The organism is Anaerocolumna jejuensis DSM 15929, from assembly GCF_900142215.1.
Taxonomy (GTDB): domain Bacteria; phylum Bacillota; class Clostridia; order Lachnospirales; family Lachnospiraceae; genus Anaerocolumna; species Anaerocolumna jejuensis.
Genome location: NZ_FRAC01000027.1, coordinates 1 through 57,671 on the forward strand (window position 1 = coordinate 1; position 57,671 = coordinate 57,671).

General features: G+C 41.1%; 49 protein-coding genes and 1 other annotated feature (1 of these 50 running past the window's edge). Of the genes, 10 read left to right on the forward strand and 39 right to left on the reverse strand.

The features are described from left to right. Positions 1 to 324: 324 nt before the first annotated feature. The 3 genes from BUB77_RS22050 to BUB77_RS22060 are packed head-to-tail and all read right to left on the reverse strand — an operon-like array spanning position 325 to position 3,404. Positions 325 to 1,485 carry a GNAT family N-acetyltransferase gene (locus BUB77_RS22050; RefSeq protein WP_073279180.1) on the reverse strand — a complete coding sequence of 387 codons (1,161 nt, stop codon included), beginning with the start codon at positions 1,483 to 1,485 and terminating at the stop codon, positions 325 to 327. Positions 1,486 to 1,544: 59 nt separating this feature from the next. Further along, entirely contained in the window at positions 1,545 to 2,357 is an 813-nt protein-coding gene (locus tag BUB77_RS22055; protein WP_073279181.1) for a sugar phosphate isomerase/epimerase family protein, read from the reverse strand. Between the two features lie 30 nt (positions 2,358 to 2,387). Next, positions 2,388 to 3,404, reverse strand: a complete 1,017-nt coding sequence (locus BUB77_RS22060) for a Gfo/Idh/MocA family protein (RefSeq protein ID WP_073279182.1) — start codon at positions 3,402 to 3,404, stop codon at positions 2,388 to 2,390. Between the two features lie 539 nt (positions 3,405 to 3,943). Here BUB77_RS22060 and BUB77_RS22065 point away from each other — a divergent pair. Continuing rightward, on the forward strand, positions 3,944 to 5,155 hold the full coding sequence (locus tag BUB77_RS22065; protein ID WP_084124589.1) for an ROK family protein: 1,212 nt from the start codon (positions 3,944 to 3,946) through the stop codon (positions 5,153 to 5,155). 46 nt (positions 5,156 to 5,201) lie between these two features. On the opposite strand, the gene BUB77_RS22070 is transcribed toward BUB77_RS22065, so the two are convergent. The 7 genes from BUB77_RS22070 to BUB77_RS22100 all read right to left on the reverse strand — a co-directional run bounded on the left by BUB77_RS22070 (position 5,202) and on the right by BUB77_RS22100 (position 17,414). After that, complete coding sequence (locus BUB77_RS22070) at positions 5,202 to 6,167, reverse strand: AraC family transcriptional regulator (RefSeq protein ID WP_084124591.1); 966 nt, start codon at positions 6,165 to 6,167, stop codon at positions 5,202 to 5,204. A 40-nt stretch (positions 6,168 to 6,207) separates the two neighbouring features. Next, positions 6,208 to 7,893, reverse strand: coding sequence for a glycoside hydrolase family 66 protein (locus BUB77_RS22075; RefSeq protein ID WP_084124593.1), 1,686 nt, complete (start codon positions 7,891 to 7,893; stop codon positions 6,208 to 6,210). A gap of 7 nt (positions 7,894 to 7,900) precedes the next feature. Further along, a complete protein-coding gene (locus BUB77_RS22080) occupies positions 7,901 to 8,782 on the reverse strand; it encodes a carbohydrate ABC transporter permease (protein ID WP_073279183.1) in 882 nt (293 codons plus the stop codon). A gap of 3 nt (positions 8,783 to 8,785) precedes the next feature. Further along, complete coding sequence (locus BUB77_RS22085; RefSeq protein ID WP_073279184.1) at positions 8,786 to 9,712, reverse strand: carbohydrate ABC transporter permease; 927 nt, start codon at positions 9,710 to 9,712, stop codon at positions 8,786 to 8,788. Between the two features lie 213 nt (positions 9,713 to 9,925). Next, complete coding sequence (locus BUB77_RS22090; RefSeq protein WP_073279185.1) at positions 9,926 to 11,242, reverse strand: extracellular solute-binding protein; 1,317 nt, start codon at positions 11,240 to 11,242, stop codon at positions 9,926 to 9,928. A gap of 356 nt (positions 11,243 to 11,598) precedes the next feature. Beyond that, complete coding sequence (locus tag BUB77_RS22095; protein ID WP_073279186.1) at positions 11,599 to 14,733, reverse strand: CBM35 domain-containing protein; 3,135 nt, start codon at positions 14,731 to 14,733, stop codon at positions 11,599 to 11,601. A 50-nt stretch (positions 14,734 to 14,783) separates the two neighbouring features. Continuing rightward, entirely contained in the window at positions 14,784 to 17,414 is a 2,631-nt protein-coding gene (locus BUB77_RS22100) for a glycoside hydrolase family 66 protein (RefSeq protein ID WP_073279187.1), read from the reverse strand. 520 nt (positions 17,415 to 17,934) lie between these two features. On the opposite strand from BUB77_RS22100, the gene BUB77_RS22105 reads away from it, so the two are divergent. Continuing rightward, positions 17,935 to 18,492: a prolyl-tRNA synthetase associated domain-containing protein gene (locus tag BUB77_RS22105; RefSeq protein ID WP_073279188.1), complete on the forward strand. Its 558-nt coding sequence runs from the start codon at positions 17,935 to 17,937 to the stop codon at positions 18,490 to 18,492. A 132-nt stretch (positions 18,493 to 18,624) separates the two neighbouring features. Next, positions 18,625 to 19,071: a YaiI/YqxD family protein gene (locus BUB77_RS22110; RefSeq protein WP_073279189.1), complete on the forward strand. Its 447-nt coding sequence runs from the start codon at positions 18,625 to 18,627 to the stop codon at positions 19,069 to 19,071. Between the two features lie 22 nt (positions 19,072 to 19,093). Here BUB77_RS22110 and BUB77_RS22115 read toward each other — a convergent pair whose 3' ends face one another. Together BUB77_RS22115 and BUB77_RS22120 are read right to left on the reverse strand one after the other, a co-directional pair. Further along, positions 19,094 to 19,720 (reverse strand): ECF transporter S component, encoded by a 627-nt coding sequence (locus tag BUB77_RS22115; protein WP_073279190.1) that lies wholly within the window; start codon positions 19,718 to 19,720, stop codon positions 19,094 to 19,096. 189 nt (positions 19,721 to 19,909) lie between these two features. After that, positions 19,910 to 20,209 carry a hypothetical protein gene (locus tag BUB77_RS22120; protein WP_073279191.1) on the reverse strand — a complete coding sequence of 100 codons (300 nt, stop codon included), beginning with the start codon at positions 20,207 to 20,209 and terminating at the stop codon, positions 19,910 to 19,912. A gap of 416 nt (positions 20,210 to 20,625) precedes the next feature. Here BUB77_RS22120 and BUB77_RS22125 point away from each other — a divergent pair, with 416 nt between their 5' ends. The 3 genes from BUB77_RS22125 to dcd all read left to right on the forward strand — a co-directional run bounded on the left by BUB77_RS22125 (position 20,626) and on the right by dcd (position 22,741). After that, entirely contained in the window at positions 20,626 to 21,498 is an 873-nt protein-coding gene (locus BUB77_RS22125; protein WP_073279192.1) for a serine hydrolase domain-containing protein, read from the forward strand. 78 nt (positions 21,499 to 21,576) lie between these two features. Further along, a complete protein-coding gene (gene rfbC / locus BUB77_RS22130) occupies positions 21,577 to 22,125 on the forward strand; it encodes a dTDP-4-dehydrorhamnose 3,5-epimerase (RefSeq protein WP_084124604.1) in 549 nt (182 codons plus the stop codon). 97 nt (positions 22,126 to 22,222) lie between these two features. Further along, positions 22,223 to 22,741 (forward strand): dCTP deaminase, encoded by a 519-nt coding sequence (dcd, locus tag BUB77_RS22135; RefSeq protein ID WP_073279193.1) that lies wholly within the window; start codon positions 22,223 to 22,225, stop codon positions 22,739 to 22,741. A 316-nt stretch (positions 22,742 to 23,057) separates the two neighbouring features. On the opposite strand, the gene BUB77_RS22140 is transcribed toward dcd, so the two are convergent. The 4 genes from BUB77_RS22140 to BUB77_RS22155 form a co-directional block, all read right to left on the reverse strand. Then, positions 23,058 to 23,723 carry a zf-HC2 domain-containing protein gene (locus tag BUB77_RS22140; protein ID WP_073279194.1) on the reverse strand — a complete coding sequence of 222 codons (666 nt, stop codon included), beginning with the start codon at positions 23,721 to 23,723 and terminating at the stop codon, positions 23,058 to 23,060. After that, positions 23,723 to 24,193, reverse strand: a complete 471-nt coding sequence (locus tag BUB77_RS22145) for an RNA polymerase sigma factor (RefSeq protein WP_073279256.1) — start codon at positions 24,191 to 24,193, stop codon at positions 23,723 to 23,725. The genes BUB77_RS22140 and BUB77_RS22145 overlap by 1 nt, the downstream gene beginning before the upstream one ends. A 76-nt stretch (positions 24,194 to 24,269) precedes the next feature. Continuing rightward, positions 24,270 to 24,827 carry a hypothetical protein gene (locus tag BUB77_RS22150; protein WP_073279195.1) on the reverse strand — a complete coding sequence of 186 codons (558 nt, stop codon included), beginning with the start codon at positions 24,825 to 24,827 and terminating at the stop codon, positions 24,270 to 24,272. A gap of 215 nt (positions 24,828 to 25,042) precedes the next feature. Continuing rightward, positions 25,043 to 25,594, reverse strand: coding sequence for a TetR/AcrR family transcriptional regulator (locus BUB77_RS22155; RefSeq protein WP_073279196.1), 552 nt, complete (start codon positions 25,592 to 25,594; stop codon positions 25,043 to 25,045). A 209-nt stretch (positions 25,595 to 25,803) separates the two neighbouring features. On the opposite strand from BUB77_RS22155, the gene BUB77_RS22160 reads away from it, so the two are divergent. Then, positions 25,804 to 26,562 (forward strand): EFR1 family ferrodoxin, encoded by a 759-nt coding sequence (locus BUB77_RS22160; RefSeq protein ID WP_073279197.1) that lies wholly within the window; start codon positions 25,804 to 25,806, stop codon positions 26,560 to 26,562. Between the two features lie 135 nt (positions 26,563 to 26,697). Here BUB77_RS22160 and BUB77_RS22165 read toward each other — a convergent pair whose 3' ends face one another. Then, positions 26,698 to 28,659, reverse strand: a complete 1,962-nt coding sequence (locus BUB77_RS22165; protein ID WP_073279198.1) for an adenine deaminase — start codon at positions 28,657 to 28,659, stop codon at positions 26,698 to 26,700. A gap of 251 nt (positions 28,660 to 28,910) precedes the next feature. Beyond that, complete coding sequence (locus BUB77_RS22170) at positions 28,911 to 31,349, reverse strand: glycoside hydrolase family 94 protein (protein WP_073279199.1); 2,439 nt, start codon at positions 31,347 to 31,349, stop codon at positions 28,911 to 28,913. A 380-nt stretch (positions 31,350 to 31,729) separates the two neighbouring features. On the opposite strand from BUB77_RS22170, the gene BUB77_RS22175 reads away from it, so the two are divergent. Beyond that, positions 31,730 to 32,458: a protein kinase family protein gene (locus tag BUB77_RS22175; protein WP_073279200.1), complete on the forward strand. Its 729-nt coding sequence runs from the start codon at positions 31,730 to 31,732 to the stop codon at positions 32,456 to 32,458. A 102-nt stretch (positions 32,459 to 32,560) separates the two neighbouring features. Here BUB77_RS22175 and asd read toward each other — a convergent pair whose 3' ends face one another. From asd to argF, 8 genes are all read right to left on the reverse strand, one after another. After that, positions 32,561 to 33,646 carry an aspartate-semialdehyde dehydrogenase gene (gene asd, locus BUB77_RS22180; RefSeq protein WP_073279201.1) on the reverse strand — a complete coding sequence of 362 codons (1,086 nt, stop codon included), beginning with the start codon at positions 33,644 to 33,646 and terminating at the stop codon, positions 32,561 to 32,563. A 297-nt stretch (positions 33,647 to 33,943) separates the two neighbouring features. After that, positions 33,944 to 34,930 carry a tRNA dihydrouridine synthase DusB gene (gene dusB, locus BUB77_RS22185; RefSeq protein ID WP_073279257.1) on the reverse strand — a complete coding sequence of 329 codons (987 nt, stop codon included), beginning with the start codon at positions 34,928 to 34,930 and terminating at the stop codon, positions 33,944 to 33,946. A gap of 181 nt (positions 34,931 to 35,111) precedes the next feature. Further along, positions 35,112 to 35,882, reverse strand: coding sequence for a type III pantothenate kinase (locus BUB77_RS22190; protein WP_073279202.1), 771 nt, complete (start codon positions 35,880 to 35,882; stop codon positions 35,112 to 35,114). Between the two features lie 47 nt (positions 35,883 to 35,929). Further along, a complete protein-coding gene (locus BUB77_RS22195; protein ID WP_073279203.1) occupies positions 35,930 to 36,265 on the reverse strand; it encodes a DUF6145 family protein in 336 nt (111 codons plus the stop codon). Between the two features lie 14 nt (positions 36,266 to 36,279). Continuing rightward, the gene (locus tag BUB77_RS22200; protein WP_073279204.1) at positions 36,280 to 36,966 is read right to left on the reverse strand and encodes a LiaF domain-containing protein; all 687 of its coding nucleotides are present in this window, start codon (positions 36,964 to 36,966) and stop codon (positions 36,280 to 36,282) included. 435 nt (positions 36,967 to 37,401) lie between these two features. After that, complete coding sequence (locus tag BUB77_RS22205) at positions 37,402 to 38,274, reverse strand: biotin--[acetyl-CoA-carboxylase] ligase (RefSeq protein WP_073279205.1); 873 nt, start codon at positions 38,272 to 38,274, stop codon at positions 37,402 to 37,404. Between the two features lie 204 nt (positions 38,275 to 38,478). Further along, positions 38,479 to 38,766 (reverse strand): DUF6637 family protein, encoded by a 288-nt coding sequence (locus tag BUB77_RS22210; RefSeq protein WP_073279206.1) that lies wholly within the window; start codon positions 38,764 to 38,766, stop codon positions 38,479 to 38,481. A 591-nt stretch (positions 38,767 to 39,357) separates the two neighbouring features. Continuing rightward, positions 39,358 to 40,296 carry an ornithine carbamoyltransferase gene (gene argF, locus BUB77_RS22215; RefSeq protein ID WP_073279207.1) on the reverse strand — a complete coding sequence of 313 codons (939 nt, stop codon included), beginning with the start codon at positions 40,294 to 40,296 and terminating at the stop codon, positions 39,358 to 39,360. Between the two features lie 487 nt (positions 40,297 to 40,783). On the opposite strand from argF, the gene BUB77_RS22220 reads away from it, so the two are divergent. Next, positions 40,784 to 41,323, forward strand: a complete 540-nt coding sequence (locus tag BUB77_RS22220; RefSeq protein WP_073279208.1) for a hypothetical protein — start codon at positions 40,784 to 40,786, stop codon at positions 41,321 to 41,323. 86 nt (positions 41,324 to 41,409) lie between these two features. Then, positions 41,410 to 42,006, forward strand: a complete 597-nt coding sequence (locus BUB77_RS22225; RefSeq protein WP_073279209.1) for a TetR/AcrR family transcriptional regulator — start codon at positions 41,410 to 41,412, stop codon at positions 42,004 to 42,006. 69 nt (positions 42,007 to 42,075) lie between these two features. Here the strand turns inward: BUB77_RS22225 and BUB77_RS22230 are convergent, their stop codons facing one another. The 13 genes from BUB77_RS22230 to BUB77_RS22295 form a co-directional block, all read right to left on the reverse strand. Continuing rightward, positions 42,076 to 43,266 (reverse strand): patatin-like phospholipase family protein, encoded by a 1,191-nt coding sequence (locus tag BUB77_RS22230; protein ID WP_073279210.1) that lies wholly within the window; start codon positions 43,264 to 43,266, stop codon positions 42,076 to 42,078. Positions 43,267 to 43,459: 193 nt separating this feature from the next. Beyond that, entirely contained in the window at positions 43,460 to 45,331 is a 1,872-nt protein-coding gene (locus tag BUB77_RS22235) for an LTA synthase family protein (protein WP_073279211.1), read from the reverse strand. Positions 45,332 to 45,458: 127 nt separating this feature from the next. Then, positions 45,459 to 46,208, reverse strand: a complete 750-nt coding sequence (locus BUB77_RS22240) for a ThuA domain-containing protein (RefSeq protein WP_073279212.1) — start codon at positions 46,206 to 46,208, stop codon at positions 45,459 to 45,461. A 282-nt stretch (positions 46,209 to 46,490) separates the two neighbouring features. Then, the gene (locus BUB77_RS22245; RefSeq protein ID WP_073279213.1) at positions 46,491 to 47,411 is read right to left on the reverse strand and encodes an SPFH domain-containing protein; all 921 of its coding nucleotides are present in this window, start codon (positions 47,409 to 47,411) and stop codon (positions 46,491 to 46,493) included. A 1-nt stretch (position 47,412) separates the two neighbouring features. Then, complete coding sequence (locus BUB77_RS22250; RefSeq protein ID WP_073279214.1) at positions 47,413 to 47,853, reverse strand: NfeD family protein; 441 nt, start codon at positions 47,851 to 47,853, stop codon at positions 47,413 to 47,415. A 192-nt stretch (positions 47,854 to 48,045) separates the two neighbouring features. After that, positions 48,046 to 48,831 carry a TrmH family RNA methyltransferase gene (locus tag BUB77_RS22255; RefSeq protein ID WP_073279215.1) on the reverse strand — a complete coding sequence of 262 codons (786 nt, stop codon included), beginning with the start codon at positions 48,829 to 48,831 and terminating at the stop codon, positions 48,046 to 48,048. Between the two features lie 196 nt (positions 48,832 to 49,027). Continuing rightward, positions 49,028 to 50,614, reverse strand: a complete 1,587-nt coding sequence (gene metG / locus BUB77_RS22260) for a methionine--tRNA ligase (protein ID WP_073279216.1) — start codon at positions 50,612 to 50,614, stop codon at positions 49,028 to 49,030. Positions 50,615 to 50,724: 110 nt separating this feature from the next. Next, positions 50,725 to 50,988 (reverse strand) — a binding site (T-box leader). A 498-nt stretch (positions 50,989 to 51,486) separates the two neighbouring features. Further along, a complete protein-coding gene (locus BUB77_RS22270) occupies positions 51,487 to 51,960 on the reverse strand; it encodes a hypothetical protein (RefSeq protein ID WP_073279218.1) in 474 nt (157 codons plus the stop codon). 857 nt (positions 51,961 to 52,817) lie between these two features. Then, complete coding sequence (locus BUB77_RS22275; RefSeq protein WP_073279219.1) at positions 52,818 to 53,396, reverse strand: hypothetical protein; 579 nt, start codon at positions 53,394 to 53,396, stop codon at positions 52,818 to 52,820. 269 nt (positions 53,397 to 53,665) lie between these two features. Then, positions 53,666 to 54,571: a hypothetical protein gene (locus BUB77_RS22280; RefSeq protein WP_073279220.1), complete on the reverse strand. Its 906-nt coding sequence runs from the start codon at positions 54,569 to 54,571 to the stop codon at positions 53,666 to 53,668. A 541-nt stretch (positions 54,572 to 55,112) separates the two neighbouring features. After that, complete coding sequence (prfA, locus tag BUB77_RS22285; protein WP_073279221.1) at positions 55,113 to 56,189, reverse strand: peptide chain release factor 1; 1,077 nt, start codon at positions 56,187 to 56,189, stop codon at positions 55,113 to 55,115. 50 nt (positions 56,190 to 56,239) lie between these two features. Next, positions 56,240 to 57,106, reverse strand: a complete 867-nt coding sequence (prmC, locus tag BUB77_RS22290) for a peptide chain release factor N(5)-glutamine methyltransferase (RefSeq protein WP_073279222.1) — start codon at positions 57,104 to 57,106, stop codon at positions 56,240 to 56,242. Positions 57,107 to 57,296: 190 nt separating this feature from the next. Then, positions 57,297 to 57,671: the end of a DUF1385 domain-containing protein gene (locus tag BUB77_RS22295; protein ID WP_073279223.1), read on the reverse strand. Its footprint extends 1,200 nt past the window's final position; 375 of the gene's 1,575 nt are visible here — the last part of the coding sequence; its start codon lies beyond the right edge, outside the window; the stop codon is at positions 57,297 to 57,299.

The window sequence follows — 57,671 nt, forward strand, 5'->3', positions numbered from 1 at the left end:
GCTGTGAGCTCAGACAGTGGTATAATTTTACCTAGGAACAGCTGCTGCCCTTTCAGTGTCATTAGGGAACTCCTCAATAGAAAATTACGAAAGGTAAGCCAAAATCATCTGGGGATTGGCAATAAACCCGGGTAAAAACAAACCCCTTGGTCATCGTCCGCTTCCATAAACTTTTTTCTTGAGTTTATCGTGAGGGTACAGCATATGGCTGTCTTATCTCCTATGAAAAAATTTAAAATAAAAAATAACGCCCTCACTTTAGCAAAGTGCAGCGTTATTTTTAATATATTATTACTGGTATGGCAAGACTGTATCCTGATCTATCTAACAGCAGTCATTGGACAGTGCGGTAAGGGGCAGGGGAAACCAGCTCTTAATGCAGTTTCTTTTGTCCCCATTAAGTTTATTACCATACTGTGCTAATTTGTATTCCCCAGGGCATGAAAATAACAGGGCGGTTGCTTCCAGAGCCGTAAAGGTGAGGTCGGATTCTTTTTCTGTTGTCTGTACAAAGGGTGTGTTATCCTTTACGGTAAGCTCCCATACATTTTCACCAATACCAAGGATAACAGAGCCCTCTGCCAGTGTCTCCGTAGCAGCCTTTGCTTCTAAGTACGCCTGAAGAACCGCTTTCCAGTCCAGTATCAGGTAATTCTCACAGGTTATTATCTGAAAGGATTCTGCCATCTGCATAAGAAAATTCATCTTATCTATTTCAAGAGGCCCCGCCTGAAAGCTGTGACTTTCCGCTCCGGTAAAGGAAAAGAGCCCTTTTAATACTTTGGGATAATGCTCTGCATGGTCAAGTAAAAGCTCTGTGACTGCTCCCTCCTGGCTTAAGCATAAATATCCTGCAAATTCTGCGCCTAAAAGTACGGCATAGGGTTTACCCTGCCAGGAGCACAGAATATCATAAAAATCTTCCTTTTCCCGCAGTGCCTTGTTTCCCTGGGCTTCATAAAGAGAGTAAGCCCTATGAAGCAGAGCTTCCTCCGTTAAGGGTACAAGCCTTACGGAGGAGATATCCAATTCCTTATAGCAATGGCGGATATTTGTCTTTGTAACTGTAAATTCCACCTTGGTGCCGGAGGGTTCAAATCCAAAATACTCATACCGCTGCCTTTGCCCTCCCAGGAAAATATATTGGCAGCCCTGGGCCTTAACCTCCTCTATCACATACTTCATAAGCTCTTTCATATAGCCCTTGCTTCTGGCATAGGGATGTACGGATACCATTCCGATACAGCAGGCCTTTATACTACTCTTCCCAACCTGGTATGAAATGGGCATGGCACATACCAATGCCTTGATTTTTCCCGCCTCCGTAATCAGATAGTGGTACTCTGCATAATTTTTCCCATCACCATATAGCTTTGGAAGAATCTTCTTAAAATCATGGGGGCATTCATTCTGACTGAAAACATAATTGATAAAATCAATGATATCCTCATATTCCTCTGCCTTCGCCCTTCTGCAGTCGCTCATATCATTCCTCCTTTTATATTACAATTTATAAACAATTCTTCAGCCTGCAAGCCTTACCTTTACAGCAGCTGCTCCAAAAATACCTTAGCCTTTATAATATCCCTTTTTTGCTCTTCTCCTTCGATTTCCCGTTCAATGGTAATATCTCCGGTATATCCGATTTCCTTCAGCTTTTTGATAAATGCAGGATAATTCACACGTCCCTCTCCCAGAGGCCTTTCTTCTCCCAGGTGGATTCCGTCTGTTGGATAAAGGCCGTCCTTTCCATGGACACCCCTAACATACTTTCCCAGGATATCCAGAGCATCAACCGGATTGGCCTTTCCATACATCAAAAGGTTTGCCGGGTCAAAATTAATTCCGATATTGTCCATCCCAATATCCTCAATTGCACGCCTTAAGGTCACAGGGGTCTCCTGTCCGGTTTCAAAAAGAAAATTCTGCTTATTTTTTCTGCACACCAAAGCCACCTGCTTTACCGCTTCTACTGCCAGCCGATAGTTTTCATCATAAGGATTTTCCGGCAGAAAGCCTGCATGGGTCACGAAATCCCTGACAGAGAGCCTTGCTGCAAATTCAGAGCCATTTATAAGAGCCTCTACGCGCTTTTGCCTGTATTCTTCCGGAACCAGCCCCAGATTACGCTGTCCTTCGTAAAAATCCCAGGTGACAGGTCCCGGCCATCCGCACCAGAAGGCAGTAATATCTATGCCAAGCTTTTCGACTGCCGCATTTATCTCCTCGGCTGTTTCCTCTGTCATCCTTTGCTGGTCCCAGCAGACTAACTGACAGCTGTTCATCCCCATTGCTTTTAACTCTTCCATTTGTGCCGGAAAATCTTCCCTTAGCTGTACCAATACACCGATTCTCATAGCGTTACCTTCCTTTACCCAGCCTTTATTTTAATTGTTGTTAAGTGCCATTTCAAGTTCTTTCAGGCAGAGCCTTACGGAGCCTACTCCCTCGGAAAGGGGCAGTACTTCTATCTCCTTCTTCTCTGTCAGGCAATCAAGGAAATATTTCATTTCCGTATAATAAGGTCCTATCTCCGAAATGTTGATTCCGGCTGTGCTGTCCGTTGCCTGATATTCACTGCTGAGATGGGGAACCTTCACTTCACCGTCCCTATGGTATTCTATTAGCTTATCCTTCCCGTTATTGTTAAATAGTATGGTGGCTTCTTCAAAAACTGCCCGGTAGCCTGCTTCAAAGGGGAATCCCTTGGGATTATCCCAGCTAGCCTCTGCCGATGCTATCACCTCTCCAAAGCGGTATTGTGTGACAATCTGCTCCGGCATGCCTTCTTGATTCTTTCTGGCATTTACCTGGACACTGTCCGGTTCTCCAAGGATGTACCTTAAGAAATCCACATCATGTATATGCAGGTCTAAGACCACAGAACCGCTGCGCTCTAAATCCCTGAACCAATTCTCAAAACCCCAGTCTACCATGCCGCTTAAACGCCACAGGGTAAGCGATTGCAGCTTTCCATAGGCTTTGCTCGTAATTAATTCCTTTAAATAACGGTATTCATCCATCATGCGGACTACCTGGCCTACTAAAACCCTGGCGCCGGTTTCTTCCTGTGCTTTCAGAAGCAGTCTGCAGTCTTCCTCCTTCAGGCATACGGGTTTTTCCAAGAATACATTCAGCCCCTTCTCCATTGCCTGAACGGCATATTTGGTATGTAAATAGGAGGGCAGGCAGATTAATACCATTTCCACTTCCGCCCTTTCAAGAAGCTCCATTCCCTCCTGAAAGGCCACAGCTTCTGTCCATATGGAAAGAGCCTTTTCCCTGGCAGCCTCCCGTACATCTGCAATGGCTGCGACCTCAATTTTATAGTCCGCTGCAAGTGCTTTTAAGGACAGCATATGTGTAACACCCATTCCACCACAACCGATAATTCCTACTCTCATCTTCTCCATTCCCTTTCTTGTTTAATTAGTCCAGTGCCTTTACTAATTAAATAACATAAATGGTGGGGGTTGTCAAGTGATACTGAGAAAGGTTATGGGAACGGACGATGACCAAGGGGAGGCTTTGGAGTTGTGCTGCTCGAGAACCCTTATTCCACTAAAGCAGCAGAAAACGTAACTAGCAGGTAAAACGGTGCCGAACTCGCTGTAGCAGATATGGCTCCGTCAGTTTCCCGCGCTCAGACAGCGGCACCGATTTACCTAGTTACGTTTCCTGCTGCTTAAGTGTCATAAGGAACCTCTCGAGGCACAACTCCAAAACCTCCCCTTGGTCATCTGTGTATATCCATGTTTGCAGTTTCTTTTGATTAGTTTGAAATATATGGTGTACTTTTTAAATGGGTAAAAGTGATGTTTACTGGGCGAAGAAATGATGGCTTGACTTTTTCTTTGGGGAATTTTATAGTAATGTTAATTAAGACTCTGGCGTTTCAGGGCAAAGGCACTTGGAGCAGAGCTGTGGTAGCAGGGAATGGGGAATGTACATGAAAATAAACCAGCAATATATTAAAAATGCCAATATGAAGAGGCTTTATTCAGTACTTAAGAATAATACCGATGGCTCAAGAGCCAGTCTTGCCAGGGAAACCGGCTTAAGTAAGACTACTGTGTCTTCTTTGATTGATGAACTGATACTAAAGGAATTTGTGGCTGATAATGGGGTGGCGGCCAGCGGGATGGTGGGAAGGAATCCAAGCCATTTAAGCCTGACCGGAGACAGGCATTGTGTGGCGGCTATTTACTGGGAGCCTGAATGCATGCGGGGCACTCTTGTCTCTTTAAGCGGCAACGTGATACAAAGACAGAGCCGGACTGTTGGGGATAATTCAATATACAGCAAGGAGCTGTACCAATTGTTTCAGGCTCTGGTGAAAAAGGATAGAACTTCCTGCCAGGTTATTGGATTATGCATTATTATGCCTGCTATGATAGATAAGAAGAACCAAAGGATTCTCTCTACGATACTCTCCTTAGAGAATGATACGAATGATACTTCCGTTATTGAGAATATCCGGAAGGAATTTGGAATGCTTCCCATTGCTTTTTTTAATGATACTGCCTGCCTTGCTTATGCGGAAAAACTCCTAGCCAGGCAGGAGGAGAATACTTTTGCCTATGTCAATCTGGATCAGGGAATCGGTGCTGCCCTGTTTGTGGACGGAAAGATATTAGGAGGTGCCAGCGGCACCAATACCCAGTTCGGGCATTATTCTGTGGATACAAATGGAATCCCCTGTGCCTGCGGTAACCGCGGCTGTCTGGAGGTTATGGTGGGAGAAAGGGCTTTGGAAAGACTCCTTACGGAATGCGGAGGCAGTGAAGCTCTGAAAGTCCAATACTCCCTTGGTTATTCTGATATCGGAAGGGCGGCACTTTCGGGTGACCCTGCCGCTCTGGGCGTTATCCATTATATTGCGGATAACCTGGCGGCAGGCTTGAGCAATCTCATCAGCCTCTTTCGCCCTGAAAGGATTATTCTTGGCGGCTCCGGCAGAAACCTTGGCATACAATTTCTGGAGGAATTGATCCATACCGTCAAAAGCCATGGCTTTCAGAGGATGGTAGAGGAAGTACAGATCAACTACTCTGCTCTGGGAGAGGATGCCTGTTTTACCGGTGCCATGGAATATTATTTTGATAATTGTTTTCGTTTTACAGAGGATATGGAGGGGCGCACCTTTTTAGGTTAAGCAGCCTGTGGACTGCCATAATGGCAGTTTTTTCACTCCTGTTTCATTATGTAGGAGAAACCTCCTGTTTCCTATAATGTACCCAGCTTTGGAATTCCCTATCTTTTTTCATTCTGTGTATGTGTTCAAAATATTCGGTCGGCGTCATACCCGTATACTTTTTAAATTGCTTGGTAAAATAATACCGGTCATCAATTCCTACCAGGTACCCAATATCACCGAAAGGCAGTGAAGTCGTTGCCAAAAGCTCTTTGGCATGTTCAATCCTGAGTGAATTCAGATAGCTGAATATGGTATTTCCCGTCAATTCTGAAAAAATGCGGTTAATATAGTCAAAGTTTACTTCAAACTGTTTTTCAATTAAACTGCTGTTGATTTTTTGTGAATAATTACAGTTCAGATACCGGAGGATTTTTTCTGCAACAGTTTCTGATTTGCGTATATGGGGAGGATTTTGCCCGGTACCGCTGTTCATAAGATGCTCATGGGCGGCTTGAAGCAAAAACAGATGAAATTGTGTGGAGACAATGCGTTTATAATGTTCTTCCCTTTTATTATATATATCTATCGCCTGCTTTAACGTTGTCTGGAATTCCTGATTCGGAAGGGAAAAAAGCTTTGGCAGGCAGGTAAGGGAATCGGTAACATTACCGGAATCCAGATTAAAGCTTGCCAATGAAATCATCCGTTTTTCGGATAAGTCCTGCAAGGCTTTTTTTTCCTCCCCCTGGGAAATATTTTTCAGGGCAGAATGTTTAAAATGAACATAATAATAATCGCACACTGCTCTTTGATAACCTTCATGGGGCAGATTGGGCTCCAATAAGAACATATCACCTTTTTTCAGGGTATACCGCATATTTCCCTCTTTCAAATACATTTCCCCATTTCTTATCACATAAAGAATATATTCATCAATCACACGGTAAAAATGTATCCATGGCTCCGTATACCGGATACGGCCTATAAGACGTACCTGCGGAAGTACGTCAGCATCATAAGAGAACAGCATGGTAACTCCTTTCCGGCTGCTTTTAAACAGGCAATAATTTTCAATCAAGTTCCAGCCAAATTGATTTCCAAAGATTCAGGTACGGAATGTCAATGATCCAATATCTTCCGTTCTTGCGGATTTCCATATGATAGTCAAGGGATTTTGCCCGGCCGCCGTCAGCTTCCGGAGCTGCACCATATACACCGTTTACCTTACGGTCTAAAAGAATGCATATCCGTAAATTGCTTATGAGAGCGGGTCTCAGAGGCTTTGGCTCATTCCAGCGGTTGGAGATGCCAGCCAGATTGATGAGCTGTATTACCAAGCGGTTATCCGCTTCTCTTATTATGGTCCAAACACTACCTGCTTCTCCGTCTGAAGAAAAGTATACACCATCTGCAGCAGAAAATACAATATCCTCATTAATCCCATCGGTGGCTGTCATGGATATATCAAGGGTATTTTCAGTCACGAAAAGCGCACCATAACGGACGGCAAAATCACAATATGCGCGTATTTCCGGCAGAAATTCTTCCCGCATCACAGCATATTTGGCATAATAGCTGTCACAGAGCACGCCTCGATTCTCACCGAAAACCAGATGTCTCCCCCCTGATGCATTGATGACCGCATAGGTTAATAAGAGAGCAGTTTCTGCAGCTTTTTGCTCTTCTATGGTTTCTGCTTTAAGAAAGGGCTTCATATATGCCGCCAGTACCACTGGTTTCTGTGCCAGCTGTTTTGCCTTGTGAATCAAGCTGTATAAGTCGTGATAGGTGTCATGGGGCGGCCATACCTCAATATATACCGCATCCTGGGGTGCGGCAGCAACTTCTTCCACCGGCCAGTTATTTACGGCATTAAATATGACACCGGACTCTGCATCGGCTTCTTTAACAGCCTGGGAGGCATGTTGAATCAGGACCGGGAAGGTTTTCCCAAGAGAAACCGGTTCCTTCTTACTGTTCCAGACATGTTTCGGGAAACCATAGGTGTCCATATGGATTCCCTGAAAACCTAATTGCTTCACCGCATCCGAATACTGCTCCACAATATAATCGCTCCAGGGACTTTCCTTTGAAGTATCCATATAATAAAGCCAATCTGCAAAGCGCATAGGCTGTCCGTCCAGGGTATACACCGCCCATTCCGGGTGCTGGCTGAACAGGGCATCGGTAGCCGCATACACGGCTCCGTAAGCAAAAGGTCGGATTCCATGCTCTTTGCAGGCACTTATTTTCAGCCTTATTACTTTAAGACTTGTTTCACGTCCGAGAGGATCTGTATACTTATCCTCCTCTGCAATAAGTTTATCATGCCGGTACATCCAGTCATAAAACTGGCAGGTATTTAAATGCAGTTTCGCTGCAAATTTTATATCTTCATCCTCTGTATCCTCTGAAGAAAAATCAGACAGAAATCCGTAACGGATATCTTTTCTCCGGTCTGGAGCAACATCAAAAGCAGTGGAAACAAAACCTTCCCCCCAATGCGCCTCCACACCATAATATCCTTCCCCCAGACCGGAGATGGATGCCTTAAAATAAATCGAGCCATCCGCCTCTTCCATCTGTTCCCATACTGGTTCACAGGTGAGCTCTCTGGCCAGCGAAAACAGTTTAAAAACAGGCAGTTTTCTTTCCTCCCCTGGAGGGAGAAGGGTTAGGGTAATGGGTTCTCCCAATAGATACTGCGCCTTTTCTGTCCAGCAGTCAGGCTTTATCATTAATAATTCAGGTGTCATAGTTCTTTCATCCTTTCACGGAGCCTTCCGTAAGGCCCCCAATTACCATTTTCTTTTGAAACAGGATAAACAGGGTTATTATGGGAATCAGCGAAATGATAGATGCTGCAAAGACCCACTCCCATCGAGTTGCATATTGTCCGTTTAACCGCTGTAAAAGCAGCGGCAGTGTAATCATATTTTCTTTCGCTCCTACTAAAACCTTAGCCGTAAAGTATTCTTCCCAGAAACCCTGAATGGCCAGTATGGACATAGTTCCAATAGCAGGCTTGGAAAGTGGCAGCATGATCTTAAAAAATATGGTACCATGGCCTCCGCCGTCCATAATTGCAGATTCTGAAAGGGCATCGGGCATAGAACGGAAGAAATTCCTTAAGAAAAAAGTGTTTCCGCATACACCGGCTGCCACATAAACCAATACCAGTCCAAAACGGGTTCCCACTAATCCTCCTGAAAAACCCGGCAGGCTGATCTTACTCAAGATGATAAACTGAGGGATAATATTTAAAAATCCCGGCATCATCAAAGTAAATAGATAGATATGAAAAATTGTATCCCGCCCGGGAAAAGATATCCTTGCAAAAGCATAAGCCGAAAGGGTGGATACAAATACTGCGGCAAGGGCCGTTACCACAGTATTAATCAGGCTGTTCTTCACTGCCGTCATAAAAACCGGCAGATGGAACACATATTGATATGCGGTAAAGTTAAGCCTGGAGGGAAACAGCTTTGGCGGATAAGGCAGGGCATAGCTGAATTTCTCAAAGGAGTTTGTAATCATGAATAAAAAGGGGATGGAAAAAACAAGCAGGGCAAGAAATAATATTATCCAGAGCAGAATCTGAGCCGGACTTCCCTTTTTAATTTTTACATGAATAATTTTTTTCATTTACTATTCCCCCTTCTCTACGGTGTCAAGCCGAAAAACACGATTTAAAAATACCGTCAATAGAAGGATTGTAGCTGCCGTAATCAGACCAATTGCTGATGCTTCCCCAAAGGCGAACTGGTTAAAGGCACGGTCATAAAGGAGATACTGCAGTACGGAGGTTCTGCCGTTTGGTTTTCCTCCGGTCAACATCATTACCTGAATAAAAACATTAAAGGAACCGATAATCATATTAATCAGGACATAATAAGTAGTGGGTCTTAGGGACGGCATGGTAATATGGAGGAATTTTTTCAAACTGCCTGCCCCGTCAAGACCTGCAGCTTCATATAGTTCAGATGGTATACCCTGTAAGGCTGCTAAATATATCAGCATAGACCACCCGATATTCTTCCAGATACCCATAATCCATATTGCAGCATTTCCCGACCATTCCCGCAATAACCACGGCACATACTCCTTCCTCAGTCCAAGGAAATCCACAAGTATGTAATTGATAAGCCCCCGGTTGGAATTGTTGAACATATAGGTGAATACCAGGCTCACAATTACCCATGAGGTAATGACTGGCAGGTAAAACCCTAATTTAAATAACATTTTCCCCTTCCGCAGATTATTAATCAGATAAGCAAACACCATTCCCCCGAAAATAATACAGGGTGTGGTAACAAAAGCATACAGAAAATTATTCCGGTATGCATACCAAAAACGGGAGGAAGCTTCTGTAAATATAGTAATATAGTTTCTTAAACCAATAAAATTTATATTTCCCTGTACGATCTGATAATCTGACAGTGATATCCAAATGGTAAAGAACATAGGATATATAACAAAAACTGCAACCAATATCAATCCGGGCAGGACAAAGGGCAGGGCAGTAAGCCAATTTTTTACACCTGTTTCCAGATACCTTTTTCTAGTCGTTAACATAGCCTTTCTCCCTTGCTCTATTTTGCATAACCATAAATAACACAGTAAAACCCCCTTTTTATGTCAGAACAGTTCTGCCTCCCAATACAGGAGGCAGCCTCTTCTGCTTTTCTTTAATCATGTAATTTTCACGCTAGCTTTCATTGCATGCTGCGTCTGCTTGCAGATACGGCATTGCCACAAATCAGGGTGTGAAATGTCTTATCTTTCAAACTAATGTCCTTGCCCGCCAATTACCAGCTGTTCATCAATAAGCCCGGCAGCTTTTGTCAGCTCTTCCCTGACATCAGCATGATTTGTAAATATCTCAGTCATAGCATCGCTCCATATCTCCCCAATCTGCGTATGGGAGGGAGAAGGAATCCTTGCCTTAGCCGACTCCATCTGTTTCATATAAACAGACCATACGGGATTACTGGTTATTTCAGCATTATCAACCAGGGATTTCAGCACAGGAAGCTGCCCGCTCTTTAGCATATCCAATTGAATTTCTTCAGAGGTCATAAATTGGGCAAATTCATAAGCTGCCTCCTGGTTTTTACCAGCCTGAAATACTACGATATTCTCTCCTCCTATGGCTGAAGCAGATTTCCCATGATAAGTCGGAATCAAAGCCGGAGTAATCCCTTTCGCTTCCGAATCCTCATAAGATCCAAAGTACCAGGGTCCTTCTAAAAACATAGCATATTCTCCAGTGGATATCCCATCCCAGGCATCCGCCGAGCCATCGATATCACGAATGGTAAATATTTTATCCTTATGCAGGTCGAGCATCGTCTGGATTGCTTTGACACTGGCATCCGAATCCAAATAACCACTGGCCGATGTGAAATTGTCATCCGTCACCATTCCGCCGAATAACCAGAAATATGGCAGTATATCCCAGTCACCTACTCCGGATACATTAAGGAGATACTTACCATTACCGTTCTTCTTCGCGGCACTGATAAATTCCTCCATAGTCTGAGGCGTGCGATCCAGTCCTATGGCTTTTAATGTATTCTTATTTATTACAGCAGCTTTGCAGTTGGTATCCAGAGGAAGACCGTAATAATGACCCTTGTAATAATTAGTGGATAAAGGCGCGGCCAGAAAAGTATCTTTCTGCTTTGCAAAACCTTCCCTGTCATCCATAGATATGATTCCTCCCTGCTGTGCATAGGAAGCTGTATTGACAATATCAATCCTTGCAACATCAGGAGTCTGTCCCGTGCCAAAGGCAGTGACGATCATCTGGTGATATTGGCTGCTGTCCTGACGTACCGGTTCAATATCTATATTCGGGTGTAAAGCCTTCCACTTTGGAATCACTACCTCTTTTAACTGTGCTTCCTCTTTATCCCCATACGTGTGCCAGAAGGTTAAGGTTATATTTCCTTCCGGAAGGGAAGCCTCCTCTGCGGAAGCATTGCTGCTGCCAGTAGGACTGTTTACCGCTCTTTCTGTCTTGCCCTGACATCCTGTAGTTCCAGCTATCGCTACCAGGATGGCGAGTAAGCAGGGAATAAATTTCCCGATTTTTGATTTCATAATAATTTCCTCCAATTAAAATACTGCATGCGTATTGATTACCGGCTCCGATACTGTAATTATAGGAAATAGAGGTCTGAATTCCAATGAATAGCGGAGATTTTCTTTGTATTTTAACTACTTTATCGTTTATTTTATATAAAATATTTAATATTTATATAGCTTTTTATGGCATTTTTACATCATTACACTCACAAATGGCTTCTTTCTCTCATTAAAATGCTATTTCTTCTTTTGCCAGCAAAGTCCGTATATTATAAGCGGCTTACTTCCAATACTCGAAGATAGCAAAATAACACCAGCTCTTTCCTATGGAGAAGAAAGAGCCGATGCTATAACCAGATAAATTATATTAATTATTCGAAATTGCCATAGAACCAAGAATCGCTGCTGCTGGTGAGATTATAGTTGAAATTATGAATATCCTGATCAACATAGTTTCCATTCCTGTAGGTTTCCAATACAACCGTTATATGCCCCCATGCATCGTTGGCAGGTGAGCCGATTTCCGATCTTGGTATTACCACTTCAATCCCGCCTGTCCGGCTATCCCATTGAGGTGCAATCACAGATGAGATTTCTTTGTTTAAGGTCCAGTTACCATTTAATACGGTCAATTTATGATAGCCCTGCTCCGTATTCTTTTTCGTAAACAGATAAGCCATATTCCTTCCAATCTCCGTTCCATTTACCGTTGCAGTCTTTGTTGCCGCTTTATTGATAAAATCCTCCGTATATACTGAGATGCGGAATTTATCTTCTGCCGCTGTATTCGGCAGGGAACCTGACTTATTATTGATTCTGATATAAATATTCTTTTCATCATTGCAGATATACGCTTTGGAAATATCCGTATCCTTGTCTTCAACCGCCGTATCCCCTGCTTGATCTAAATAATAAGGTACATAAGTATATTGGTTCCAGTCTTTTTCTGCACCATTTGTTACAGAAATGGATTTATAGCAGCCTGCATTATTTTCTGATGCATAAACCCTGGTATCATTGAGACCAGAATATTGAAGGCTTGCCAGGATATAGGAGGCTGCGGTAACAGGTTCTGCTGCGGTACTGGCAAGGAGCTGTTCCGTTACATCACTGACTGCCTCTCCAGTTACCATGTAGCCGGCAGCAGTCCTGTCTTTAAACCACTTCAGCATTTCATATGCTTTCTGAGTATTTCCGGTTATTGTCTGAAATACACTGTCCCACATCGTCATTTGCGGCCAGGAAGGGGATGCTTCCAGTGCCTCATTGCCTCCCGGACTCCACTGGGAGGTGTAATAGAAAGTATCTCCGTCATAACGGGCCAGACCATAGATGTCGCTGGCCAAAGTGCTTTCTACTTTATTGATATGGCTGGCTGCCCTTGAGGATAAAGCATCTACTGCCCCTAATGCAAACAGGATATCTGTTGAACTGTCTACCAAAGAATTAATAGTACCACTTGGGGCTTCACTCCTTACAAAGTATTTATTTGCAGCATCCCACAATCCTCCCGCACTTGTATCCTTTCCAATAGCAGTTAAGATTGTGCTTCCGGCTCCGTTATAGTTATCTGCAAGTGCTGTATCTCCTTGAATCTTTGCAAGCATTGCCGCACTCTTTAATCCCATCGCATAGGCCGCCTGGGTATAGGTATAATATTCCGTAGCATTACCTTCCTCCCAGATACTAAAGTCTGCGGGTCCGAATCCTTTTAACTGATCCATGTTGTTCATAATAAAGTTTGCCGTATTTTTAACCTTATTATAAATTCCATTAAGGAAATTCTTATCCTTGGTCAATTGATAGTGCTTATAAACACCGACTAAAAAGAAGCCCATGGAGTCATATTCCGGCTCAACAAAATTGGCATCTGTATTATCCCACAATCCATAACAGGTTTCAAAAGTTCCGTTTGCTGCCTGTCTTGCCGCAAGCCAATTCCAATAGGTCTTTGCCTCTTCGGTAAGCCCTGCCGCATCCAAAGAAAGTGCGGTTACTGCGGAATCTCTTGCCCATACCTTATAACCATAGTTGTAAGGGTTGGTTGTTGCAGGCATGGCTCCGTCGGAATCTGATGAGCCCGGCCGGATAGCATTTTTGATCATTACCAGATTATTTTTATAGGTAGCCAGAAGCCCCTCATCGTTATATGTCGGAATAACCACTTTATTAAACCAGTTTTTATAAATATCTGCGGTATGATGAAACAAATCGTCTCCGCTCTGGGAAGCCGTTTCCCCACATAAATTTTGTAAACCGCTTAAGCTGGGATCCACTGCCATATAAAAATATGCATACTCCGTTGCCCCTGCTTTCACATTGACTTTCTGCTCAAAAGCAATAGTAAGGTCGTTTCCGGTTACATTTGTATTGTTTTTTAAGGTACCGTTATTGTCAAAGGTATACCAGGGAGAGCAGGTTGCACTTGATAAATTACTGTCACCGTCTTTTGCCGCCTGATAATAACTGGGTGTTTGAAAGGCTCCCAGGGCCAGATAAGGCTGTCTGGAACTGCTTCTGTTTACGATCAGCGCTTTTCTTGCAGAATCGTAGCTTGCGGAGATGTCGTTAGAAGAAGTATTTTTTACATGAAGAGAATCCAGTATACTATAAGTTAAATCCTTATTTCCGGTATTCGTAAGGGAATATCTGGCTACCAGTAGGTCCTTTTCCGGTACCATAACATAATCCTTGGAAATCTTCATACCGGGAAGGCTATTCCCGCCATATTCCAGATAATTGGTATTTAGAACACCGTTTTCATCATAATAGGCTTCTGAATTAAAATTATGAGTCTGATCATATTTCACTCCGTTGGTCTCATCTCTGAAAAATCCGGAATAGTCAACAATCTGATTGACCGACCAATCCCCTGAATATCTGAATTCGGCTATTCTGGGTCCATAGGTTCCGCTATTATCATTGTTGCATAATTTGCTTGCCATCCAGATAGCCATGGCATCCTTCCAGTTGGACATGTACAAGCTTCTGACAGAATCCGGCTGATCCGTAACCACCAGGTTATCCAGGTTAATAGAGCCTTCGGAATTGTTCCCCACATATACCTTAACGGTATGGGTTCCGGAGCTGAGGTTAGTGCCCACATCGGCGGTTTTCCATGTATCCCAGCTTCCCGTATTTGCATAATAAGCATTGCTGATATAGGTACCATCCACAGAGATTTCCCTGATACTCGTATTACTGGTATTGTTCGCGTAACGGAAATGCAGGGTATAATGCTTACTTTCCGGAACAGAAATATTGAACTGCACAAAATCTCCCGTCTCACCAAAAGAACCTACAAATCCGGTTCCTGTATACCCTTTATGGTCGGTATCCGTACTGACATTGTGAAGGGTTGCCTCTTCCGCTTCATAAACTGACTTAGTATAATCTGCCGCAAAAACATCTGTCCATGAAAGAGCGCATAAATTCACGGTAAGAGCTAATGCAAGCAATCGGCTGATAAATTTTTGAGATTTCTTTTTCTTACTGTTTATCATCATAGATTCCTCCTTATGATATTAATTCATGTTGTTAAAAAGGTTTTTACTTCTTAATTAACCTTCAGGCTGTCAAGATTAATCCCCTTGCTGTCCGATCCATCATAATAAATACTTACCGTATGGACACCTTTTTTCAAATAGGCACTTAAGGCTGCATTTTCCCAAGTATCCCAGCTGCTTAAATCAGACATTTTCAGGACTCCTGCATAATTGCCGTCGATGTAAACATGCCTTGAAGCTGAATATCCCGTATGGTTGGAATATCTGAAATTCAGGGCATACTGCTTATCCGAAGGTGCAAGAATTTGAAAAGTCACCTCATCGCCCGGTTCTGCAAAGGAATCCAAAAATCCCGTTCCGGTATAGCCTGCATGGTTGGTATTGACGGTTACTCCGGTTTTCACAGCTTTTTCCGCTTCATAAATGTCATCCTTGGGAGCAGCTACACTTCTCCTGATGTAGACCATGTCCCAATATTCCAGGGATGGAAGTGTAAAGGTTACAAATGTTCCGGTGTTATCGCTTCCGGTCTCATAATTAAGTTCCTGGCTGCCGCCCCCGTTGTAATCCGGGGATGCTGTATAAACTCCGGAAATATGTGCATCCGGTGACAGATAGTATTTTACTTCAAGCTTTGTCAGGTTTCCGGGAGCAGCAGAAGGATTTCTCCACTCAGAATCCCTCTCGGCGGTCAGATTAATTAGATGCAGAATATCATACTCCTCCGTCATCCGGGTCATATGCCAGATCGTACCCGGGCTTCCATCTCCGGATATATTCTGCCCGTTTATACTGATATATTGATTTCCCTGATCCGAGTAGGTAATCTCCGGATCGTAAAGCAGGTTCTCATAAGCAGTAATAAATTTGTAATATTCCTTCATCGCCGTTTTCAGATCTCCCGACATCACTTTGCTGGTATTGGGATAATATTCACTTCCAAGCATGGTAACATCATCAAGGCCTGCCCCCAGTTCAATATGGGAAGCTCCGCTGGCAGCAATCGCCGCATCAGCAAGCCGTATGGAACTTTCTTCAAATTCGCCTAATGTCAGGCAGTCCAGATTAATAGCCCCCTTATTGGCCGCATCATAGGAAACTTTTATGGTATGGCTTCCGGAACCCAGATAGGTGTTCATATAAGCATCATGTGCAAAAGTATCCCAATTTCCTTTCGCATGAAATCCAACCTGTCCAATTTTATTTCCATCAAGGTAAATCGTTCTGGTCGCTTCCGCATCCTTATCTCCATATTGAAAAACCAGGGCATAAGTCATGGCTTCTTCCGTATGAATGGTAAATTGGACATAATCTCCCTGCTGGGCAAAGTTCTGTAAAAACCCTCTGCCGGAAAAACCGGGATGATCCGTTGCAACATCCACTCCGTTGTAACTGGCATCCTCTGCTTCGTAGCACCTTCCATAATTCATGTTATAATTCATATAAGCTGCTAACACAGCAGCTTTTCCACCGCTTAATCCTCTAAGCTGCTCTATGTAATTCCGCAGTTGATTATAATTATTGGAAAGCCACCAGATTTCACTGAAGTTAAAATCCGTATCTGCATTTTTAGCAATATCCTCTAATGCCCAGCCATCTACCGTACCATCTACAATGTTAAAATCCAGAAGACCTTTACCGGTATTATTTGTTTGAAGTGCTTTTTTTGCTGTATTTACCAAACTGGAAAATGAATTTTTCAGGTCATAGCTGTTCCCATTATAATCAAAAACATTGTTCCGCTGCCCCATCTGATCCATTTGTATCCCATCGAAATTCATTGTATTCACCACATCGGTATAGGCTTTAGAAATAAAATCCTGCCATAAGGCATTGGTCGGTGCAAACATCCATAAATACCTGCCGTTTCCAAAGTCCACGTCAAACTGGCTTTGATGGCCGGTATCCTTAAACATTCCCCAGGAAGGTGATACCTTATAATCCGTATATCCTTCTCTGGCAGCATAAGACATCATATAAGCCATCGCAGCGGCATTTTTATTATGTACTGCATTTATATAGCCGGTTAAAGTGTCCAAGGAAATGGTACGGTCAAATAAATCCAGCCAGCTTTTGTCCGGATGGGTGCCATCACTTCTTTTGATCGGTACTTCATGCCGCCACATCCAGTCATAAAACTGAAACAGATTGATATGATAATCTTGTGTTAACGTATTAACCTGATCCTCAATTGTATTTTTCTTAATCTCCTCATCAAAGTTCTGTATATAACCGTACCTGGGGAATCTGGATGGCTCGCTGGATACATCAATAGCAGTGGTTTTACTATCACTGTCTTTCGTATAGGCTTGAACCAGATACCCTTTATAATCCTCCATTGGAGGAGTCCATGTAAAGGTTTTAGAAGCTGTAGTTCCGGCAGACAACGATAAGGCAGTATTCTTAGTATCCATTAATTCATCATTATGGAAAATTTTCAAATAAATTTTACCGCTCCATTCTGCGGCAGAAGCATTTTTGATTACTGCTGTAACCGTCACCGTATCGCCTAGACCGTAACAGGCTTTATCTACGTGAACTTCGGTAACATATATGCCGGAAACTTCGGCTGCACCGTCTGCATAAACTTTTTGCAGCAAAGCACTGAAAAACAATGTAAATATCAGCAATATTCCTGTCAGTAAAATATCTCTTTTTCTGACAGATATATATTTATTCATTTAACTTCCCCTTTCTATCACTGCTGCAAACTATGTGATACCCCATAATTAATTATGAATAGAAGCTTTTGGGGACAGACCTTTATATTCTTAACTGTAATTTCAATTTGTTACCTTACCACCTCCCCAAATGGTTTTTCTATGCTATCGTTGTTTTCCCATTCACCCCTCTTTCGTAAAATCAGAACTGCCTCAAGTTTTTTCGTCTCACCTGATTTCAACAAATAAATATGAAAGACAACTGTTTCTGCTACTGAACCACTTTCTGCTTATTCTGGAATAGCATAAGCTTTAAATTTTAACTGCCTTGGTATCATTAGCTTCACCTATTATAACCCACTATTTTCCATTTTTAAATGTAGAAAACAGTCTTTTTTTGTAAATTTTCTACCTTTTTCGGTTCTGTAATAATTTCCCATCCCCCAAAATACGCCGAAGCTATTTGAATCAGCTTCCATTACTTGCTATGAAAAATGAATTGTAGTAATATATGCTTATCGTCTATGGAAGGAGATGCCCTATGACAGATTTATATTTAAACACTAATTTATATACAATCAGGCCAGAGGCAGAAGGAAGGCTAAAGAAGGAACTGAAGGTTTATGACTTATTGGAGTCGTTACATATTCCCTTTACCCGCCTGGACCATGATGTTACGCCTACCATTGAGGCCTGTCATGATATTGATAAGCTCCTTGCCATCAATATCTGCAAGAATTTATTTTTATGCAATGCCCAGAAAACCAGGTTCTATCTCTTAATGATGCCAGGTGATAAAAAGTTTAAGACTTCCGAACTCGGAAAGCAGATTAACAGTCCTAGACTCTCCTTTGCACCGGCTGAATATATGGAGGAATACCTTGACATCACGCCCGGCTCTGTCAGTGTAATGGGCCTGATGAACGATACGGATAACCGGGTAGAGCTGCTGGTAGATGAAGATGTGCTGAAGGAAGAATATTTCGGCTGCCATCCCTGTATCAATACCACAAGCCTTAAGCTTAAGACAACTGACTTAACAGATAAAATCCTTCCCCATATTCATCATACAATGACAGTAGTCAGATTATCCTCCTGATTCAAGACCTTCACAGTAATATTGTCAGAGTCTGAGGGATATAATATTGTAGATATGCCGTAAGGGCAAAGAATACAAGCCATCCGGATAACGGAGGGTACTTTAAAGATTTGCTGTCGGAAAGAGGTTGCTATGAAGATATTAGTAGATGCGGACGCCTGTCCGGTAAAGACTATCATAGAAAATGTGGCGAAAAGCCTTAATATAAGGGTACTTATGGTCATTGATACCAGTCATATACTGGAACCGGGTTATTGTGAGATAATACAGGTAAGTAAAGCTCCTGATGCGGTGGACATTGCTCTTATTAACCGCACGGAGCCGGGCGACATCGTGGTAACACAGGATTATGGCGTTGCCACTATGGCCCTCGGCAAAAAGGCCTTTGCCATCAATCAGAACGGCAGGTATTATACGGAAGATAATATCGACCTTATGCTGTTTGAACGCCATCTTGCCGGAAAACAAAGAAGAGCCGGCAGCCGCACCGGTACCATAAAAAAACGCTCAAAAGAAGACGATCTCCATTTTGAAACTGCCTTTTTACGGCTGTGCAGCCAGGCTCTTTTGAAAGGATAGGTTATAACTAACTTACCTTCTATTATACTCTGCTCTCTCTGGCAGTTCTTTTAACAAAGGCATCCAGTGCCCTTGCAATTGCTGTTCCGATTAAAAAGCAGGTAATTGCTTCTACCAGACCGTTAATTCCTACAAATGCAATCACAAACTGGATTACATTCCCGCCTCCAAGGCTTTCTGCAATGCCCTGGATATAATCACTGCGGTAGAAAAATGCCAGAAGGGCTGTCATAAAGAATAAGGTGTTCATTAAAGGACCGCAGAGGCTTGCCACAGGATACGCTGTTTCCTTTAAGCCTCCCTTTCTCAAGGCCCTAAAAATAAGGCCTGTAAGCCATCCCATCAGAAGGCGGGGTATCAGGCAGACGATAAAGGTAGCTGACGGATTGATGTTAAGAAGGGCCGCCCCAAAAGGACTCAATCCAAAGCACTGGATAAAGCTCGTGATGCCGAATACTCCGCCAAGAAATGCTCCGGCAGCAGGGCCTAACACAATAGCTCCTACCGTAACAGGTATGACAATGAGCGTTATTTCCAGACCAAAGGTTTTAATATATCCGATAGGTGTAAATGCCATTAAAAGAATAATGGCAGTCAGTATTGCCAGTTGGGTTAATTTCTGTATATTTACTCCGGTTTTTGTTCTCATAAGATTTCCTCCTGATTCTCTTATTATTCTTCGTTTTTCTAACAATTATGTTTCCCAGTCCTCTGTTATTGTTTTATTTTTATCTTAACATCCATGAAGCTCACAGTCTTTCCTGCAAAATCAACCTGCCTTCCGATTATTTTCTGCTTTAATTGGCTTTAAAATATCCTTGCTTTTTCATCCTGCTTTTTAACAGCAAAAAACGCTGTCCGCCCTTGGGATTACCGGTAACCTTAAGGCATAACAGCGTTTTCTATTTATGTAACTTTGCTGTTTACGCCAAGGCGCAGCAGCAGAAACTAAAAATTCACTTAATAGCTTTCCTTTAGTTCCCGCCGTACTTATCACCCGGTCAAGACTGTTAAGATTCCTAAAACAATAAACAGAAGTGCCTTCCAATCCTGCCCTTGTTCTACCGCCCCGGCTGCCGGGTACAATGAACGGTTTCAGAATGGAATAACAGGAAAAAGGTGTGACCCTTTCTTCCATGTCAGCTCCTCCTTCTATTTTTGTTCTTTTATTTTATCCGCATTTTATAAAAATAGCAAGTAAAAATATTAATTCGGATATCTAAATTTCAAGTTTATTGAATGTATACTTGGGATATAAAAATACACTCAGCTCCATGAAAGTCGCTTCGTTGCATTTTTATATCCCAAGTATACATAGGCGGAAGCTGAGATTAACTTTTGATACCCGAATCAATAATTAATGAAAAATACAAAATATTTTCGAATAAATCCGATGGTGTTTTATAGCCAATTAATGTATAATGACAGCAATACGAACAGTAAGTAAAGGAAACCTGAGGTACATATGGGTATCAGGCTGAATCATTGCTTTTTCTGCATATTAATAAGATACAATCCTAGATTCATGGATTGAAATTCAGAAAAGAGGTTGCCATGTTTAAAGATTTTATCCAAAAGGTGAAGGAAAATACTTGTCCTGTTTACGGAATAGAAATTTTTTATCAGGGACAAGTTGTGGATAAATATGATTTTGTTCCGGAAATACGCCATCCCATCTATTCTGCAACTAAGGCCTTTACTTCAACGGCGGCAGGTATAGCAGCAGAGGAAGGAAAATTTTCAATAGAGGCTCCTATCTATGATTACATAAAGGATGAGCTTCCGGAGGATATCACAGAGGAGCAGTTAAATACCTTGCGCAGAATCAGCATAAAGAGACTGCTCACCATGTCGGTTCCCGGATATCCCTTCCGACCGGAGGGGGATAACTGGCTGGATTTTTCTTTAGCCTGTCCTGTTCCAATTTCTGAACCGCCGGTTTTTCATTATTCCAATATACCGGCCTATCTGGCCGGCGTCGCTGTGGAAAAGGCTGTTGGCGAACATCTTATAAAATATCTGGATACCCGGTTATTCCAGCCCCTTGGCATTGAAAATCCGGAGTATATGAATTGCCCTTCGGGTCACTTTTACGGTGCCTCCGGCATGTGCCTGACGGTAAATGAATTGAGCAGGCTGGGACAGTTATACCTGCAGAACGGAGTATACGGCCAAACTCAAATCCTTTCGGAAGACTGGGTGAAAGATGCCACTGCAATCCATCAGATGAACCGGGAAGGCGGTTATGGCTATTTTATTTGGAAATACAAAAACGGCTACCGCATCAGCGGCAAATGGGGAAAAAGGTGCTATGTGTTTCCCCAGCAGCAGCTTATGATAACCTATCTGGCAGATACCGGGGAAGGCCCTGATATTGCTTTACTTGCCATGGAGCAGGAGATCCTTCCTGGCTATGGGATATCATAAGGTTAATATGAATAATCCCGGCTATGATTTTAGCCTTATAAATTACATTAAAAAATCTGACCAGCGGAGGAATGGCAAATGTTGAAAATCACACCCACAGACTTACCGGAAGTTATGGTATTAGAATACGAAAAGTATATTGAATCCAGGGGCTTTTCCTATTCAAATTTCTCGCAAAGGGAATTAAAGGAGGCCGGAATACAAACAGACTTTATAGAGGAAAACGTATACTGTCCCAAAACAGCAGGCACACTTTATGGAATTCACTTTCAAAATAATCCCATGGCACAGGCAAAGCTTTTGTATTGCACAAAGGGGCGGGGCCTTGATTATGCCGTGGATTTAAGAAAGGCTTCTAAAACCTATAAACAATGGATCTGCGTGGAATTATCTGCCGAGAACCGAAAACAGCTGTATCTTCCAAAAGGATTCGGCCATACCTTTTTGTCCCTGGAGGATGATACAAATGTTGTAATGAAAATCGACTGTTATTTTAATCCGGAATACAGAAGAGGGATTGCGTGGAATGACCCGGATATCAATATTAAATATCCCATAGATAAGCCCATATTGGCACAGCATGATATAGACGCACCCTTTTTAAAGGACAGTGATTGTAATTTATAATTGTAAAAAGAGGTTATTTAACATCAATGTAAGCATGACATTAAATAATTTTTCTGTAAATGGAATTCTGTGCAGTAAATAAAAAGGAGACGATATCATGATATTATCAGGGAAAGAAATTCTAAAGCAGATAGGAAAAAATATCATCATTGAACCATTCGATAAAGCAAGAATCAACCCCAACAGCTATAACCTGACACTTGCCAATGAGTTATTAGTATATGAAAATGACATTCTGGATATGAAAAAACCAAATCCCACCTCCAGATTGATTATTCCAAAGGAAGGCTTACTTTTAGAGCCCAACCGTTTATACCTGGGGAGGACTAATGAATTTACCAGTACCGATAAATACATACCAATGCTTGAAGGGCGCTCCTCAACGGGCAGATTAGGTTTGTTCATACATATAACCGCCGGCTTCGGTGATATTGGTTTTTCCGGCTATTGGACCCTTGAAATATTTTGCGTACAGCCGGTAAGAATATATCCCGGTGTTGAAATATGCCAGATATATTATCACGATATTACCGGGGACTATGATTTATATAAAAGCGGAAAATATCAGAATAATAACGGAATTCAGCCAAGCTTGATGTATAAGGACTTTGAATAAAAAGTTTCAATTGCTTCCGGTTATGGAGAAACTTCTCAGAAAAGCGGACGAATGGGCGAGACGCAGAATACCGGCAGGATACAGCCTCGTCATGTGTAATCAAAATAATTGTTGTACCTTCTTTATTCAGCAACGGGAACAACCGCATGATTTCTGTGCCAGTATTATGGTCTAATACACCCGTAGGCTCGTCTGCTAAAACCATGTCTGGCTCTTCTGCAATGGTCACTGATATGACTGGTGAAAATAGGTTTCGTTACAAAAAAGGTTAAAAAATAAGCGCGCCATTTTGGCACGCTTAAAAGAAATCCGTAATTTACTTGCTCCAAAGCAGAACGGAACCCTGCGTTTCCTTAGTTAACTCTTCTGCCGATAAGTTTTCTAAACCGTTGTGTTCTCCTGTGAAGTAATAAATATTATCAATTTCCCCCGCCCCTTTTTCTTCGTAGGCCAATACGTATTCGGAAAAAGTTCTTGAATTGGACGCGACCACATCATCCCACAAGGATGTGGAAAGGTAGAAATACACATTGGTTTCGGTCTGTCCGTTTTTATTTACCGTAACAAGGATAGAACTTGCCTGTGTGTAGGTATTCCCCGAAAGACGAGCGATTAAATCGCCGTCTTTTTGTAAAATCTTAATATTATCCTTATATTCAATCACTACTGTTTTGTTTTCCATATATACGAAAGTCCAGAAAGACAGGGATAGAACGATTGCAATAGACAGGACAGCGGTCAACACCCTCTTGCATAAAATTTTCTTTTTGACGGCTTTCAGGGAAGCTGCTTTTCGCACTTCTTCCTCGTTGCTGTTATGTCCAATCTGCAAAGAATCGGATGCCTGCAGGCTCTGATAATAAGCCCGGCAGCTTTCGCATTCATTTAGATGTTCTCTTATCGCGTCAGCACTTTCCGTACTGCACACTCCGTCGTGGTATAGCGGAAGCAGGTCTAATATGATGCTGCATGGATATTTCATTACAGTTCCTCCTTAATCTTTATTTTTGCCCGGTGATAAGTGACGCGGGCCCAGTTTTCTGTTTTTTCAAACAGTGATGCAATCTGTAAAAATGATAGTTCTCCAAAAGTACGCAGCCAGAATACTTCTTTGTAAGGTTCATCTAATGTGTGAAGTATCTTGTGAATAGCAAAGGCGGTGTCGTGATTTACCAAGGCTTGTTCAAAATCGCCGCACGCTTCAAGGTTGTCCGTAGATTGTTCGCTGCGGCGTTGATTTTGAGTTTCCAATGTCAGGAACGTATTTTTTGCGATTTGGCAAAGCCATACGCTTAATTTACATTCGCCTCTAAATTTATCAATATTTTTTAATGCCTTAAAAAAGGCTTCCTGTGTAATTTCCTCGGCTACATTTTTGTCATGGCACAAAGTCAGGACATATTTATAAACAGCCGAATAGTACTCGGAGTATATTGCGTCAAATTCTTTCACTTCACCACCTCGCTTTCTTATAAGACTATCAAGATCTAATTCCGTTACAAACAAAATAAAATATCTTCCGTCCTGTTTATTTCCGCTTGTTTGTGTCTTTCGTTCTTAAAGGCTTCCCAGTGAATAAAACAACCGCTGTTAAGATTGCAATAATAATATCTGAAAGTCTGATTTTATCAAACAGCATGATAGAAACGGTTAACATAACGAGTATGATTCCAATCGCTAATAGATTTGCTACCCATCTGCCCCCCTTGGCATACCATGTGATATATGCAAATATGGGGGAGAAAAAAGAAAACACGCTCCATCCATAGATAAAAGCCCACGAATATGTACTGCCTGTCAACTCGGCTGTAAGATAGTACGTTGCAAGCATACCTATACAAAACAGAAAAGCATTAACACTTGCTCTTTTCGGGGTACTGCTATATACCGCAATTATCGTTCCAAACAGTATCCATACCGACATTTGAGAAAAAATATTTCCGAGATTGTTTGTATGAATATCTAATAGTTTTATTGAAACACCCAAGATTAAGCCAATAATCAATACTCCTATTGAGTGTACTATTTTCTTGCCGATGGGCACATTCTTGTTTACTGCTCTAATTTTATTCAAGTATCGGATCATAGTCTTTTCTCACTTTCACTGTTTGTATATAGGTTGGATTATTCGGGTCAGGCTCTATCTGTTTTCACAGTTTGCTGATATATCCTATAATATTATTGTCATCATCAATAATTAAAACTCTATTTTGCACGGGTTTCCCTCCTGTAAGCTAATTCGAGTTTCCGAATAACGATTTTTATTCCAGCCCGCCATAAGGCGGTTCAAGGTTGCTTGTTTTACTTAATTTGTGCTGCCATATTAAAGATTATTTCGGCCATTTCATTTGCCGATTTGTTTAATCCGGATTTCAGCCAGTGCTGTATCAGACCGACACTTCCATTTAGCACAAATATAAAATAAAACTCCTTTGTAGATGAAGGTGGTGCCAAAGCCATTAATTCGCATTTCTCATATATCATCATAAATAGCTCTTTTTGGAACTGAACATCCCCCCGTTCGCTAAGCAATATCTGAATATACTTGTTATTGTCCGCAATGTATTGCAAAAGCTCCTGGATAATCTTTATGATATTGCTCTTGTCTATTGGGTCGTGAAGGCTGCTGACAGCATTGCCTACCGATAACAGAACATCCGCTTCAATTTTATGAAGAAGGTCATTTGGGTCGGTATAATGCGCATAAAATGTTGTCCTGTTAATATCCGCTTTTACGCAAAGCTCCTTAACGGTTATTTGAGAAATGTTCTTTTGCTCCATTAATTCCATTAGCGCGTCTCGCAAAACCATCTGTGTATATTGAGTTTTTCTGCTCTGTTTTAATTCCTTCATAAGCGACCTCCTAATCTTATCAAATTAATTTATATAATTGCATGCAAAACAGACACATAGGAGTAATTTGTTGCTAACACAACAGATTTAAAACATCTGCAGGTTGCAAAAACGACACCATGATGTTATTGTAATTTTATTATTCCAAATTGTCAAGAGTGCCCTGGGATAAGAGCTTCTAAGTGCCTATTTTGAAAGGAGTGTATTGAATGATTTTATATTTTTCTGCCACAGGTAACAGTCAATATGTTGCAGAGCAAATTGCGAAGGAAACAAAGGATGAAATCGTTTCATTAAACCTATTAATGAAACAAAATAAACAAGATGACCTTATTTCAGATACCAAACCATTTGTATTTGTTTGTCCCACCTATGCATGGAGGTTACCACGGGTAGTGGAGGAATATATAAGAAAAACCACTTTTAAGGGAAGCCGCAAAGTATACTTTGTTTTGACTTACGGAGGAGAAACCGCAAGTGCAAGCATTCATGTGAAAAAACTTTGCCAATATAAAGGCTGGGATTTACTGGGGTATGCACAAGTCATGATGCCGGATAATTACCTTCTCCTGTTTCCTGGTGTTGATAAGGCAACGGCAAAAGAAATAAATAAAAAAGCGGAACCTTTGATCCATCAGATCTTAGTGGATATCCGTAATGGAAATCATTTTTCTGCAATGGATGAAAACGGTGTTGTCAGCCGATTGAAAAGTGGTTTCATAAACGGCATATTTTATAGGTTTTTGGTAAATGCCAAAGGATTTCATATTGAAGAAGCGAAATGTGTTAGTTGTGGCAAATGTGCAGAGCTATGCCCATTGAACAATATTACGTTAACTGATGGTAAGCCCCTATGGGGAAATCACTGTACCCATTGCATGGCTTGTCTTCATAGATGTCCCACAGAAGCAATTGAGTACAAAAAAAAGACGCAGAACAAGCCAAGATATTTTTTTGACAACAAATAGATGGTTTTCTGTTTCCATCTAACAGGAAGGCAGGAAGCCTCTGGCATATACTGTTAAAATCTAAGAAAGAGGACAACGATCGTACATGTTTGTCCTCTTTTTCTTCTATTCCGGCAGCAGTCCGGTAAATGCTCTTTAAAAGTACACAGGCAGGATTTCCTGGGTTTCGGCATCGGCAAGACCCTTGGTGGTAAGCTTAATCTTGGGAATTACCGAGAGGGAGAGAAAAGCCAGGGTCATAAAGGGGTCGATTCCTTCCCTGATGCCAAGCTTATAGGTCTCCTGCTTTAACTTTTCAAGGATTTTATCCACAGCCACAGCACTTTCTTCACTCATTAATCCACCGATGGGAAGAGGTAATTCACCAAGTACCTTTCCAGCCTTTACTACCGCCAGCCCTCCGTTGTTGGCTCTGACACGGTTAGCCGCAAGGCTCATATCCTCCTCTGTGGTCCCTGCTACGATGATGTTATGGGAATCATGGGCAATGCTGGAGGCAACAGCTCCTGCCTGCAAGCCGTACCCTTTCATAAGTCCAATACCGATATGCCCGGTATTTAAGTGCCGTTCTATCACCGCAAGCTTGATAATATCCTCCGGTACCCTGATTCCTGAGAGGTAGTTTTCCTCCTCCTCACAGGGGAGTATCAGTTCCTTAGTTATTAGTTCACCGGGAATAAGCTCCATGATTCTCTTAAAGCGTCCCTCACCCTTAAAATAAAAATCCGAGGGCTTTAATTCCCTGCAATGAATGGACTGGAAGATTTTCTTTCTGTCTTCCGCCAAAAGGCTATCGGTTCCTGAAAGCTTTCCAGAAGAACCTTCTCCTGGACCTCCTTCACCTACTGCTCTTCCGTCCTTTTCAATAAATATTTCGTCCTTTTCGCCAAGCTTTCCTTCCTTTGCAACAAGCTTTCCTTCCTTTTCAACGAGCTTCCCTTCCTTTGCGACAAGCTTTCCTTCCTTTTCAATAAGCTTCCCTTCCTTTGCGACAAGCTTCCCTTCCTTGTAAACCGAATCCACAGTAAAATGAACCAAATCCTTTAATATTACCATATCCGCATAATAGCCCGGTGCGATGGCTCCCCTGTTTTTAAGGCCGAAATACTGAGCGGGGTGCAGGGTTACCATTTGTATTGCCGTAACCGGATTGGCTCCGTATTCCACTGCCTTACGAAGTAAATAATCCAGATGCCCGGTGCGTATCAGGTCTCCCGGATGCCGGTCATCCGTTACTAACATACAGCGGTTTGAATAAGGGGGCTTTAAAAGGTCTTTCAGGCTTTCCATGTTTCTGGCCGCTGTGCCTTCCCTTATCATAATCCACTGGCCTCTTCTGAGCTTTTCAAGGGCCTCTGCTTTTTCACTGCATTCATGGTCCGATTCAATTCCGGCGGTGCAGTAAGCATTGACCTCCTTTCCCTTCAGACCCGGCGCATGCCCATCTGCTATTTTCCCATACCGCCTTGCCAGCTCCAGCTTTTTTATTAATTCCCTGTCCCCTCTCACAATTCCCAAATAGTCCATTACCTCCGCAAGTCCCAGTACTCTTTCCTCACCCATGAATTCCAACAGTTCTTCTGCCTGTATCACTGCTCCGGATTCCTCCAGGGGGGTTGCCGGCACACAGGACGGAAGCATGATGCAGACCGTGACCGGAAGCTCTTCCGACTCCTTTAGCATATACCGGAGACCTGCTTTTCCTGCTACATTGACAATTTCATGGGGATCGGTAATAACGGAAGTAGTACCATGGGGAACTACAGCCTCTGCAAAGGCTTTCGGTGACAGCATGGAGCTTTCAATATGAATATGTCCGTCCAGAAAGCCCGGCGCAATAAATTTATTGCGGCAGTCAATAACCCTTGTCTGAGATTTATCCGGTAATTCTTGCTGTGCATACCGACCGATTCCCACTATCCTTCCCTTATAAACAGCCACATCCCCAAATTCCAGCTCTCCGGTAAATACATTTACAATGCCGGCATCCTTTAAAATCATGTCCGGCTGCTTCTTCCCGGCTGCTGCCTGTATCCTCTCCTGCTGCTGGACCACAGACTGCCTGAATTCCTCCGATTGCAAAAAAGATAATTCCATTCCATCCGCCTCCTTACCGGGACATTCCCTGCTTAATAATTTCTTAGTAATATTATTTGATTTTTAAATACTATATTACTCAAGTTTCCGTAGAATTGTCAAATAAATCTTTATTACTTTGATACAACTGCTGCGCCATTTAATATTCTTATATAAAACAAACCCTTCCGGCAAAGCTGCAAAAAAGCCCGGAAGTCCTTTAACAAAGGCTTCCGGGCTTTTTATATTGTTGTCAGACAGTACTTATATACTTACCCCATAGTAACGGTAACTTCGTGTACCTTTCCGTCACCTGCATAAGGGATTACGGCTGAAGCGGCCTCTTTCCCATCTACCAAAAGGCTCTTAACACCCTTGGATACATGCTCAGGATTCTTAACAGTGATCTTATAGGTATCTCCTCTGAATCTTCTGGTTACCTGATAGGTATCCCAAGCCTTCGGAATAGCCGGGTCAACCAGGATGCCGTCATAATCCGGCTTGATTCCCAGGATATACTGGGTAATGGCTACGAAATTCCAGGAAGCGGTACCGGTTAGCCAGGAATTCTTTGCCTCGCCGAAGCGCTTTGCATCCTTGCCAGCCACCATCTGGGAATATACATAGGGCTCCATACGGTGTATTTCACTGTATTCCTCCGTATAAGCCGGGGCAATTCTGGTGTAGTAATCAAAGGCCTTATCCCCTCTTCCCGCAACTGCTTCCGCGCACATAATCCAGGCATTGTTATGGCAGAAGATTCCGGCATTTTCCTTGTAGCCGGCAGGATAGGTTGATATTTCGCCGTATTCTACATAGTATTTGGTAAAGGCAGGATTATTCAGTACAAGGCCGTATTTGGTTCCAAGCCGCTCCTCTACCGCATCCAGTGCCTGAATGGCCTTGCCGTCAGAAAGCCCCAGACCGCCCATAATGCAGAGTCCCTGGGATTCAATAAATATCTTGCCTTCCTCACATTCCTTGCTTCCGACCTTTTTCCCAAAGTCATCGTAGGCCCTTAAGAACCATTCTCCGTCATAGCCGTGCTCCATAACGGCCTTTTCCATCCTGCTTATTTCTTTTTCTGCCCTTATGCTCTCTTCCACGCTGCCGGATTTCTTCATAAGCTCGGCATATTCTTTACCGATATAGACAAACATTCCCGCTATCATAACGGATTCCGCTACCCTGCCGTCCTTACTGGTACTTGTCTGGAAGGATTCACCAGGTTCCATGGAAAAGCAGTTTAAGTTTAAGCAGTCATTCCAGTCTGCTCTTCCGATAAGCGGCAGTCCGTGAGGCCCCAGATTGTTAATGACATGGTCAAAGGATCTCTTTAAATGTTCTGCTAAAGGAGCAGCCTTGCTTTCATCGTTATCAAAGGGAGTGGATACCTTAAGAATACTGTAATCTCCGGTTTCTTTGACATAAGCGACCACTGCCAGAATGAGCCAGAGAGGGTCATCGTTAAAGTTTCCGCCGATTTCGTCATTTCCCCTCTTGGTAAGAGGCTGATACTGATGGTATGCTCCGCCGTCCTCCAGTTGGGTGGACGCAAGGTCTATAATACGCTCTCTTGCCCTGTCCGGTATCTGATGGAGGAAGCCAAGTAAATCCTGGTTGGAATCACGAAATCCCATTCCCCTTCCGATTCCGGATTCAAAATAGGAAGCACTTCTAGATAAATTAAAGGTTACCATGCACTGATACTGGTTCCAGATATTTACCATACGGTTTAACTTGTCTTCCCCGGAAACCAGTGTATATCTGGAAAGCAGATCATCCCAGTAGTCTGTTAATCTCTTTAACGCTTCGTCTGCTTTCTCTGCCGTTGCGAATTCTTCCAGCATTTTGTGGGCTTTCGTCTTATTGATTACATTTTTGGATTCCCACTTATCCTCCAAAGCATTTTCCACATAGCCTAAAATAAAGACTAATTCCTTTGTCTCGCCGGGCTTTAAGCTTATATCCAGGCTGTGGGAGGCGATGGGTGACCAGCCGTCAGCCACTGAATTTCTGGACTTTCCTTCTAGTACGGCTTCCGGATTATCAAAACCGTTATAGGTTCCAAGGAAGCTCTCCCTGTCGGAGTCAAAGCCTGTGACAGGAGCATTTACGGAAAAGAAGGCATAGTGGTTGCGTCTTTCCTTGTATTCGGTTTTATGATAAATGGTAGAACCCTCTATCTCCACTTCACCGGTATTAAAGTTCCTCTGGAAATTGGTCTGGTCATCCTGGGCATTCCACAGACACCATTCTACAAAAGAAAACAGGGTTATATTCTTATCGGAATCCCCCGTATTTTTAACTACAACTTTATGTACCTCTCCGTTAAAATCAATGGGTACAAAAAAGGTTATTTCTGTCTCAATGTTATTTCTGCTGCCGGTTATTTTCGTATAGCCCATACCATGGCGGCATTCATAGCGGTCCAGCTTCTTTTTTACCGGTGCAAATCCCGGTGACCATACATCCTTGTCATCATAGATATAATAGTAGCGTCCTCCGCCTAAATCCAAAGGCACATTGTTATAACGAAAGCGCGTGATTCGCCTTAACTTCGCGTCCTTGTAAAAGCTGTATCCTCCCCCTGTGTTTGAAATAAGTGAAAAGTAATCCTGTGTTCCAAGGTAATTAATCCAGGGATAGGGGGTAGATTCTGTGGTAATGACATACTCTTTCCTGGCATCATCAAAATATCCGTACTGCATGCTGTACACTCCTTTACATTAATCCTTTTTTAGCAGCGATAGTCACTAAACTTTCGTATCTGCACTACTTTTTTTAAATCATAAATTCATAAACCCACTATACACCCATTATAGCTTATAGAACTGGCTATTGCAACAATTACATTAAGCAATACGGCCTATCCGATGAAACAATTTGCGAAACTTTCGTAAAGGTATGGTAATATGACTTATTATCTCTTGAATGTGAAAATCGCCTGATATCTGCTTAGCCGCCCATTATTTCTATTCATTTTTCACGAATATTTTAGAATTAATTTCTTTTTTTATTGATAAAATTGTGGTAAACTACCCATAGTAATTCTATTAATATATTATCCGGAATGGAGAGATTAGCCATTATGAATGAATATAAAAAAAAAGATTCCACACTGGATGATAACGCTGCCATCTATGTTCCCAGAGAGGAAAAAAGTGAAAAACAGAAGCTAAAGGAGATGAATTTTAAGGAAAAGGTCTCTTACTTTAAGGATTATTACCTTGTAAAGACTATTATCGGACTGGCAGTCCTGGGGTTTGCCACATATTTCATATACACAGTCGTGACTCCTAAGCCCGAAACCCTTCTGGATGCGGCAATTGTCAACTATACTTTCTCCGATGAAACGATAAATAAGGTATCTGAGGACATGAACAAAATGCTGGTAAAGGATCCAAAGAAAGAAAATATCACCATTGATGCCTCCTTTTATCTGGGTAACGGAACTGACACCTCGGAATATACAATGGGAAGCCAGCAGAGACTGCAGACCTACATGTTTTCCGGAGAGATTGATGTTGTTATTGCACCGGAATCCGTCTTTCAGACCTTTGCCACCTCCGGTTATTTAGACAAATTAACTGAAGTCCTTCCTACAGAGTTTATAACCAGCTTTACCGATTCCATCTTTAACTCAACCACCTCGGACAACCCCGTTTCCGGTGCTTATGGAATCTATCTGGACAATACGGCATTATTTAAGGATGTCTCCAATACCTCAGACAGACCTGTCCTTGGAATCCTGGTAAATTCCAAGCATAAGGATAATGGCGTTGAATTTATCAAATATTTATATGATTACAAGAAATAAAGCAGTTGTTTTTTTGTGGGATAAAAAATAAGCTCCATACCTTTCTGACGCGGCCCTGTTATTCAGACAGCGGCGTGTACATTAAAAGTATGGAGCTTATTTTTATTCTTTTGCTGTGATATAGTTCTTTGCCGTCAGAAGCTCTGCAATCAATACTGCTCCTCCTGCGGCTCCTCTTAAGGTATTATGTGAAAGTCCGACAAACTTGTAATCAAATACAATGTCTTCCCTTAAACGTCCCAGAGAGATTCCCATTCCGCCTTCATAATTCCTGTCAAGTTTGGTCTGGGGGCGGTTATCCTCTTCTAAGTACTGAATAAACTGTTTTGGTGCCATAGGAAGGTTTAATTCCTGGGGAATGCCCTTAAAATCCTTCCATGCCTTTAAGATTTCCTCTTTGGCAGGCTTCTTCTCAAAATTCACAAAGATGGCAGCGGTATGTCCGTCTGACACCGGCACTCTGATACATTGGGTTGTGATAACGGGATTTACAGCTTTCTCAAGCTTACCGTCCACTATCTTTCCAAAGATTTTCAGCGGTTCCTGCTCACTCTTTTCCTCTTCTCCGCCGATAAAGGGAATGACATTATCCAGCATTTCCGGCCATTCGGCAAAATTCTTTCCCGCTCCGGATATTGCCTGATAAGTGGTGGCTACTACAAGCTTGGGCCCGAATTCCTTCAGAGCGTAAAGGGCAGGTGTATAGCTTTGAATGGAACAGTTTGGCTTGACAACGATAAAGCCCTTCTCTGTTCCCAAACGTTTTCTTTGATAAGGAATCAGTTCTAAATGCTCAGGGTTTAATTCCGGTATTACCATGGGTACATCAGGAGTCCATCTGTGTGCGCTGTTATTGGAAACTACCGGTGTTTCAGTCCTGGCATATGCTTCTTCAATGACCTTGATTTCTTCCTTGGTCATGTCCACTGCACTGAATACAAAATCGACCTGGCTGCTGACTTCCTTCACATCGTTTACATTCTTTACAATAATATTCTTAACAGCCTCAGGCATTGGAGTAGTCATTTTCCATCTGTCACCGACAGCCTCTTCATAGGTTTTTCCCGAACTTCTGGGACTTGCAGCGATAACAGCTACTTCAAACCATGGATGATTCTCCAATAGTGATACGAAACGCTGGCCTACCATACCGGTACCGCCAAGAATACCAACTCTTAACTTACTCATAAATACCTCTTTCCGGCAATCCACCTTGTACTAACACCTATGCATATCGCATACCTGCGATACAGCCCTAATAAGAAGTGCGGAACATTGGTTCCTGTCTTAGCGTCTGTGAATAACCAATTCTGCCTATTCCATATTTATGCGGCAGATGTAAATGTGTGTGTTCGCGCACCGCGGACATCTGTCGCTCCAATAAATATCTTACTATTTCAATCTATAAAAATCAACCTTTTTCTATTAAATATTCATTTATTGTAAAATCTGTAGAATCTGCTTCCTTTTTTAAGTCGGTCATTGTTACTTATTTTCCATGGTTTCCACCAGATTTTGGTAAGTAAGCAGGAGTTCCTCCAACCCGGCATAGGTTTCTATCTTATTTACATTCTGTCTGAATCTGGCAGCCATGGGATATCCGTACGTGTACCACGCAACATGCTTCCGCATTTCCCGGATACCGATATATTCTCCCTTATATTGCACTGCCAGCCTTCCATGATATAGCATCATGTCAACGGCTTCCCTTATGGAAGGCTTCGGGACCGGTGTATTATTATTCATATATTCCTTGATTTGCTTGAATATCCAGGGATTTCCCTGTGCTCCTCTTGCTATCATAACAGCATCACAGCCTGTCTCCTGCTGTATTCTAAGTGCTTCTTCGGGAGAAGTCACATCACCGTTACCTATTACCGGTATGGATACGGCTTCTTTTACCTTTCTGATAATCTCCCAGTCAGCCTTGCCGCTGTAATACTGCTCCCTGGTCCTTCCGTGGACTGCTATGGCAGCGGCTCCGCTGGCCTCTGCAATCTTTGCCACCTCCACGGCATTTAAATCCGCTTCATTAAAGCCCCTTCTGATTTTAACGGTAACCGGCTTTTTTATAGCCCGTGTCAGGGCATAAACAATCTCTCCGATTAACTTAGGCTCCCTCATAAGAGCAGAGCCCTCTCCGTTATTTACTACCTTGGGGACTGGACAACCCATATTGATATCCAGAATATCAAAATTCCTGGATTCAATTTCCTTGGCGGTCTCACTTAGTATTACCGGATCTCTTCCGAATAATTGCAGAGACACCGGTCTCTCTTCTTCGTTTACACGTAGAAGCTCTTCTGTGTTCTTATTATGGTACTGTATACCCTTGGCACTGACCATTTCGGTATAAATCAAATCGGCTCCCTGTTCCTTGCAGAGTATACGAAAGGGTAAATCCGTTACCCCAGCCATTGGCCCAAGTACCAGATTCCCCCCTATCTCAACGTTCCCTATTTTAAAATTCATTTTAATATTCACACTAACTCCTTGTATTTCACTGATTCATACTAACAGCCATGCCCTCCCAACGCGCCGCAAGATTGGGCCGAGGATTTCGCAGGCTCAATCTTGTGCGTGAAAATTGCCTTTTAATTTTCACACTAACAGCCATTGCATATCACAAACTTCATATCTCCATATAATGCATTTATTTTTTATTTTTATTATAGATAAGTCTGAGCCCCTTCATAGTGAGCTGCGGGTCGTAAATATGGATAGTTTTTGTGGAATCGGCTATTATCTTACCTAAGCCTCCCGTTGCTATAACTTTAATATCTGGTATGTTAGATTCCTCTATAATTTTACTGATAATATATTCAGTCTGTCCGATATACCCATATACCAGTCCTGCCTGCATACTGGATATGGTTTCTGTCGCCAGGATGGACTCCGGCTTTCTAATCTCAATTTCAGGAAGCTTAGCTGTCTCATTCCAAAGTGCATCTGCACAGATTCGTATGCCGGGGCTGGTAATACCGGCAAGGAAAGCTCCATCCTTTGATATCAGGTCATAGGTAGTCGCCGTTCCAAAATCAATGACAATCAAAGGTCCGCCATAGAGGTCATAGGCTGCGACCGCATCCACTACACGGTCAGCACCGACTTCTTTCGGATTGGCAACATTTATCTTGATACCGGTTTTCGTTCCGATTCCAACCTCTATAGGATTTCGTTTCAGATATTTCATAATTCCATTTTTTAAGGAATGCATAATTCCCGGTACCACACTTGCTATGATGACTGCTTCCACCTCAGCGGCTGTAATTCCTCTGTAATTCAACAATTCACATATGGCAAGGCCATATTCATCCGAAGTTCTCGGTTGCTTTGTCGTTATTCGAAAGCTGCCAATTAAATCTTCTTCCTTAAAAACTCCGCAGGTTATGTTGGTATTGCCTACATCTATTACTAATAACATATTAACTCCTTTCCCGCCAGTTAATGCAATAAACTAAAGTTGTCCGATTACTCTGGCATCTCTTCTCCTAAGAAGAATACTTTATAGAATAATTCCAGAGATTCCAAGAGTTCCTCTTTGCTTCTCTGTAATTCCTTTATTTTCAGGACGCTTCCGATTTCATCAAACAGAAGGTCTCCCTCATCGCTGCTTACATTAAATAAAAGATTTCCTTCTTCATCAAATTCCAGAGTCAGTATTCCTCCCACATCCTCCGTAAAAAGAACACATAAAATCTTTAATTCCTCCTTAATGCTCTCCGGCAGACTGTTAAAATCTTCATTCAGATAATATTTCTGCTCGTAGGCACTGCTGGCACATAAAATAATATTTTCCTGATACATAATACTCCTCTTTTCTATCGGATTTCTATTCCTCCCATAATGCATGTCCCACGAATATATACCGTTGCTTTATTCTCTCTCCTGTTTGAAGTACCATTTATTTTACTCTCAACACCGCCCATAATGGGAACACAACTGACAGACACCTCCACGCCGGAAGGCAGGAAGATATCTATGCCTCCCATAAAGCAGTTAACATCAATTACAATATCCCTTGTAATGACAGCATTGCGCAAATCCAGCTCTACGCTTCCCGCAACAGCAGTAATCTCTGCTCCTGTAAATTCCTCCGTACACTGGATATTATGAGAGGAAAAGATACTGGTATAATTTTCTCTGCCCGGACTCGATTCCGCTGATTTCATATTCTCATATTCTGAGCTGCCGTTATTAGAGGTATCTGCCTGAAAGGGTTCCTCATAGTAATTCCCTCTCTGGGTACTTTCCTCATAGTAATCTTCTTTTTCTGCATATTCTCCGGAATTATTTTGGTCAGAATTATCCTCTATGGTATTATCCTTATCCTCTTCTCCATAATTTCCCCGTAAAATAAACCTAATACCAAATAGTATCAGTATAAACGAAAAAATCAGCCCTGAAAAAGCACTTTGTTTTATTATTCCCAGACTGGTGCCAAACCATATAAGCCCAAGTCCTAGAAAAAAGACACCCCACAATGTCTTTGACATATTATTCTTCATATATAAAGCCCCTTTACCTTATAAACTCCCGCATATTTAGTATCAGGGAGTTCTTCCCTATATCATATATAATAATTAAAAATAATTCAAGAAAAAACTTATATTGGAATAACCCTTGCATCTCTTTAAGATAAACACTCTTTGCATAACTTATTTTAATATACCAGGCATTCCTTGTCATTGGAATAAAACCAGGCTTTGCAGGTCTTCTAATTACAAGCCCTGCAAAGCCTGATTTCTGTTTCTACATACGTTTACTCTTTAATAGAACAAGCCAGTGCCTCGACATAAAATTTAAAAATTTATTGGACTGCCCACTAACATTAGGTAAAGCCCAGGTGCTGCTTAATAGTTATTAGCGCTGCCTCTGGTGATGGCTTTGGCATGATGCATTCTGCCGGTAGACTACCGATAAGGTCACGATTGAAATTCACATTATACATATCCTAACACACCTCTTACCGACACTTCTCCGGAAACAATAGTATGAATCTCCTTCTCCACTCCCTCAACCATAAGGGCCCCCTGCTCATTAATTCCAATAGCTCTGCCAAGGTATTCACCTTCTGTGGCCAGTACGCGGACCTGTTTTCCTTTATTAATCAGATATTTTTCGTATTCTTCCTTCAGTAATGATAAATCACCCTGACCTTCAAATTCTTCATAATATCTTTCCAGACTGCTGCAAGTTTCAGCAATCAGCAGATTGCGGTTAATATTGCACCCTTTTTCCAGTGACAGGGAAGTGGCACTTTGTCTTAACTCCTCCGGAAATTCCTTTCTATTGGCATTAATTCCAATACCAATGACTATATTTAACTCTTCATTTGAAAGTCCCATGGCTTCTGTTAATATACCGCATACCTTTTTTCCGTTAATCACAATATCGTTCGGCCATTTAATAAAAGACTCCAGCCCTGTTACCTTTCGTATCGCAGCATTAACAGCCACCGCTGCTACCAGTGTTAGCATGGGGCAGCTATTGACCGGCAGGCTGGGCTTTAGCAAAAAGGACATCCAGATTCCGCCCCTTTTAGGCGAACTCCAGTCTCTTCCCAGTCTTCCCCTTCCCGCCGTCTGCTCCTCCGTTAAAACCAGTACTCCGTGAAGAGAATCCTGTGGTACCATTTGCAAATCTATGTTATATCCTTTTGCAGTTCCTTCCTCTGTTTCTCCTTTTAAGATTCTTTTAGCCTGTGCATTGGTAGAATCAAGCTGTTCATAAAGGAATATTTTTCTTCCCATATATTTGGTTTTCAGTGCTTCTTCCAAAGCCCCTTTGTCTATCTTATCAGAATTTTCTTCCATATTTGTCACTTACTTTCTTACTTATTTATCTTCTTATTTTTTTACTTTCAATTTTTTACTTTCTTTTTTTCTTACTATTTTTTTCTTACATTCTTTTTTCTTACTTTTCAATTTTCTTACTTTCCCATATACCTATTTTCTTGCTTTCTTATTTTCTTACTTTCCTAATTATTAAACAGCTTCTTTTCTAAAGCTGCCCATATACTACAATTGCAAGAAAAGAAAAACTGCTATCAAATACACGAACGCACCAACAGCAAAAAAGCCAATGCTCGCTTTTTTATTATGGTCCCTTACCCGTTTCACTCCGTTTAATACATTAACAGTGCCTGCAAGCAGCAGAACAATTATCATAACAAGATAGTTTTTCGGATGCAGAAAATATACAATGGCAAGTAGTACTAAAAGAATTCCCATTACAACGTTTATAATATCCAGAGCTAACTTTTGTTCCTTTATTATTTTGAACCACTTTTGCATTTTAATAACCATGCCCTTTCCGGTACCTGCAGAATTTGGAACTCTTGCATAAATCTACATGTAAAAATTCATTTTCTATCGGATTTGAAATACATCCCTTACAGCTTATAAATCATTTATTTCTGTCCTATTTATTTATGTAATTATCCAGTTATCGGATAAGCTCTTACTTATTTATCATATAGAAAGGCTATCCCTCCGTCAAGTAGCAATTTTGCTGAGGTAATTTTACGATTTTATCAAAGCAGCCCCTATTCCACACCTTTAACAAAACAAGGCAATGCCGAACTACACGAAGTAATACCGAACTATATGACGCAATACGAAAGACTATGGATAGGACCGTTATCTTTTACACAAAAATAGTCTTATATCAGCATGTCCGGTATTTTAAGTGTTTATATTTAAGGCTGGCTTAATTAGCTTTATTGTTTTAATAAAAGAAACACAAAAAAAGCTCCAAAAGCTTCTTATCCACATAATTGAAATACAATGTGTTATAGAAACCCCTGGAGCATCTTGAGTTATATTGAATATTTCTTATCAATTTTTAGTATTCTTACGCTTCCTAGATATGCTTATCTTTCCGCCTTGTCTTTACCTTTATATATTGCCAAGGGTTGCCACCATAACCGCTTTTATGGTATGCATCCTGTTTTCTGCTTCATCAAATATTACATCTGCATGAGCTTCAAATACGTCCTCTGTCACTTCATAGCCTTTGACCGCCGGCAGGCAATGTAAGAACACGGTATTTTCCTTTCCTATCCTGTTCATAAGCTGTGCATTTACCTGATAGGGCTTTAACAAGCTTATTCTTTCCCCTGCTAATGCTTCTTCTCCCATGGAGCACCAAACATCCGTATACACGGCATCAGCCCCGGTGACATCATCGATATTATCTGTAATGGTAATGGTTCCTCCAGAGAGTTTATTATACTCCCTGCATTCAGCTGCCAGTGTTTCCTCCGTCCATAAGGATTTGGGGGACAATACGGTGAAATGAAGCCCCAATTTAGCACTGCCTATCATAAGGCTGTTTGCCATATTGTTGCGGCCGTCCCCTACATAAACCAGATGAAGCCCTTTTAAGGTGCCAAACTGTTCCTTTAAGGTAAGAAAATCAGCCAGTATCTGTGTGGGATGGTCAAGGTCCGTTAGGCCGTTCCATACGGGTACATCACTGTATTTTGCAAGCTTTTCTACGGTTTCCTGCTTGAAGCCGCGAAATTCTATTCCGTCGAACATTCTTCCTAATACTCTTGCCGTATCCTCAACACTCTCCTTATGCCCTAGCTGGATGTCATCCTTTCCCAGATATTCCGGATGCCCGCCTTCATCAACACAGCCTACGGTAAAGGCACATCTTGTTCTGGTAGATGGCTTTTCAAATATCAGAGCGATATTTTTTCCTTTAAGACTGGTGCCGGTTATTCCTTGTTTTTTCTTTTGCTTTAATTCCTTTGCCAGGTCTATTAAATAATCGATTTCTTCCGGTGCATAATCCTTTAAGGTCAGGAAACTGCGTCCTTTTAAATTCATACTTGTCTCTGCCAACTCCCCCGTCGGTTAAATCCAGGTGGAATATCTGTCATGCATTCTCATTACGCAGGACAGGGCAATCCTCCTTCTTCTATTTTACTGCAATCCATCGTTATGTTTATTTATACATATTACTTTATTTTTATTCATATGTCAAGGAGATTTCTCATACTGGACAATAAGCAATTAAGCGGCCTGGCTTTCTTTATTCCGTCCTCTTAATACTGTGTATCCAGTGCTAATTATTCAGTTCTATTTATTCATTTCTATTTATTCAGTTCTATTTATTCAGTACTACTAATTCAGCGCTATCCATTTAGCACTGTTCATACAAAGCAGAGGCAGTTAATGTGCGATAACACAAAAAACATGCTTGGCTTTTAACCACGCATGATAGGGTCTAATAACGCTTGACATTAAGATACAACTATACTATTATGTTTATATCGCACATCTGTGCCATTAAAAAATGCCAGGGGGAATACCTTTGATAATTACTTTAATCATAGCATGCGAAATCGGATTTTGGGTTTTCGTGCTTTCAGGACTTGTTACACGTTATATCTTTAAACATAAAAAGCTCGGAACATTCCTTTTGCTTTTGACTCCTGTTGTGGATATAGTACTGCTGATTGCTACGGTAATTGACTTGCGCAATGGCGCTGCAGCTAGTTCTTTTCACGGGCTTGCGGCCATTTATATTGGTGTTTCTATATCCTTTGGACGAAAAATGATTCATTGGGCAGATGAACAGTTTGCTTATCATTTTGCCCATGGCCCTGTACCCAGTCAGCCTCCTAAATATGGAATGGAACATGCACGGCATGAACGCAAAGGCTGGTATATTCACATGCGTGCATGGATTATTGGCAGCCTATTACTATATGGAATGGTTTTATTTGTGAATGACAGCGATAAAACGGCAAATTTAGTACAAACAATCCGCTTTTGGGAAATGATACTTTTGATAGATTTTTTCATAAGCTTCAGTTATACATTATGGCCTCGCAAGCAAAAAAACAGCTAATACCAATTTGAAATGAACTATTTTAATTTGTTCGGCTGTGTTATAATTTGAAAGCATATAAAATCAGAATGTTGGTGGTGAAATCAATGCCTAAAATCGTAGATCATGATAGTCAAAAAGAGAAAATTGCTGAAGCTGCATGGAGAGTAATACAAAATGATGGAATGGAACATGCAACAGTACGGAAAATAGCACAAGAATCAGGCTTACCTTCAAGTTCATTACGGCATTATTTCAACAGCCAGGCGCAACTGCTGGAATTTGCATTGAAAATGGTCCTGGATCGAGTTGAAAAGCGGTTTTTAAATATTGATGTGGCAGTGGATAGCCTGTCATTGGAGGAAGCGAAAAATATACTTCTTAATCTGCTTCCCTTTGATTATGAACGGGAATTGGAAATGGAAGTCTGGCTCTCCTTTTCCGTTAAATCCCTTAGTGATCCTTCACTAAAAAAGCTTAGTCATGATATCTATGGATTAATGTATCAGGCTGTTCTGACCATACTTGAATATTTAAATGCAGCTCATCGCTTAAAAGCAAATCTTAATGTTGAATTCGAGGCTCAACGCTTGCATTCACTTATCGATGGATTGTCAATTCACCGGCTGATCTACCCGGACAAAATATCTCCGGAGCAGATTGATTACATTTTAACAAAGCATCTTAAGGAGCTGGCAGAATAGCCATTCAGGAGTTCATTCAAAGATGTCAATTCAATAGTATGAAGTAACGTAAATAGCTGGTTATCTTAATTATACCAAGATAACCAGCTTAATAATTAGAGTGAGAAATAATGAAATTTCATAGCCTTTTTTCTGGCTGCGTTCGTACTGTGTCCGTATACGTTCAATGAATTCCTCTTCGGTATAGATGGCGAATTTGGATATATGCAGAGTCTTGGCTGCCAGTTCCAAAAGGCTGATATATAGCTCTTCATAGGTCCAGTCCTTTTGAAGCCTTAAGCTTGCGGCCAGGTTCTGGCAGATTCCCTCCAGGAAACGCCTTGTATAAACTTCCGGATTACCGTAATCCAGCTTATAATATTCCAGTAATGCCATCTTTACCGCTTCATTTACATGAATAAAACGGTTTATACATTCCTCCTCCGGAAGATGGATATTCAAATAATAAATTTTACCGCTTAAGGATTTCAGACAGCGCAGGCCGTCAAAATATCCCAGGTCAATGTTTCTCTTGCTCTTTTCCGCATTAAATTCCAGAATTCCGCCCAGCTGTATTCTGGGTGATATCTGGGTTATGTGGACATCCTCCGGTATTTTAACGTATTTTTGCAGGCCTATGCCAAAAATACGGACAACCAGGATATTCTTATAGCCCCGGTTTACCAGCATGTCCACTGGTACATTGTTAAACATGCCTCCGTCCAGGTACCGCTGCCCGTTCATCTTTTCATTTTTAAAGGCTGGCAGAAGGGCACTGGCTAAAAGATAATCCTTCAGACTGTCCTCCTCCAGCTCCTGAGCGGTAATTTCCAGTTCCTTCAGCTTATTGACATGAAAGGTACCGAAAACAAATTCAATGGGTGAGTTTTTTATCTTTTCTACGTCTATTTTCTCTTGAAGCAGTGTCTTTAAGGGTGAAATGTCAATTCCTTTGTCCGCCACGACCCGGCTGGTATCCTTGGTAAAGGATTTTAAATCCAGGTTTTTAATATCCTTCTTTATAAGATATTGCATCTGCTGGTCGTTGACATTCATAATATCCGAATAGGTGATATTCTTCCACAGCTCCTCTGCTGCTTCATAGTCACCCATGCACATCAAGGCACCGTTTAAGGCTCCCACGGATACGCCTGATACCCCTTTTACCTTAACGTTACATTCTAAAAGAGCCTTCCAGACACCAATCTGGTAGGCTCCTTTTGCTCCTCCGCCTTCAAGAACAATTCCATATTCCTTATCAAAGTCAAACGCTTTTTTCATACTAGCTCCCATTGCATACTGCTAAGTTTAAAAATGCGTCACATTTTTCAAACTACTCTTAAGCATATCACAAGCCTGCTTGCGATTCTGCTTAAATAGATATTTAAAAATGCGACGCATTTTTCAAATTCATACCATTCCTGCATATAAATAAATAGAGTTACGAAGTTATTCCAAGTATGGCGATTATAATTTATTTGTCTGGGGTACTGCTTGGGGCAGTATCCCTGTGTATATAATTCTTGATTAAATCCTGGTTCAGTATTTCTTCCGAGGTCTTCTTTACCGTTATGGCACGGTTATAATCCTCTTCATACTGGGAGGCATCCAAAGGAGTCTCTGTTTTAATATCCCAGGCCCTGCTGCCGTCAAACACGCCTTCTCTTGAGATTTCAAACATCACATTGTTATGGATAAAGGAACCTCTGAACAGATATGCTGTAAAAGCGGCAAAGCCGTCGGTTGCATTGCATAAATCCTGTCCAAGAATATAGGGCTGGTCAAACTTAAGGCCCATAATATTGGCAATGGTCGGAAGGAAATCTATCTGTCCGCCGGTGGTGTGAATGGTTTCTTTTACTCCACTGCCGGGAACATGAATCATAAGCGGTATACGAAGCATCTCATCATAATCATAGGTTCTTCCAAGATACTTCTCCATCATTTCCTTGTTATTGTCCATATTGAGGTTCAATGCATGATGGTCTCCATAAAGAGCAATTACCGTATTGTCATACAGTCCTTCATTCTTTAATTCCTGAATAAACTGACCGAAAGCCTCATCAAAATAATGTACTGTTTTTAAATAGGAACCGAATTTCGTACCCTCATCCTCCGGCTTTATCTTCAGGGTAACATCCTTATCTTCTATTACAAAGGGATGATGTGAGGTAAGGGTAATAATAAAGCTGAAAAACGGCTTCTTTTGTTTTTCCAGGATATCTGCTGCCTGACGGAACATGGACTTATCAGAAATACCCAGGCCAATGATGTCGCTCTGATCCAGGTCCTCCATACTGTAGAAATTCTGAAAGCCCTGTCCGGGATAAGCCGCTTCACGATTCCAGAATTCTCCCTTGTAGCCGTGTATGGCAAGAGTATCATATCCTTTATCCCTTAACAGCCAGGGAAGCCCATCGAAGGTATTGTTCTGATACAGGGTATAGCATTCCCTGTCAATTACCGGGTAAAGGCTGTTTAAGGTAGAAAACTCAGCATCTACTGTATTTCCTTTTCCAATGGTGGTGTAATAACGGTCAAAATAAACCGTATCCTGCTGAAGGAAAGCATTCAGGTTAGGTGTAATTACCTGTCCATTGTACTGGGCATTGACAACAAAATTCTGCAGGGCTTCCACCTGAATCACAATGAGGTTCTTGCCTTCCCCTATGTTCTTATATTTTGGCCCGCTGACCTGAGGAGTTACCTCTTTTACCGTATCAAGTACTTCCTTCTCCGGCACTTCCTCCGTTACCACACTTTCAGCAATGGCATTATAAATATCATTTACATGGTTTGAGAAAAACTCAACACTGTTTACTTTATCAATTGTTTTGCTTTCAAACGGATTAACGACCAGCAGAATGAATATACTTACAAAGCCTATGGCAATGTATTTAAGCTCCCTCTTATAGCTCCAGGCAGCCCGCTTACTGTTATCCTTTAAAAACTTCTTAAAATAATAATAAATTATCGGGATATCTGCAAACAACAAAAAGCTTGCCGGTATCAGGGTCGCAACAAAACTTTCGGGAACCGCGGCAACATTTTTCGCCTGCCACAATTGTTTTATGGATACCGTCTGGTTATAATAATTATAATACATGGTGTCTGCAAACATAAGGAGGCTTAACAAGCTGTAAATAATCAGGAATGTGATATTCTTCCTTTTTAACCTGCTCCTTATAAAGCTTAAGAATATAAGCCCCAGCGCTGTAACACTGACCAGAATAAAGACAATATCGGAAACATCTACATCAATCAGTTTATAATATACGACCAGTTTGAATGCAAAAAACAATAAAATCATATAGGGAGACTTAAAAATCTCCTTTAACTTTTTCACTTACATCCTCTCCTTAATAAGAACCTTACAAATCATTTACAAACATTAACTCTAATTTATAATAGCTCATTGGGTTTTTTTTATCAAGAAGGGAATTCTTAAGTTTATCTTAACGATTTCAAAATTTTTACTCTTTTTCCTTTATTTTTTCTAAAGGTTCTGAAACGTTAACCGCATATTCCGGCCTTGAATCCCCTCGTTTTACCGGTGCTACATAGTTCGCTGCATTGATAAGCACCTTCTTTATATCTTCATTATAAAAGGTAGGATATTCCTCATGTCCCGGTCTGAAATAGAATATCTTTCCTCTTCCTCTGTTAAATACACAGCCGCTTCTGCATACCTCTCCTCCTTCAAACCAGCTTATAAAAACCAGTTCATCCGGGCTTGGTATTTCGAACTGCTCTCCGTACATTTCTTCCTTGGGCAGTTCTATATATTCTCCGATTCCTTCGGTGATGGGATGACCGGGCTCCACGACCCACAGGCGTTCTTTTTCATCTGCTACTCTCCACTTTAAATTACAGGAGGTTCCCATGAGTTTACGAAAGATTTTGGAGTGGTGTCCTGAATGCAGCACAATGAGTCCCATTCCATTTAAGACTCTGCTTTGAACCTTTTCTACAATTTGGTCATCTACTTCATCATGTGCCATATGTCCCCACCAGAACAAAACATCGGTATTATTTAATACCTCATCCGTTAAACCATGCTGCGGTTCGTCCAGGGTAGCTGTTTTCACTTCATACTTATCATCGCCGTCAAAGTAATCTGCCAGAACCTTGTGTATTCCCTCCGGATATATTTTCCCTATTTTTTCTTCCGCCTTCTCATGACGGTACTCATTCCATACTGTTACACGTATTTTTTCACTCATATTAAACATCCTTTCCCTTGGCTTCATTATTTCCCAAACTCAGGTATTTTAAATCATAATTACCTTATCACCTTTAAAAATCAGCTTTTTATTTCCATATTCCTTACAGCTGCCTTTTCCTGGAATTATAGAATACAACAAAGCTCCGCCTAACTATTAACCTTACTATTCCTGACCCCTGATGTCAATGTCTAATTTAATTATAAAAGATTTTTTCCACATAGAAAATGCCCTGTTCTTATCCACTTAATATAGACAGAACAGGGCATGGTTTACAGCTTATTACTGTTTATCGCTTATTACTTCCGTGATGGATTTGGCAAGACCTGCAATTCCTTGAATCTCGGAAGGTATAATAATCTTTGTAGCTTTACCGTCAGCTGCCTTTTGGAATGCCTCCAGGCTCTTAATCTGAAGCACTGCTGTGCTGGGGCTTGAATCATTTAAGAAGCGGATACCGTCTGCATTTGCCTTCTGGACAGTAAGAGTAGCTTCTGCCTGGCCTTCTGCTTCTCTTATGGTTGCTTCCTTTACGGCTTCTGCATGAAGGATAGCTGCTGCTTTCTCTGCTTCTGCTTCCAGAATAGCAGACTGTTTCTTACCTTCTGCCACAAGAATCTGGGAAGTTTTTTCACCTTCCGCACGGAGGATGGCTTCTCTTCGTTCACGTTCTGCCTTCATCTGTTTCTCCATGGCATCCTGAATGGCTGCCGGAGGTATAATATTCTTTAATTCTACACGGTTTACCTTAATACCCCAGGGGTCAGTTGCCACATCAAGGGATACTCTCATCTTGGTATTGATAATCTCTCTGGAGGTCAGGGTCTGATCCAGCTCCAGATCACCGATAATATTACGAAGGGTGGTAGCTGTTAAGTTTTCAATAGCAATAAGAGGACGCTCCACACCATAAGCAAAAAGCTTGGGGTCGGTTATCTGAAAGAATACAACGGTATCAATTTTCATGGTTACGTTATCCTTTGTGATAACAGGCTGAGGTGCAAAGTCTACTACCTGTTCTTTTAAAAGTACTCTTTTCGCAACCTTATCAATAAAGGGCACCATAAAATGAATACCAACATTCCAGGTTGCCTGAAATCCTCCCAGTCTTTCCACTACATAAGAATGTGCCTGGGGAACGATACGTACACAAGATGCTACAACAATCAGTATAATGACTAACAGGCCAATAATTACAGGCATTTTAAACTCCCTCTCTTTCCTCTTCTACAATTAATTTTACACCGGACACTTTTTTAACGAGAACCTTTTTCCCTTCTTTGATAACAGCCGAATCTTCATAGGCTCTGGCTGTCCATTCCAGACCGTTTAACATTACAACTCCTGTTTCGTTGAAGTTATCAATTGTCTCAAGAACCTTCCCTGTGCTTCCTTCCAAGCTTTCGTAGTTGGTTTTTACTCTTTTGTTATTAAAATATTTAACCGCTATGGGCCTTGTAAAGTAAAGCAGTACAAAGGATACTATGATAAAGACCACAATCTCCAATATGATATTATCTGAAAACAAAGAGATGAAAAAGGCTACCAGAGCTCCACCGGCAAACCATATAGATGCCAGCCCCAAGGTAAATATCTCGATAAGCAGCAGGATAATAAGTGCGACCAGCCAATAAATGGAATCCACGGAACTATTCCTCCTTCCGAAGTTTTATATAATTATTTTACTTCATATTTTATAAAATGACAACCTTTGCCTTACAGATTTTAGCTTTCTAAGTGATTTTTAATCCTTCTCTAACCTGACAGCATCCTATAAATATCTGCCTGCTGCTGTTTACTGGATAAAATCAGCGGCAGGAAGCTTTCAACCTGTTTGTTACCGCCTCTTTTGGCGGTAGATTTCATACATTATCAGAGCGGCTGCAATTCCGGCATTTAAGGATTCGACCTTTCCCTCCATGGGGATTTTAATGTTACAGGTGGAAAGTGCCGCAGCTTCCTCACTTAAGCCCTTTGCTTCATTTCCGATAAGAACCGCCGACTTTTCAGGGTAGGAAAGGGAGTCGTATTCCACAGCTGCTTTTAAATGTGCGGCATAAACAGATATACCGGCCGCTTTGATCTCCTCCAGTGCCCCATAAAAATCCTTTACATAGACAAAGGGCATACGGTAAATTGCTCCCATGGTGGCGCGGATTACCTTGGGATTATAAATATCCACGGAGGACTGGCTTAGAATTATGCCGGTAACCCCGGCTCCTTCTGCCGTCCTTACAATGGTCCCAAGATTTCCAGGATCACGGAGGTCTTCCAGGAGCACCAGGTTCACTGTCTGCTTCTTTATTATTTCTGATAGATTATATCCCTTTCTTTTAACCACTGCCAGAACTCCCTGAGGAGCCAGGGTATCGCTTGCTGCCTTCATTACCTGCTCTGTTACCGTTTCACAGGCTGCTCCCTTAAAATAATCCGGGTCCTCCCCTGTTTTTTCTTCATAGAGTTCTTCCGTTACATAAGCCTTTATAAGATGTCCTCCATCCCTGGCCTCCTCGAACATCTTAATGCCTTCTGCCACAAAAGCATTTTGCTCCAGCCTTTCTTTTGGTTTGGCCTGCAGCTGAATTAAATTCTTTATCTGCGGATTTGATGTGCTGCTAATCATATTTTACTCTTTCTCCCACTTAAGGTATTTCTTCTATTTTACGTCCCTGGCTTTTCCCTTCCTATATCCGGTCACAGGAGGGAACCTTCCTTCTATTCTAACGTATCTTTTGTCAGGCTGCAAGCATTTTAAAGCCTCTCTCCCCATTGGAAACAGCAGTATATATGCGGCCGCGGCTCTTACAGATTTTCTAAGCTTACTCAATCTTACTGAATAATATCTCTGTTTCAGGAATTCGATAGCCCGGCTGTGTATATTGTATCTTCCAGGCTGTTTCAAGACCCAGCCAGCTTAAAATTTTTTCAGATGAAAAGGGTAGGAAGGGTGCAAGAAGAATCCCGAGATTTCCGGCCAGCTGTATACAATTATAAAGGGTATTTTCACAATCCGGCTGGTTTTGGGTTCTGGTAATCCAGGGCGCCCTGCTGTCAAAATACTTATTGGAGAACCGTACCAGCTGAAATATATACTCCAACGCCTCTTTCAGGGCTCCCTGATTGATGAGTCTTCCTGCCATATCGAAAGTATCCGTAATTTTATCTTTCACATCACTCTCAATATTTCCTTTTGTAACGGAACTTTCATAATATTTATGAAGGAATACGAAGGTTCTGTTTGCAAAATTCCCATATGCCCCTGCCAATTCACTGTTACAGCTTTTGGTAAACTCATGGAGGGTAAAATCCGTGTCCCGCTTCTCCGGTCCGTTTGCTATCATAAAATAGCGGAATGCATCGGGGTTGTATTGTCCTATAATATCTTTTACCCAGATAGCATGGTTCTTGCTGGTGGAAATCTTCCTGCCTTCCAGGGTCAGATATTCATTGGAAATAATGTCATCCGGCAGATGGCTGCCGCCGCCCTGAGCAATTAACAAGGAAGGCAGGATGAGGGTGTGGAAGGGGATATTATCTTTTGCATGAACGTAATAATGCCTTGCTCCTTCGCCCCAAAGCTCCTCAAAGCTTTCTCCCCGAAGCCGGGCAGCTTCCTTGCTCATGGACAAATATCCAAGTACATTTTCAGCCCAGATATAAATCTTTTTCTTATCATACCCTTTATATGGTACATCAATTCCCCAATCAAGGTCCCTGGTAAGCGCACGGTCCCTCAGGCCCTCTTTCAGATAGCGTTCTGTCATTGCAATGGCATTTTTCCGCCAATTAGGATGGGTTACCAGCAGCTTTTCCAGCTGGTCTCTCAATCCGGTAACCCTAAGATAAAGATGTTTACTTTCCCGAAGCTCCGGTGTACTGCCGCAAATCATGCATCTTGGTTCCAAAAGCCGTTCCGTATCCAGGACTGTTCCGCAGGCATCACACTGGTCACCTCTTGCTTCTCCTCCGCACACAGGACATTTGCCTTCCACATAACGGTCCGGCAGAAACTGGTTACAATGACTGCAAAAGCTTTGGGGTGATGCCTTTTCGTATACGTATTCCGACTCATACAGCTTTTTGTGAAAGCTGCTGACAAACTCTTTGTGTAGTTCATCGGAAGTCTTTCCATATACATCATAGGAAAAGCCCAGCCATTCAAAGCACCGGCAGAATTCTCTGTGGTATTGACTGCTGATTTCTTCTGCGGTTCTTCCCTCCTGCCTGGCTCTAATCGTGACCGGCGTTCCATGACAGTCACTGCCGGATACATAATATACATCATTGCCGATGGCCCTGTGGTATCTTGCTATAACATCTCCGGGCAATAAGCCTGCTACATGTCCAATATGGAGGGAGCCATTGGCATAAGGCCAGGCTCCTCCAATCAATATTTTCTGCTTCATTATAAAACCTCACTTTCTGAATTTGATTTCGTTCACGTTATTTTGACTCGCTTGCATAGCTGTATGCCAGCATTGCACATAAAAAAAGCCCTCACCCCCGAAAAAATATTTTCGAGGACGAGAGCTGCAAGCTTCGTGTTACCACCTCAAATTCACCTCTGCTTCACAGCAGAGACCTTGTCAGCTGCGGATATATAAAGATATCGACAGCCCGGCACAATAACGGGTGCGCCCGTCGCAGCCTTGTGCCAAAACTTCAGCATTCGGTACGCAGTTCCAAGACCATTTTCAAAAACACCTTCCGTATCCCTTTCCACCCTCCGGGACTCTCTGTGACTTTCCTTGTTTTTTACTTTTCTTTTCATCACTTTTAGTTATATAAGATTTTATGCTATTATAATTCACTCTTTTTTCCTTGTCAAACAATTATTCAATTATGTCGGGTAAAATAAATTTTTTTTATTGGCAGTTACCGATACAAAATAAAAGGTATAACAGAAAGTCCCGGTTACCCAGTCTTCTGTTATACCTTTTATTTTAAGCTTGTAATGAAACCTTCACTTAATATAAATACTTTTTCATAAATTCAGATGACAGGGCTACCTGCGGAAGTAATAACATTTCCGCAGGCCTTCCCCACTTACGCCAAGGATTGTATACTGCCCTCTGCAGAAAATGCATCACGAAACAATCACATTCCCTGATTCCACCATCAATACAGTCCTTCACTATAATCCCATGTCACCCAGCCTGTTTTTCATTTTATCCCTCTATCGTAAATATCAAATCTTTGATTTGATATTTCTGAATAAGTAGTTGTAAAAAGGTTTTTATTTTTCAACCTAATCCCCATGCCTTATCCTTTTATTGAATTAATCAATATATGTAACTTTTAATGTGCAGCTTTTTGCATAACCGGGAACATCTGAATAATTCGTTCTAGCCTCAAACAATACAATATAATTGCCTGCCGGTAAGGCTTTATCAGTGGAAATCTCTCCACTGGTTTCATCATAGTGTGTATAAATTTCTGAAGCAAATCCATACATTAAAATACTTTTATCCTGAGAACGGATTCTAAAAGAAAGAGTTCCTTTTGTAACACCGCTGACTTTTACTTTTACTTTGCTTTCTTCTTTCAAAGTAAACTTGACACAGGTCTCAACATCTTTCTTAAGACCGGTAACAGTATAGGTCTTGCCTATCTTCACAGGTTTTGCATCTTCTCTTTTTTCGATGGATTTCACTGTGAGTTTTGTAGCTGCTGCTACACTATTGCCTTCCAAATTGGCTACTGTTACGATTAACAATAATAAAACGCCTAGTCTCTTTAACACTCTTTTCATAAATTCCTGTCTCCTTTTTCTTTTGTCTTTCTAATCTTTTGAATCATTAGAGGGGACGGGTTCCTCTCACTTCGGAGGTCTGAATCACCCAACAAGCCTCTTTGTGTCTCACCTGTGGCAGAGAGGGGAATCTTGCCATTCGGTACATTGCATTAAAGCTATTTCCTGGTAAAACACCTGTACTACCTGTCACTCTGATCATGCAAAATGACTGCAATATAGGCAATGCGGAAAGTCATTTCATTAGCTGCTTTCTCCTGGGCATGCAAAACTTAGAATCATTTAACAGTACAACTGGTTCCCTATTCTGTTCAAAATAATCTCATTATGGATGGTGTGAAAGTTATCGGATGACTCTCCGGAATAAATTTTGATGGCTGGTTGGCTTATTTAAGCTTAACCACCTTGTATTCACTATAATTGATAGACATTGTAATGTCAAGCAAGCACTTGCTTTTTATAGGTATTCCATATATTGTATAATCCGTCACATACCCACTTTTTTAATAAAAATCGGTTTACCTGTTAGCCAGATAAACCGATTTTTTTATAAAATTATATTTTAAGTTAAAACAAAAGTTGCTGCAATCCAGTAAATACAAGGATTTTTATCATTGTTTGTCTAATCTGCTTAAGCACTTTGCTGGTCGTCTTCCCAACACATATGTTTCTTTATTTTAGGGTGTACACATACATTGCGTTTAGGTTCTATTATTTCTTTTTTCCTCCCAATATGTAATCGGGAGCATTATCGCACAATTCGAGATAGATTGCTACACGCCAGTTATTTGACAATTACTTTCATACTTAACTTCTGCATTATCATCGATGAGAAATGTTAAACTGGGAAAGGCAAGTTAATCATTGTCATTTTTAAAAGTAAATAAATTACAACTAGTAACAAGTCCATTAGCCAGATCATTCTCAATTTCTTCATATGTTATTGACTCATCATTTACCAACGCTATATTTGACTCACCCAAAACATCATAGATTTTGAGAAATTTATATTCATCCGAACTATAATAATCTATACCACTGTCTTTAAATCTTGTCATATCAAAATAACTAAAGAATTTGTTATCCAGATATGATAGATACATTAATCTCATATCACCTTTGTTAGATATCGTTGCAACGATAATACTATCATTTTTTTTATCACCCACCTTGGAAATAAAGTCATTCCAATTTTCTTCTCCACCAACGATAGAGTTGTCAGATATAACAAACAACCCATCCTTAATCGCTTCATCACTATTGTAATCCAGAGGATACATTTTTAACAAATCTTTTATGTCTTGAATTTTACTTTTACCATAAATTTTTTTTTCTGACTTGTTTATATTCTTATTATCAAATTTACAGCCCACAAAAAATAAACTTATTGAAATTACACCAATTAGCATGATAGTACTGATTAATTTTCTTTGCATTATCAACCTCCCTAGTACGATAATAAACTCTCGTAAAATATCCTTTTGCAGCAAAAACATACGTTAATAGACTAGCTTCAGAATAGTACTAATAATAGAAATTGGTTATACTGTGTACTTCATGCTCTGTTAGGTTCACACTATTACCGATTTCTATTTTTCTGTAATCAATAAATCGAAAATAGTAACTGCATATATGCAAGTTAATCAATTAATCCAGAAAACATTAACCTCAAATATGTATACTTGAGGTTAATGTTTTATTTTATTTAATAAATACAAACAGGTAACTTGGGGGTAGCAATATAGACAGGTGTACTGTCATAAAAATTATTATAATATGTTCCCAAATTCCAACTATAAGTTGAAGGATTTATGTTTCCAAGGTCTGCTGATGGGGTTTGTCCTGGTTTGTGGCACCATCCACCCGTACTATTCTGTCTCATCCAATGGTAATCCCAAACCCAACCTATCCCTGAAATATAATGGTACCCTACTCTTGTTACAATTCTATATTCATTACTATTTATTGATGCAGTCGCACTACTAATTGTGCGTGGTGTTAATTGGGCTCTATTGGCATCTCTAATCATATTATTAGCTACATCTGTAACAGTGCTGCTAGTTGTATACGTTGCTCCATCGTGATAGTATATGTCTCCTGGGTTTTTGAACGCATTCCAACCTAAAGCATATCCATAGCAATTCGTTGTAGTACTTGTATTCGTTATGTATGGCCAAGCTACACCATAACTTGCACTAGCAGAAATAGATGATGTAACAGCTTCAACTTCAGTTTCAGCGACTCTGTCATTATTTCCCTTAATCATTTTTGCTTCAACAGCTTTAGGTCTCATGGCATTTAGATAGGATAGGAACTCTTTTGCTTTAATATTGCTTGCAACTCTAACTGTCTTCTCATCCTTTTGAGAAATGTCTATACTCATTTCTTCTGCTTCTTCGTCTGTTAAACCAATATAATAAATTTCCTTGATAATTGGATATTCATTAATCGCATCAGCAAGATTTAAATTCTCATCTAAATCGTTGATATCAAACTCTGCTAATTCATCAGTGGTAAATACTTTCTCCTTAGTCTTTTCTTTCGCATCTACGTTAATTACACTACAAAACACCATACAAAATACAATACATAATCCAAGTATCTTTTTCATTTTCTTCCTCCTTGGTTTAATTAGGTTAATTATGATTCTTATGCTTTTAGAACTATTCTTAAGAACACTGTAATTTTATTCCATATTATACAATCCGTCAATAGTATTTAGTAAATAATGTATTTTTATTCCATTTTATATGATTTAGTGAATACAGGGTCAAACTTTTGCATATAAACTTCTTCTATCGGTAAAGCTCAAACACCGTATAGACAGAAGTACGAAATTTATAATGTGGTGTTTTGTTATTTTCAAAGGAATAATGACCAAGGAATTCTTATAATCCTGATATGTGGATAATTCGATTACATATCAACAAATTTATAGAAATGAAAGGATGAGTTTCAAAAACAGGATATCAAACTAGCTATGAATATTTTAATGGGCAATAAAGCGAATTTATTAGAGGGTGTAAAGCTATTTAAAGAACCATAAAAATTGAAATCGGTCTCTCTGAATGGCAGAAAGACCGATATTTTTATAAAAATTATTCAATTTAAAACATATGAAAATCGCTAGAATCCAGTAAAATCAAGGGTTTTTACATATCTTCATTAAGCTTACTTAAGCGCATTGCCTGGTCGGCGGCAATGAGGCTGTCTACTACTTCTTCCAGGTCTCCATCCATGATATTATCAAGCCTGTGAAGGGTCAGCTTGATACGGTGGTCTGTTACACGGCCCTGAGGGAAATTGTAAGTACGTATTTTCTCAGAGCGGTCACCAGTACCTACCTGGCTTCTTCTGTTTTCGGCCTCAGCGTTATGGGCTTTTTCAAGCTCCAATTCATAGAGCTTGCTTCGTAATACCTTTAAGGCTTTATCACGGTTCTTTAACTGGGACTTTTCGTCCTGACAGGAAATTACGATACCGGTTGGAATGTGGGTAAGACGTACTGCCGAGTCAGTGGTGTTAACGCACTGTCCGCCGTTACCGGAAGAACGGAATACATCAAATTTACAGTCATTTAAATCAAGCTCCACATCCACTTCCTCCGCTTCCGGCATAATTGCCACTGTGGAGGTTGAAGTATGAATACGTCCGCCGGATTCGGTTACCGGTATACGCTGTACACGGTGTACACCGCTCTCGTATTTCATCTTGGAATATACACCTTTACCGTTTATCATGAAAACAACTTCCTTGAAACCGCCAAGTCCGTTTTCATTGACATTCATCATATCTATCTTCCAGTTCTGGGTCTCTGCATATTTGGAATACATACGGAACAGCTCTGCTGCAAACAAAGCTGCTTCATCTCCACCTGCACCGCCTCTGATTTCAACAATTACATTCTTTTCATCATTAGGGTCCTTGGGAAGAAGAAGTATCTTAATCTCTTTTTCAATTACCCCAAGCTTTTCCTTGCATTCGTTTAATTCTTCCTTGGCAAGCTCTCTGAGTTCTTCGTCGCTTTCTTCATCCAACATGGTAAGACTGTCCTCTATACTTACCTTGGTTTGTTTATATTCCGTATATTTTTCTACAATAGGCGCAAGGTCATTCTGCTCCTTCATAAGCTTTCTAAAACGCGCCTGATCATTTACCACATTCGGGTCATTTAATTCATCCGTTAACTCCTGGTAACGGATCAGCAAATCTTCTAATTTGTCAAACATTTCGGTTCCTCCATTTCTTATATCCCTTTATTCTTTCAATGTCTGAGACGCTAAGTGAAGGGTTCCCCTTTTTTCTCATTCCATCTTCCAGTAACCACTCTGTCAAGCCCTGCCAAATCCTTTATGATCTTTATGTTATCCATACCTGCTTTTAATAACAATTCTTTCACTGCCTCTCCCTGGTCGTAGCCAATCTCAAAAAAGACATATCCGCCTGTATTTAAGAATTCCTGTAATCCCTTGCATATTTCACGGTAAAAGTATAATCCGTCTTCCTTCCCGTCAAGAGCGATTACCGGCTCGTAATCCTTTACCTCCTCCATCAAAGTGGGGATAATACCCGTAGGTATATAGGGAGGATTTGATATTATTATATCATACTTTTTATTTATATGTGAATAGATATCACTTTTGCAAAACTCTGCTGTGACTTCCAGCCTTTTTGCATTCTCACGGGCTGTCTCCAAAGCTTTCTCGGATATATCTGCTCCTGTTCCCTGCTTTATGCCGCCAAGCTTCATAAGAGAAAGTAGGATACAGCCGGAACCGGTACAGATATCCAGCACTTCTTTCCCTTTACTTACCTTTAAAGCTTCCATAACTAGGATTTCCGTATCCTGCCTTGGTATCAGTACCCCTTCCCTTACCAGAAAATCAAGACCCATAAATTCCTGTTCTCCGGTAATATACTGAAGAGGTATATGTCTGCTTCTCTTCTCAATTAAGCTCAGATAGGCGTCACATGCTTCCTGAGAAATTTCCTTTAAAGGCTCTGCCAGATACACAGCTTTGCTTATTTTAAACTGAAAAGCCAGCAACAGCCACGCATCATGCTCCCCATTCTCTATCTTGTTTTCGATAAGATTCTTTTTTCCTTTTTTTAAAGCATCCTGTAAGGTTATCATATTATTACCCATGCATACCACAATTTTACTTGCGATACTGTCCAAACAGGAAACTTAAAAAATGTAGTGTATTTTTCAAAATACTTCCCTTGCAGCATACCGCAAATTTTGTTTATGGTACTATTTTATTTATGTGTATTACTATCTTTGATTCTTGGTAAAATTTCAACTGATTATAATCAATTACATCTGCAAAGCCCAATTACTTTTCAGCAGCTTCTTCATCCGTAATTGCCACAAAATCATCCACTGCCTTTAATATCTCATCATCTTCCTCAAAAAGGTCCATAGCCCTTAAGGGTTCCCTTCTTGTGGAGGCTGCTGCTGCTGTTTCCCTTGCGGACTTATTACGTGCGCTACTTTGGTTACTGCTTGCAGCGGTCCTTTTATTTTTATTGTTACCAGTTTTAGAAGAGGTATTATTTACGGCGTCATCACTTTCATTTTTTGTAATGTTATCATTTTTTGCAGTGTTTCGGTTTTTTGCAGTATTATCACCTTTTGCAGCATTTCGACTTTTCCCAGTGTTTTCACCCTTGGCAGTGCTTCCGCCTTTTACAGTGTTCTCACCCTTGGA

Excerpts from the sequence above, each read along its gene's own strand:
- BUB77_RS22050 (WP_073279180.1), bottom strand. The coding sequence starts at position 1,485 with ATGAGCGACTGCAGAAGGGCGAAGGCAGAGGAATATGAGGATATCATT.
- BUB77_RS22055 (WP_073279181.1), bottom strand. The coding sequence starts at position 2,357 with ATGAGAATCGGTGTATTGGTACAGCTAAGGGAAGATTTTCCGGCACAA.
- BUB77_RS22060 (WP_073279182.1), bottom strand. The coding sequence starts at position 3,404 with ATGAGAGTAGGAATTATCGGTTGTGGTGGAATGGGTGTTACACATATG.
- BUB77_RS22065 (WP_084124589.1), top strand. The coding sequence starts at position 3,944 with ATGTACATGAAAATAAACCAGCAATATATTAAAAATGCCAATATGAAG.
- BUB77_RS22070 (WP_084124591.1), bottom strand. The coding sequence starts at position 6,167 with ATGCTGTTCTCTTATGATGCTGACGTACTTCCGCAGGTACGTCTTATA.
- BUB77_RS22075 (WP_084124593.1), bottom strand. The coding sequence starts at position 7,893 with ATGACACCTGAATTATTAATGATAAAGCCTGACTGCTGGACAGAAAAG.
- BUB77_RS22080 (WP_073279183.1), bottom strand. The coding sequence starts at position 8,782 with ATGAAAAAAATTATTCATGTAAAAATTAAAAAGGGAAGTCCGGCTCAG.
- BUB77_RS22085 (WP_073279184.1), bottom strand. The coding sequence starts at position 9,712 with ATGTTAACGACTAGAAAAAGGTATCTGGAAACAGGTGTAAAAAATTGG.
- BUB77_RS22090 (WP_073279185.1), bottom strand. The coding sequence starts at position 11,242 with ATGAAATCAAAAATCGGGAAATTTATTCCCTGCTTACTCGCCATCCTG.
- BUB77_RS22095 (WP_073279186.1), bottom strand. The coding sequence starts at position 14,733 with ATGATGATAAACAGTAAGAAAAAGAAATCTCAAAAATTTATCAGCCGA.
- BUB77_RS22100 (WP_073279187.1), bottom strand. The coding sequence starts at position 17,414 with ATGAATAAATATATATCTGTCAGAAAAAGAGATATTTTACTGACAGGA.
- BUB77_RS22105 (WP_073279188.1), top strand. The coding sequence starts at position 17,935 with ATGACAGATTTATATTTAAACACTAATTTATATACAATCAGGCCAGAG.
- BUB77_RS22110 (WP_073279189.1), top strand. The coding sequence starts at position 18,625 with ATGAAGATATTAGTAGATGCGGACGCCTGTCCGGTAAAGACTATCATA.
- BUB77_RS22115 (WP_073279190.1), bottom strand. The coding sequence starts at position 19,720 with ATGAGAACAAAAACCGGAGTAAATATACAGAAATTAACCCAACTGGCA.
- BUB77_RS22120 (WP_073279191.1), bottom strand. The coding sequence starts at position 20,209 with ATGGAAGAAAGGGTCACACCTTTTTCCTGTTATTCCATTCTGAAACCG.
- BUB77_RS22125 (WP_073279192.1), top strand. The coding sequence starts at position 20,626 with ATGTTTAAAGATTTTATCCAAAAGGTGAAGGAAAATACTTGTCCTGTT.
- rfbC (WP_084124604.1), top strand. The coding sequence starts at position 21,577 with ATGTTGAAAATCACACCCACAGACTTACCGGAAGTTATGGTATTAGAA.
- dcd (WP_073279193.1), top strand. The coding sequence starts at position 22,223 with ATGATATTATCAGGGAAAGAAATTCTAAAGCAGATAGGAAAAAATATC.
- BUB77_RS22140 (WP_073279194.1), bottom strand. The coding sequence starts at position 23,723 with ATGAAATATCCATGCAGCATCATATTAGACCTGCTTCCGCTATACCAC.
- BUB77_RS22150 (WP_073279195.1), bottom strand. The coding sequence starts at position 24,827 with ATGATCCGATACTTGAATAAAATTAGAGCAGTAAACAAGAATGTGCCC.
- BUB77_RS22155 (WP_073279196.1), bottom strand. The coding sequence starts at position 25,594 with ATGAAGGAATTAAAACAGAGCAGAAAAACTCAATATACACAGATGGTT.
- BUB77_RS22160 (WP_073279197.1), top strand. The coding sequence starts at position 25,804 with ATGATTTTATATTTTTCTGCCACAGGTAACAGTCAATATGTTGCAGAG.
- BUB77_RS22165 (WP_073279198.1), bottom strand. The coding sequence starts at position 28,659 with ATGGAATTATCTTTTTTGCAATCGGAGGAATTCAGGCAGTCTGTGGTC.
- BUB77_RS22170 (WP_073279199.1), bottom strand. The coding sequence starts at position 31,349 with ATGCAGTACGGATATTTTGATGATGCCAGGAAAGAGTATGTCATTACC.
- BUB77_RS22175 (WP_073279200.1), top strand. The coding sequence starts at position 31,730 with ATGAATGAATATAAAAAAAAAGATTCCACACTGGATGATAACGCTGCC.
- asd (WP_073279201.1), bottom strand. The coding sequence starts at position 33,646 with ATGAGTAAGTTAAGAGTTGGTATTCTTGGCGGTACCGGTATGGTAGGC.
- dusB (WP_073279257.1), bottom strand. The coding sequence starts at position 34,930 with ATGAATTTTAAAATAGGGAACGTTGAGATAGGGGGGAATCTGGTACTT.
- BUB77_RS22190 (WP_073279202.1), bottom strand. The coding sequence starts at position 35,882 with ATGTTATTAGTAATAGATGTAGGCAATACCAACATAACCTGCGGAGTT.
- BUB77_RS22195 (WP_073279203.1), bottom strand. The coding sequence starts at position 36,265 with ATGTATCAGGAAAATATTATTTTATGTGCCAGCAGTGCCTACGAGCAG.
- BUB77_RS22200 (WP_073279204.1), bottom strand. The coding sequence starts at position 36,966 with ATGAAGAATAATATGTCAAAGACATTGTGGGGTGTCTTTTTTCTAGGA.
- BUB77_RS22205 (WP_073279205.1), bottom strand. The coding sequence starts at position 38,274 with ATGGAAGAAAATTCTGATAAGATAGACAAAGGGGCTTTGGAAGAAGCA.
- BUB77_RS22210 (WP_073279206.1), bottom strand. The coding sequence starts at position 38,766 with ATGGTTATTAAAATGCAAAAGTGGTTCAAAATAATAAAGGAACAAAAG.
- argF (WP_073279207.1), bottom strand. The coding sequence starts at position 40,296 with ATGAATTTAAAAGGACGCAGTTTCCTGACCTTAAAGGATTATGCACCG.
- BUB77_RS22225 (WP_073279209.1), top strand. The coding sequence starts at position 41,410 with ATGCCTAAAATCGTAGATCATGATAGTCAAAAAGAGAAAATTGCTGAA.
- BUB77_RS22230 (WP_073279210.1), bottom strand. The coding sequence starts at position 43,266 with ATGAAAAAAGCGTTTGACTTTGATAAGGAATATGGAATTGTTCTTGAA.
- BUB77_RS22240 (WP_073279212.1), bottom strand. The coding sequence starts at position 46,208 with ATGAGTGAAAAAATACGTGTAACAGTATGGAATGAGTACCGTCATGAG.
- BUB77_RS22245 (WP_073279213.1), bottom strand. The coding sequence starts at position 47,411 with ATGCCTGTAATTATTGGCCTGTTAGTCATTATACTGATTGTTGTAGCA.
- BUB77_RS22255 (WP_073279215.1), bottom strand. The coding sequence starts at position 48,831 with ATGATTAGCAGCACATCAAATCCGCAGATAAAGAATTTAATTCAGCTG.
- metG (WP_073279216.1), bottom strand. The coding sequence starts at position 50,614 with ATGAAGCAGAAAATATTGATTGGAGGAGCCTGGCCTTATGCCAATGGC.
- BUB77_RS22270 (WP_073279218.1), bottom strand. The coding sequence starts at position 51,960 with ATGAAAAGAGTGTTAAAGAGACTAGGCGTTTTATTATTGTTAATCGTA.
- BUB77_RS22275 (WP_073279219.1), bottom strand. The coding sequence starts at position 53,396 with ATGCAAAGAAAATTAATCAGTACTATCATGCTAATTGGTGTAATTTCA.
- BUB77_RS22280 (WP_073279220.1), bottom strand. The coding sequence starts at position 54,571 with ATGAAAAAGATACTTGGATTATGTATTGTATTTTGTATGGTGTTTTGT.
- prfA (WP_073279221.1), bottom strand. The coding sequence starts at position 56,189 with ATGTTTGACAAATTAGAAGATTTGCTGATCCGTTACCAGGAGTTAACG.
- prmC (WP_073279222.1), bottom strand. The coding sequence starts at position 57,106 with ATGGGTAATAATATGATAACCTTACAGGATGCTTTAAAAAAAGGAAAA.